General features: G+C 68.2%; 50 protein-coding genes and 4 CRISPR repeat arrays (2 of these 54 running past the window's edge). Of the genes, 34 read left to right on the forward strand and 16 right to left on the reverse strand.

What is annotated here, in order from left to right:
• The 4 genes from ACIBQ1_RS08990 to ACIBQ1_RS09005 form a co-directional block, all read left to right on the forward strand.
• A protein-coding gene (locus ACIBQ1_RS08990; RefSeq protein ID WP_397275792.1) for a LuxR C-terminal-related transcriptional regulator crosses the window boundary here: on the forward strand, positions 1-94 show its 3' portion. 554 nt of this gene lie to the left of the window's left edge; 94 of the gene's 648 nt are visible here — the last part of the coding sequence; the start codon falls outside the window, past its left edge; its stop codon occupies positions 92-94.
• A gap of 95 nt (positions 95-189) precedes the next feature.
• Entirely contained in the window at positions 190-1,281 is a 1,092-nt protein-coding gene (locus ACIBQ1_RS08995; protein WP_397275793.1) for a hypothetical protein, read from the forward strand.
• Positions 1,278-2,624, forward strand: coding sequence for a hypothetical protein (locus ACIBQ1_RS09000; protein ID WP_397275795.1), 1,347 nt, complete (start codon positions 1,278-1,280; stop codon positions 2,622-2,624). The genes ACIBQ1_RS08995 and ACIBQ1_RS09000 overlap by 4 nt, the downstream gene beginning before the upstream one ends.
• On the forward strand, positions 2,621-2,998 hold the full coding sequence (locus ACIBQ1_RS09005) for a hypothetical protein (RefSeq protein ID WP_397275796.1): 378 nt from the start codon (positions 2,621-2,623) through the stop codon (positions 2,996-2,998). Before ACIBQ1_RS09000 ends, ACIBQ1_RS09005 begins: the two co-directional genes overlap by 4 nt.
• Before the next feature lie 11 nt (positions 2,999-3,009).
• Here ACIBQ1_RS09005 and ACIBQ1_RS09010 read toward each other — a convergent pair whose 3' ends face one another.
• A complete protein-coding gene (locus ACIBQ1_RS09010; protein WP_397275797.1) occupies positions 3,010-3,615 on the reverse strand; it encodes a hypothetical protein in 606 nt (201 codons plus the stop codon).
• A gap of 176 nt (positions 3,616-3,791) precedes the next feature.
• Positions 3,792-4,748 (reverse strand): Gfo/Idh/MocA family protein, encoded by a 957-nt coding sequence (locus ACIBQ1_RS09015; protein ID WP_397275799.1) that lies wholly within the window; start codon positions 4,746-4,748, stop codon positions 3,792-3,794.
• An 82-nt stretch (positions 4,749-4,830) separates the two neighbouring features.
• Here ACIBQ1_RS09015 and ACIBQ1_RS09020 point away from each other — a divergent pair, with 82 nt between their 5' ends.
• Positions 4,831-5,730: a LysR family transcriptional regulator gene (locus ACIBQ1_RS09020; protein WP_397275800.1), complete on the forward strand. Its 900-nt coding sequence runs from the start codon at positions 4,831-4,833 to the stop codon at positions 5,728-5,730.
• 23 nt (positions 5,731-5,753) lie between these two features.
• On the opposite strand, the gene ACIBQ1_RS09025 is transcribed toward ACIBQ1_RS09020, so the two are convergent.
• Positions 5,754-6,659, reverse strand: coding sequence for a hypothetical protein (locus ACIBQ1_RS09025; RefSeq protein WP_397275802.1), 906 nt, complete (start codon positions 6,657-6,659; stop codon positions 5,754-5,756).
• Between ACIBQ1_RS09025 and ACIBQ1_RS09030 the strand changes: the two genes are divergently transcribed.
• The gene (locus tag ACIBQ1_RS09030; RefSeq protein WP_397275804.1) at positions 6,649-6,888 is read left to right on the forward strand and encodes a hypothetical protein; all 240 of its coding nucleotides are present in this window, start codon (positions 6,649-6,651) and stop codon (positions 6,886-6,888) included. The genes ACIBQ1_RS09025 and ACIBQ1_RS09030 overlap by 11 nt on opposite strands.
• Here the strand turns inward: ACIBQ1_RS09030 and ACIBQ1_RS09035 are convergent.
• On the reverse strand, positions 6,867-6,998 hold the full coding sequence (locus tag ACIBQ1_RS09035; RefSeq protein WP_397275805.1) for a hypothetical protein: 132 nt from the start codon (positions 6,996-6,998) through the stop codon (positions 6,867-6,869). The genes ACIBQ1_RS09030 and ACIBQ1_RS09035 overlap by 22 nt on opposite strands.
• A gap of 430 nt (positions 6,999-7,428) precedes the next feature.
• Here ACIBQ1_RS09035 and ACIBQ1_RS09040 point away from each other — a divergent pair, with 430 nt between their 5' ends.
• On the forward strand, positions 7,429-8,646 hold the full coding sequence (locus ACIBQ1_RS09040; protein WP_397275807.1) for a hypothetical protein: 1,218 nt from the start codon (positions 7,429-7,431) through the stop codon (positions 8,644-8,646).
• A 9-nt stretch (positions 8,647-8,655) separates the two neighbouring features.
• Here ACIBQ1_RS09040 and ACIBQ1_RS09045 read toward each other — a convergent pair whose 3' ends face one another.
• A complete protein-coding gene (locus ACIBQ1_RS09045) occupies positions 8,656-11,490 on the reverse strand; it encodes a BTAD domain-containing putative transcriptional regulator (RefSeq protein ID WP_397275809.1) in 2,835 nt (944 codons plus the stop codon).
• 401 nt (positions 11,491-11,891) lie between these two features.
• Positions 11,892-12,434 (reverse strand): helix-turn-helix domain-containing protein, encoded by a 543-nt coding sequence (locus ACIBQ1_RS09050; protein ID WP_397275811.1) that lies wholly within the window; start codon positions 12,432-12,434, stop codon positions 11,892-11,894.
• Between the two features lie 108 nt (positions 12,435-12,542).
• On the opposite strand from ACIBQ1_RS09050, the gene ACIBQ1_RS09055 reads away from it, so the two are divergent.
• Together ACIBQ1_RS09055 and ACIBQ1_RS09060 are read left to right on the forward strand one after the other, a co-directional pair.
• Entirely contained in the window at positions 12,543-13,796 is a 1,254-nt protein-coding gene (locus ACIBQ1_RS09055) for a benzoate/H(+) symporter BenE family transporter (RefSeq protein WP_397275813.1), read from the forward strand.
• A gap of 281 nt (positions 13,797-14,077) precedes the next feature.
• Positions 14,078-14,659 (forward strand): MOSC domain-containing protein, encoded by a 582-nt coding sequence (locus ACIBQ1_RS09060; protein WP_397275814.1) that lies wholly within the window; start codon positions 14,078-14,080, stop codon positions 14,657-14,659.
• Here ACIBQ1_RS09060 and ACIBQ1_RS09065 read toward each other — a convergent pair.
• Positions 14,619-15,866, reverse strand: coding sequence for a hypothetical protein (locus tag ACIBQ1_RS09065; RefSeq protein WP_397275816.1), 1,248 nt, complete (start codon positions 15,864-15,866; stop codon positions 14,619-14,621). The genes ACIBQ1_RS09060 and ACIBQ1_RS09065 overlap by 41 nt on opposite strands.
• The gene (locus ACIBQ1_RS09070; protein ID WP_397275818.1) at positions 15,863-16,963 is read right to left on the reverse strand and encodes a HesA/MoeB/ThiF family protein; all 1,101 of its coding nucleotides are present in this window, start codon (positions 16,961-16,963) and stop codon (positions 15,863-15,865) included. The genes ACIBQ1_RS09065 and ACIBQ1_RS09070 overlap by 4 nt, the downstream gene beginning before the upstream one ends.
• Positions 16,964-17,343: 380 nt before the next feature.
• Here ACIBQ1_RS09070 and ACIBQ1_RS09075 point away from each other — a divergent pair, with 380 nt between their 5' ends.
• Entirely contained in the window at positions 17,344-20,181 is a 2,838-nt protein-coding gene (locus ACIBQ1_RS09075) for an AfsR/SARP family transcriptional regulator (RefSeq protein WP_397275819.1), read from the forward strand.
• A 181-nt stretch (positions 20,182-20,362) separates the two neighbouring features.
• On the opposite strand, the gene ACIBQ1_RS09080 is transcribed toward ACIBQ1_RS09075, so the two are convergent.
• The 3 genes from ACIBQ1_RS09080 to ACIBQ1_RS09090 all read right to left on the reverse strand — a co-directional run bounded on the left by ACIBQ1_RS09080 (position 20,363) and on the right by ACIBQ1_RS09090 (position 23,779).
• On the reverse strand, positions 20,363-20,935 hold the full coding sequence (locus ACIBQ1_RS09080; RefSeq protein ID WP_397275821.1) for a hypothetical protein: 573 nt from the start codon (positions 20,933-20,935) through the stop codon (positions 20,363-20,365).
• A gap of 576 nt (positions 20,936-21,511) precedes the next feature.
• Positions 21,512-22,240 carry a CAP domain-containing protein gene (locus ACIBQ1_RS09085; protein ID WP_397275822.1) on the reverse strand — a complete coding sequence of 243 codons (729 nt, stop codon included), beginning with the start codon at positions 22,238-22,240 and terminating at the stop codon, positions 21,512-21,514.
• Positions 22,241-22,921: 681 nt separating this feature from the next.
• Positions 22,922-23,779 (reverse strand): phosphotransferase, encoded by an 858-nt coding sequence (locus ACIBQ1_RS09090; RefSeq protein ID WP_397275824.1) that lies wholly within the window; start codon positions 23,777-23,779, stop codon positions 22,922-22,924.
• Between the two features lie 204 nt (positions 23,780-23,983).
• A CRISPR array of direct repeats spans positions 23,984-26,087; the repeat unit is 29 nt; unit sequence GGGACCATCCCCGCGTGCGCGGGGAGCAC.
• A 232-nt stretch (positions 26,088-26,319) separates the two neighbouring features.
• Here ACIBQ1_RS09090 and cas3 point away from each other — a divergent pair.
• The 8 genes from cas3 to cas2e are packed head-to-tail and all read left to right on the forward strand — an operon-like array spanning position 26,320 to position 35,480.
• The gene (gene cas3, locus ACIBQ1_RS09095; RefSeq protein ID WP_397275826.1) at positions 26,320-29,238 is read left to right on the forward strand and encodes a CRISPR-associated helicase Cas3'; all 2,919 of its coding nucleotides are present in this window, start codon (positions 26,320-26,322) and stop codon (positions 29,236-29,238) included.
• Complete coding sequence (casA, locus tag ACIBQ1_RS09100) at positions 29,228-30,928, forward strand: type I-E CRISPR-associated protein Cse1/CasA (RefSeq protein ID WP_397275828.1); 1,701 nt, start codon at positions 29,228-29,230, stop codon at positions 30,926-30,928. Before cas3 ends, casA begins: the two co-directional genes overlap by 11 nt.
• Complete coding sequence (casB, locus tag ACIBQ1_RS09105; protein WP_397275830.1) at positions 30,925-31,578, forward strand: type I-E CRISPR-associated protein Cse2/CasB; 654 nt, start codon at positions 30,925-30,927, stop codon at positions 31,576-31,578. The genes casA and casB overlap by 4 nt, the downstream gene beginning before the upstream one ends.
• Positions 31,578-32,783 (forward strand): type I-E CRISPR-associated protein Cas7/Cse4/CasC, encoded by a 1,206-nt coding sequence (cas7e, locus tag ACIBQ1_RS09110; RefSeq protein WP_397275832.1) that lies wholly within the window; start codon positions 31,578-31,580, stop codon positions 32,781-32,783. Before casB ends, cas7e begins: the two co-directional genes overlap by 1 nt.
• Positions 32,780-33,484 carry a type I-E CRISPR-associated protein Cas5/CasD gene (gene cas5e, locus ACIBQ1_RS09115; protein ID WP_397275834.1) on the forward strand — a complete coding sequence of 235 codons (705 nt, stop codon included), beginning with the start codon at positions 32,780-32,782 and terminating at the stop codon, positions 33,482-33,484. The genes cas7e and cas5e overlap by 4 nt, the downstream gene beginning before the upstream one ends.
• Positions 33,484-34,173 carry a type I-E CRISPR-associated protein Cas6/Cse3/CasE gene (gene cas6e, locus ACIBQ1_RS09120; protein ID WP_397276738.1) on the forward strand — a complete coding sequence of 230 codons (690 nt, stop codon included), beginning with the start codon at positions 33,484-33,486 and terminating at the stop codon, positions 34,171-34,173. Before cas5e ends, cas6e begins: the two co-directional genes overlap by 1 nt.
• 3 nt (positions 34,174-34,176) lie before the next feature.
• Positions 34,177-35,133 carry a type I-E CRISPR-associated endonuclease Cas1e gene (cas1e, locus tag ACIBQ1_RS09125; protein ID WP_397275836.1) on the forward strand — a complete coding sequence of 319 codons (957 nt, stop codon included), beginning with the start codon at positions 34,177-34,179 and terminating at the stop codon, positions 35,131-35,133.
• Positions 35,130-35,480, forward strand: a complete 351-nt coding sequence (cas2e, locus tag ACIBQ1_RS09130) for a type I-E CRISPR-associated endoribonuclease Cas2e (RefSeq protein WP_397275838.1) — start codon at positions 35,130-35,132, stop codon at positions 35,478-35,480. Before cas1e ends, cas2e begins: the two co-directional genes overlap by 4 nt.
• A 126-nt stretch (positions 35,481-35,606) precedes the next feature.
• Positions 35,607-36,001: a CRISPR direct-repeat array (repeat unit 29 nt; unit sequence GTGCTCCCCGCGCACGCGGGGATGGTCCC).
• Between the two features lie 1,255 nt (positions 36,002-37,256).
• On the opposite strand, the gene ACIBQ1_RS09135 is transcribed toward cas2e, so the two are convergent.
• A complete protein-coding gene (locus ACIBQ1_RS09135) occupies positions 37,257-37,685 on the reverse strand; it encodes a GntR family transcriptional regulator (RefSeq protein WP_397275840.1) in 429 nt (142 codons plus the stop codon).
• A 635-nt stretch (positions 37,686-38,320) separates the two neighbouring features.
• On the opposite strand from ACIBQ1_RS09135, the gene ACIBQ1_RS09140 reads away from it, so the two are divergent.
• The 3 genes from ACIBQ1_RS09140 (at position 38,321) to ACIBQ1_RS09150 (ending at position 40,771) form a co-directional block, all read left to right on the forward strand.
• The gene (locus ACIBQ1_RS09140; protein ID WP_397275842.1) at positions 38,321-38,806 is read left to right on the forward strand and encodes a GntR family transcriptional regulator; all 486 of its coding nucleotides are present in this window, start codon (positions 38,321-38,323) and stop codon (positions 38,804-38,806) included.
• Positions 38,807-38,809: 3 nt separating this feature from the next.
• Positions 38,810-39,724, forward strand: coding sequence for a phosphotransferase enzyme family protein (locus ACIBQ1_RS09145; RefSeq protein ID WP_397275844.1), 915 nt, complete (start codon positions 38,810-38,812; stop codon positions 39,722-39,724).
• 162 nt (positions 39,725-39,886) lie between these two features.
• Positions 39,887-40,771 (forward strand): neutral zinc metallopeptidase, encoded by an 885-nt coding sequence (locus tag ACIBQ1_RS09150; protein WP_397276740.1) that lies wholly within the window; start codon positions 39,887-39,889, stop codon positions 40,769-40,771.
• Between the two features lie 220 nt (positions 40,772-40,991).
• Here ACIBQ1_RS09150 and ACIBQ1_RS09155 read toward each other — a convergent pair whose 3' ends face one another.
• Positions 40,992-42,209 carry a hypothetical protein gene (locus ACIBQ1_RS09155; protein WP_397275846.1) on the reverse strand — a complete coding sequence of 406 codons (1,218 nt, stop codon included), beginning with the start codon at positions 42,207-42,209 and terminating at the stop codon, positions 40,992-40,994.
• 490 nt (positions 42,210-42,699) lie between these two features.
• On the opposite strand from ACIBQ1_RS09155, the gene ACIBQ1_RS09160 reads away from it, so the two are divergent.
• From ACIBQ1_RS09160 to ACIBQ1_RS09215, 12 genes are all read left to right on the forward strand, one after another.
• Entirely contained in the window at positions 42,700-42,840 is a 141-nt protein-coding gene (locus ACIBQ1_RS09160; protein ID WP_397275848.1) for a hypothetical protein, read from the forward strand.
• Positions 42,841-42,926: 86 nt separating this feature from the next.
• Positions 42,927-43,136, forward strand: coding sequence for a hypothetical protein (locus tag ACIBQ1_RS09165; RefSeq protein WP_397275850.1), 210 nt, complete (start codon positions 42,927-42,929; stop codon positions 43,134-43,136).
• Positions 43,133-43,435 carry a WhiB family transcriptional regulator gene (locus ACIBQ1_RS09170; RefSeq protein ID WP_397275851.1) on the forward strand — a complete coding sequence of 101 codons (303 nt, stop codon included), beginning with the start codon at positions 43,133-43,135 and terminating at the stop codon, positions 43,433-43,435. Before ACIBQ1_RS09165 ends, ACIBQ1_RS09170 begins: the two co-directional genes overlap by 4 nt.
• Before the next feature lie 178 nt (positions 43,436-43,613).
• Positions 43,614-43,790: a hypothetical protein gene (locus tag ACIBQ1_RS09175; protein WP_397275852.1), complete on the forward strand. Its 177-nt coding sequence runs from the start codon at positions 43,614-43,616 to the stop codon at positions 43,788-43,790.
• Entirely contained in the window at positions 43,787-44,008 is a 222-nt protein-coding gene (locus tag ACIBQ1_RS09180) for a hypothetical protein (RefSeq protein WP_397275853.1), read from the forward strand. The genes ACIBQ1_RS09175 and ACIBQ1_RS09180 overlap by 4 nt, the downstream gene beginning before the upstream one ends.
• The gene (locus ACIBQ1_RS09185) at positions 44,005-45,120 is read left to right on the forward strand and encodes a DUF2637 domain-containing protein (protein WP_397275854.1); all 1,116 of its coding nucleotides are present in this window, start codon (positions 44,005-44,007) and stop codon (positions 45,118-45,120) included. Before ACIBQ1_RS09180 ends, ACIBQ1_RS09185 begins: the two co-directional genes overlap by 4 nt.
• Positions 45,117-47,336, forward strand: coding sequence for a cell division protein FtsK (locus ACIBQ1_RS09190; RefSeq protein WP_397275855.1), 2,220 nt, complete (start codon positions 45,117-45,119; stop codon positions 47,334-47,336). Before ACIBQ1_RS09185 ends, ACIBQ1_RS09190 begins: the two co-directional genes overlap by 4 nt.
• Before the next feature lie 141 nt (positions 47,337-47,477).
• A complete protein-coding gene (locus tag ACIBQ1_RS09195) occupies positions 47,478-47,711 on the forward strand; it encodes a hypothetical protein (RefSeq protein WP_397275857.1) in 234 nt (77 codons plus the stop codon).
• A 99-nt stretch (positions 47,712-47,810) separates the two neighbouring features.
• A complete protein-coding gene (locus tag ACIBQ1_RS09200; protein ID WP_397275858.1) occupies positions 47,811-48,734 on the forward strand; it encodes a bifunctional DNA primase/polymerase in 924 nt (307 codons plus the stop codon).
• Complete coding sequence (locus ACIBQ1_RS09205) at positions 48,731-50,056, forward strand: DUF3987 domain-containing protein (RefSeq protein ID WP_397275859.1); 1,326 nt, start codon at positions 48,731-48,733, stop codon at positions 50,054-50,056. Before ACIBQ1_RS09200 ends, ACIBQ1_RS09205 begins: the two co-directional genes overlap by 4 nt.
• A gap of 264 nt (positions 50,057-50,320) precedes the next feature.
• Positions 50,321-50,518: a helix-turn-helix transcriptional regulator gene (locus tag ACIBQ1_RS09210; protein ID WP_397275860.1), complete on the forward strand. Its 198-nt coding sequence runs from the start codon at positions 50,321-50,323 to the stop codon at positions 50,516-50,518.
• A complete protein-coding gene (locus ACIBQ1_RS09215) occupies positions 50,518-51,921 on the forward strand; it encodes a tyrosine-type recombinase/integrase (RefSeq protein ID WP_397275861.1) in 1,404 nt (467 codons plus the stop codon). The genes ACIBQ1_RS09210 and ACIBQ1_RS09215 overlap by 1 nt, the downstream gene beginning before the upstream one ends.
• Positions 51,922-51,997: 76 nt before the next feature.
• Positions 51,998-52,453: a CRISPR direct-repeat array (repeat unit 29 nt; unit sequence GGGACCATCCCCGCGTGCGCGGGGAGCAC).
• Positions 52,454-52,720: 267 nt separating this feature from the next.
• On the opposite strand, the gene ACIBQ1_RS09220 is transcribed toward ACIBQ1_RS09215, so the two are convergent.
• The 3 genes from ACIBQ1_RS09220 to ACIBQ1_RS09230 form a co-directional block, all read right to left on the reverse strand.
• Entirely contained in the window at positions 52,721-53,023 is a 303-nt protein-coding gene (locus ACIBQ1_RS09220; protein ID WP_397275863.1) for a hypothetical protein, read from the reverse strand.
• Between the two features lie 4 nt (positions 53,024-53,027).
• Complete coding sequence (locus ACIBQ1_RS09225) at positions 53,028-53,420, reverse strand: hypothetical protein (protein ID WP_397275864.1); 393 nt, start codon at positions 53,418-53,420, stop codon at positions 53,028-53,030.
• 155 nt (positions 53,421-53,575) lie between these two features.
• Positions 53,576-55,633 carry a hypothetical protein gene (locus ACIBQ1_RS09230; RefSeq protein ID WP_397275865.1) on the reverse strand — a complete coding sequence of 686 codons (2,058 nt, stop codon included), beginning with the start codon at positions 55,631-55,633 and terminating at the stop codon, positions 53,576-53,578.
• Between the two features lie 545 nt (positions 55,634-56,178).
• On the opposite strand from ACIBQ1_RS09230, the gene ACIBQ1_RS09235 reads away from it, so the two are divergent.
• Positions 56,179-56,370, forward strand: coding sequence for a hypothetical protein (locus ACIBQ1_RS09235; protein ID WP_397275867.1), 192 nt, complete (start codon positions 56,179-56,181; stop codon positions 56,368-56,370).
• Between the two features lie 111 nt (positions 56,371-56,481).
• Positions 56,482-56,564: direct repeats of the CRISPR family, unit length 25 nt (it continues 369 nt past the right edge of the window).

The following is a 56,564-nucleotide window of genomic DNA, read 5'->3' on the forward strand; positions in this document are numbered from 1 at the left end:
GCACTGTACGAGCATCTTCGCCAAGCTCGGCCTGGAGGCGAGCGCGCACGACCACCGCCGGGTCCTCGCGGTGCTGCGCTACCTCAACGCCTGAGGGGTGCGGCTAGCCGTACCTCTGGTTGAGTGCCAGCCGGGTTCCCTTTCCGGTGGCCATCGCGAAGGATCGGATCGACTGGAAGGAGCGTGCTGATGGCGACGGTGGATGCTGGAGTACGGCGACTGATCGCGGACTCGGGGGAGGCGCGCACATGGGTGAGCCCGAAGGCTGACCTGGTCATGGCGTTGCTCGGCGTCTGGTTCGGCGTCGGTCTGATGATCGACGCCTGGGCGCACAGCAACCTGGCAGAGCTGGAGACGTTCTTCACGCCGTGGCACGCGGCGTTCTACTCGGGGTTCGCGGCGGTGTCGGCGTGGATCATCTGGCAGGTCTACCGCAACGTACGCGTCGGCCGGAGCGGGCTGGCCGCGGTGCCGAACGGGTACCTCGCGGGCCTGCTGGCCATCCCGGCCTTCGCCGCGTTCGGGTTCGCCGACATGATGTGGCACACCCTGCTGGGCATCGAGCAGAACATCGACATCCTGTTCAGCCCGTCCCACCTGGGGCTGATCGTGACGATGATGCTCATCATCACCACCCCGCTCCGCTCGGCCTGGAACGCCGCGGACATGGGGGAGCGGCCCCGGCTGTCGCGGCTGCTGCCCGCGCTGATCGGGCTCGGCTTCGGCGTCACGCTGGTGTCGCTGTTCGTGTCGTACGGCAACGCCATGCAGTGGAGCGCGAACGGCATCATCCGGGCCTTCTCCACCGTGGGCGACGACGGCGGCCCCGGCCATCTGGCCGCATCGATGATCATCACGAACGTGGTCCTGCTCGCCCCCGTGCTGTTCCTCCTGCGGCGCTGGCGCCTGCCGTTCGGGAGCGTGACCGTGCTGTCCCTGGTGGGCATCCTGATGCCGGGCGCGCAGACGGCCTTCCGCAACCTGCCGATCCTGCTGACGTTCGTCGTGGCGGGGCTGGTGAGCGACCTGCTGATCCAGTGGTTGCGTCCCTCGCGGGAGCGCCGGGCCGCTTACTGGGCCTTCGCCGGGCTGTCGGCGTTCGCCACCTGGGCCCTCTACATCGCGGTCGCCTCCCTGATGGCCGGGCAGCTGCCCGCCGTGCCCGAACTCTGGACCGGCGCCCCGGTCGTGGCCGGTCTCGTGGGATTCGCCCTCGGCGCCCTGTTCCTCCCGAACGCGGCGCCCGCGGAAGCAGCCGAGTCCGGCGCCCGGCAGGCATGATCCGGCTTGTCTGCCTGGTCTGCCTGCTGGTGCTGACGCTGGCGTCGCCCGCGGCGGCGCACGACGTCAAGGCGGGGGCGGACCTGCGGATCGCTCAGACGATCGCGGGCGCGGAGCTGACCCTTGTGGTCAAGGCCACGACCCGGGTGCCGGGGCCGCTGCGCGTCGAGGTGATCGGGTTCCCGTCCGCCCCGGCGCTGGACCTGCGGCTCCGGTCGGTGTCCGACGGGCGGGTCGTGAACGGCACGGTGGCGCAGGGCCGCCCCGCCCAGCTGCGGGTCGAGGAGACCGGTCCGCACGAGCTGACCGTCAGCGCCGGGGGCGAGAGCGCGGTGATCCCGTTCCGGGTCCTGGTGGACCGCGGCTCCGGGTGGGAGTTCCTGATCTACGGCGGCCTGTTCGTGGCCGGCCTGCTCCTGGTGGGCGGCCTGCTCACCGGCGCGTTCAACCGGCGCGGCCGGTCGGCGTTCGTGGTGACCGCGGTCGCCGCCGCGGGGGTCGCGGTGGCCGCGCTGATCGTGATCCTCGATCCCTGGCTGCCCGCCGGGTCGCCGGACGGCGCCGAGCCGCGTCCCACGGGCTCGGCACTCGGCCGGCCGTACGTGCAGCGCGTGGTCACCACCGTCCCCGCCGGTCCGCTCGCGGGCGAGGAGTTCGTGGCGCGGGTGGACCTGTTCGACGGGTCCACCGGGCGCCCCGTCGACGACCTCACCATCCACCACGAGGCCATGGCCCACCTGGTGGTCACCAGCGAGGACGGCCGCTACTTCCGCCACGTCCACCCGCTGCGCACCGCGCCCGGCCGCCTGGAGGTGCGGCTGCGCGCCGACCGGCCGGGTCGCTATCTCACCTACGTCGAGCTCGAACGCACCGACTCCGGCGGTCAGCTCCTCACCGGCGCGTTCACGGTCACCGGTTCGGCGTCGGCGGATCCGGCGCAATCCACGACTTCGGCGAAGTCCGTGGCCCCGGCGGATCCGGCCAAGTCCGTGGCCCCGGCCGACCCGGCTGAGTCCACGGCCCCGGCCGACCCGGCGGTCCCGGACGGCGCCGCCGGGGCGGTCACGGTGACGCCCGCCGTACCGCAGGCGGGGCGGGCGGCCACCGTCGAGGTGGCCACGAGCGGCGGCACCCCGCGGCCCTGGCTCGGGATGGCGGGCCACCTCATCGTGCGCGGCGCGGACGGCCAGTTCCTCGGCCACGTCCACGAGATGGGGACGCCCGGCAACCGGTTGCGCTTCACGTTCAGTTTCCCCGCGCCGGGCCGCTACTTCGCGTGGGCGCAGTACGCCACGGACCGCGGCATCACCACCGTGCCCTTCACCGTGGAGGTCCCCCGATGAAGCAGATCAAGGGACGGCTGCTGGCGCTCGCCGGGCTCGTGGTGGTCGTGGTGGCCGCGTTCGTCGTCGCCCGCACCTCGGGCGTGGACCCGGTGAGCGTGTCAGGAACCCGCTACGCCGTCACCGTCACAGCCGACCGGAAGGCGGTCGACGTACAGGTGGACAGGGGCGAGGCCGACACGGTCACCGTCGCCGCCGTGATGACCACCATGGGACACGCGATGCCCGAGGTCACCGCCAGGAAGGCCGGCCCCGGCCACTTCGTCGCCGAGGGCGACCTGTTCACCATGACCGGCGCGTGGGAACTGTCCGTCCGCCTCGCCGGCCGCTCCGGCGAGGAGACCCTCACCCTCAACACGCTCATCACCGACTAGGGGGCATTCATTCACCCGCAGACGCCGGGCAGCTTGCACACCTTGACGGCCATCTTCCTGGCGGCCTTGGTCAGCCCGCCGGGCTGGTAAGCACCCTCGGTGGTCGTGTAGATCAGCAGTGCGCTGCCTCGCCGTGCGACGACACCGGTGGCCGTGTCGTTCACGTAGCCGTCCTGCCAGGTCTGGTAACCCATGCCCGCGGCCTCGTCGCCCACCTTGACCTTGCTCGTCCGCCACCGGAACTTGACCTCGGGCGACGACGGGTTGCCCTTGCCCGCGCACTGCCTCACCTCGGCGCGCAGGCGGGTGAGCGCGGCATGGGCGGCACGGGGGCTCTTGTAGATGACGAGCTGCTCGGAGGAACTGCTGGGCGCGCTGGTCGAGAGCACGATCGTGCGGGCCGCCACCCGGTCGCGGTCGACGGCGCGCCGGTGCGCACACGGGTTCAGCTCCAGGGGCGCGTCGAGCTCGTCGCTGATCTTGTAGCTCTGCTCCTCGGCGATATTGGGGGCCAGGGGCTTGCGTGCTTCGGGCTCGGTGAGCAGGAAGTTCTTCGGGATCTCGGCCAGGGTCACCGGGGAGAAGGCCAGCAGCACGGAGAGGGTCATACTGATCATGTAGCGTTGGATGCCGATGGGATCGGCTTTGTTCGCGCATTCGCCTGGGTGGGTGTCACCAGGGATCGACGTCGACACCGGTGGTGACGATCAGCAGGGTCGTGTAGGCGACCCACGGGCGGTCGTGTGAGCTGATGCCGCCGTAGGACGGCATCCGCAGCTCGGGGCCAGGGCCCTCATCCGAGCTCGCGGTGGAAGTGCTCGACGAGCTCTTGGACGCGGAGCCCGGCGGCGAAGTCGGCCAATGTGGTGTCTTCACCCCGTACGGCGCGGGCGAACTCGCTGAGCCGCGTGTGCTCGCTGCCGCGTGGCTCGTCCACGTCGACCGGGGTCCACCCCTGGTCGTCGCCGACCCACAGACGTGCCCAATCGGTGATCCGGTACGAGCGTTCGGTCCCGAGCAGGGTCCACTCATACGTCTCCGGACCCGCGGCGACCTGGCCGGAGAGGGTGACGGGCACGTCGCCCGCCAGGAACAGGCCGTACGCGGCATCCTCCGCCGTCGCGCCGTACGTGACGTGGGTGCGCGACGGCTGGAGCGGCCCCAGCAACCGGTCGGTCAGGAACAGATAGTGCGAGGCGACTTCGCGCAGGAACCCGCCCTGCGCCCGCCCGGCCACCCACCGGGCGCTCTCCTGGAAGGCCCTCGGCCACTGCGGAAAGGTGAACCGCATCTCGATCCCGCGTATCGTGCCGACCTCGCCCGTCCGGATCGCGTTGCCCACGGCCAGCGCGGCGCCGCGGTCGGACATGACGAAGTTCAGGGCGTTCGCCGTTCCCGTCGCGGCGGCGACTCGTACCATCTCCCGGCCCTCGGCCAGGTCCACGGAGAGCGGCTTTTCCGCGAAGACCGCCAGCCCTGCTTCCATGGCGCGTATCGCGTGGTGCGCGTGGGTGGCCGGTGGTGAGGCTATGTAGACGGCATCGAGCGCATGGTGGCCGAGCAGCTCGTCCGCGTCGTCGACGTAGGACGGCCCCGGGTGGACGGCCCGAGCCGACGCGACCGCCCGCGGGCTGGGGTCCGCGGCCGCCACCACCTCGAACCGCGGGTGCCGCTGAGCGACGTCGAGCATTTCGGCACCCATCACGCCCAGGCCGATGATGCCGAGGCGGATCCTGCTTGCGTCTTCCATGCACAGATCTTCGAGTACCCCCATATTTCAGCACAAGCGATGTTTTCTTAATGACCATGAAGTGGGACTGTATGATCTGCGGATGCTCGACGTTCACCGCCTGGCCGTGCTGCGCGCCGTCGTGGAGACCGGCTCGATCCAAGCCGCCGCCACCAACCTCGGCTACACCCCGTCCGCGATCAGCCAGCACATCGCCGCGCTGCAGCGGGAAACGGGCACGCTGCTCATGCAGCGACACGGCCGCGGCATCCGCCCCACCGAGGCCGGACGGCTCCTGGCCAACCACGCCGGGCAGATCCAGACCCAGATCGCCCGCGCGGAGACCGCCCTCGCCGATCTGCACGCAGGCAAGACCCGCCGACTGACCGTCCGCTACTTCGCCACCGCCGGAGCAGTTCTCATTCCGCCCGTCATCGCGACGTTCAGTCGCCTTTTCCCGGAGATCAGGCTGGAGCTACGGCTGGGCAAAGGGCTGACCGGCGAAGCCGCCGACGCCGAGATCATGGTCCTGAACGACACCGTTCACATCCCGGCCGGGCTGCAATCCATCCACCTGCTCGATGACCCCTTCCTGGCGATCCTGCCGCCAGGGCACCCCCTCGCCGGGCAGGAGGAGATCGAGCTGGGCAGGCTGCGCGGCGAACCATGGATCGACAACGAGTGGCCGAACAGCCTCTGCCGGCAGACCATGCTCGACGCCTGCGGGGCGGCCGGCTTCAACCCCAACTTCGTGGTGGAAGCCCACGACTACGCCACCGCGGTCGCTTTCGTCTCCGCCGGACTGGGCGTGACGATGGTGCCCCGGCTCGCCCTCAGCACCCTGCCCGCCACGTCGTTCGCCTGCCTGCCGGTCACCCGGCCCGCTCCCGCCCGCTCCATCTTCGTCGTCGTCAAGGAGACACCCGAAGATCATCCAGCCCTTTCGGCGTTCCTCGACCTGCTCCGCGAAACCGCCGCCGCACACGCCGGCGAGGCCGACTGACCGGCCCGTTCCGTCCTGGTCGCCTACTTCACCAACGAACGTTTCCGCGCCATGAGCCTGGACTGGGCCCAGTACAGCACCGGCAGTGCGACGATCGCGGACCAGGGCGGCTCCAGCACGACGTCCGGCGTGACGATCCCGCCCTGCCAGGCGCGTACGAGCCAGGGGACGGCGGTGTAGCAGAGCCCCAGCCCCAGCGCCGCGCCGCCGGCCTGATCCGCCCGCGACGTACGCCAGGTCGTGGCGCCGCAGACCGCGACCACGGCCACCGCGGCGGCGATCACCACGGAGAGCGCACGGACGCCCGGCCGCGGCACCTCGACGAGCAGGAACACGGTCGCGAGCACCGCCATCGAGACCCCCGCCAGGAGCGCCCCCGCGTCGAAGGCCGCCGGCGGCCGCAGCCCCGAGGCCGGCCACCACGGCACCGCGTCGGCCAGGGACAACAGCAGGCGGGCCGCGAAAGGCGCCACGACCGCGCAGCCCGCGACCACCGCCGCCGTGCCCGGCGACCACGACGTCCCCCTGGGCCGGGGTACGAGCAGCAGCGCCAGAGCCAGGACCGCCGCCAGGCCCAGGACCGTCCAGCGGGCCGCCGGCGAGGCGGCCTCCAGCCGCGCCAGCGTGCCGGGCAGGGCGCTGAGAGGCGTGCAGTCGGGGCACCCGTTCGCCTTGAACCGCTCCTGCAGGTCCGCCAGCCGGGCGACCGCCTCGTGCAGCCGCCCGACCGACCTGCCGCGCAGGTCCGGTATGACGGTCCAGGTGGCGTTGACCGTCGTGGCGAAGCGGCCGAGGAAGGTGGCCTGATCCACCATGAGCGGGCCGTAGGTCGTGTAGCCGTCCCGTTCGACGCCGCGCCCGAACATCGGGTCACCGGCCCAGCGCGTGCCGAGCGGGTCGTCCGGCACGAACACTCCGGTGATCTTCACCTGTACGGGTTCGCCGTCGACGCGGCCGATCGTGGTGAACGTCTGCCCGGCCGCCAGGCCACTGAACGAGGCGGCGGCCTGCGAGATCGCCGCCTCGACCGGCTCGGTACGCGACCGCGGCCAGGAGCCCGAGATCAGCCTGGCGTGCCGCTGGAACCCGTCGAGACTGTCGAACCTGAGCCGCTCCGGCGGCCGGAGCCGTACCTTCTACTGGCCCGGCATCGCGTAGCCGTCCGAGCGGAGCAAGGTGGTCACCTCGCTGGGCACGCCGCCGAACGCCTGAGCCGCCTGCTCCCGCACGACCCGGTCATACGTGGAGAAGTTCTCGGCGTTGATCACCCCCGGCGACCGTGACGCCGACGGCCTGCGGCTGAGCGGTCTCCACGGCCTGGCGCACTCCCGCATCGCCCAGGGAAAAGGCGCATATGCCGAGCCCGGCGAACACCGTGGTGACGAGCAGAAGTAATGGCCCCAGCGCGGACGGCCTGCCCCTGCCGCCTTCCTGAACTCCCATGACCAGCCTTATGATCGCCGCCGATGATCAAATCATGCTGAGGGCTCCGAGCCGGGGTCAAGCGATCGAGGTCGCCTCCTCGGCTCTCGTGCGAGGAGCCACAGCGGACACGCCCGAATGCGATCAACGCACGAGGGCCCTCCCGGCAAAAGCCGGACACAGGCGCGTGACCAGCGGATTCAAGGGTTGCCGAAGGATCGCGGAAGGCAGGCCCCGCAAGCTGACGACTACACATCCCCCAGTGGAGGTACGTCAGTGAAACAACGAATTCTCGGGCCGGTCGCCCTCCTGGTCTCGGTGGCGCTGCTGCTGACCGGACCGCCTGTCTCGGCTGCCGCCGAGGCCGGGTTACCGGACCCGCCGCCCGTCCAGACGCCGGCGCAAGCGCTGCAGCAAGATCTGACGCTGGTCGCCCAGGCCAAGGGCTGGACCCTGGCGCAGGCCAAGGCGGACCACCGAGCGGCGGAGATCATCGGTGAGCTCGCCGGCAAGGTCGCGCGCGAGCGGCCGGAGATCTTCATCGGCTCGGCCGTCAACCCCCAGCCCGGCGGGGCGCCGACGCTCTACGTCAAGGGTCCCGCCGATGCGTTCGTCGACCGGCTGGTGGCCGGTGCGGGCATCGACATCGTCGTCAAGGACGGGCAGCCGTACTCGTTCAGCGAACTGGAGGAGCGCCAGCTGGCCGTGCACGAGGCGCTGGTGGCCTACGGCTTCAAGTCCGTGGCCACCTCCGTCGACCTCGCCGGGGCAGGAAGGATCCCGGCCCAGGTCACCAGGGAGCCGGGCGTCGACTCGCGGCCGGGCGCCGTGCTGGCCGCGCTGCCGCAGAACCTGCGTTCGCACGTCGATCTCGCCGTGCGTGACCAGCCTGTCACGAGCCTGGAGTACGGCTTCGGCGGGGAACGCATGCGCGGCACCGCCGGAGAGTGCACCAGCGGCTGGCCGATCCTCGCCGACGGCGGCCTGCTGCCCGGCATCACCACCGCGGGCCACTGCGACTACATCAACGAGATCGACTGGACCGCCGCCGGGCAGTCGTATCCGACCACGCCCCAGGTCCAGCACCGCCGGGCCTGGGGTGACATCGAGTACCACTTCGGCCCCACCATCCTGGCGGGGGTCTTCTACGCCAGCAGCACCGACGTTCGGGCCGCCACGTCGGTCGAGGCGGTCTCCAACATCTCCGTCGGCGAGTCCGTCTGCCAGTACGGCCGCTCCTCCAACGTCCGGCACTGCACCCCCGACGTCGACAGCGTCTCGGTGACCTGCACGTTCGCCCCGTTCCCTTATGCGACCCAGCGGCTGGTGGGAACCGACAACGACGTCGGCATCCCTGGTGACAGCGGTGGCGGCTGGTCCTACAGCGACACGGCCTACGGCTCGCACGTGGGCAACTGCGACAACGGCGAGGTGTTCAGCGCCGCGGACTACTACGACGAGGCGCTCGGCATCTCCGTATGGCTGGCGCCATGACCTCTGTGATCACCTGATTCCGCCCGCCCTCGCGGTGCCCGCCGGCCGCGAGGGCTCCGGCATGGCGGCGGGCGGGCCGAGCTGCCGGAGCTTGGCGCGGACCACCTCGGCGTGCTGGTGTCCGAGCTGGTCGAGGATGCCGAACGCGTCCTGCCACGCGCGGCGGGCGGCATCGAGATCCCCGGCGTCATGATGGGCGTCACCGAGCGAGTGGAGCGCCCCGCCTTCGAAGGTCCTGGCCCCGAGCTCGCGGAACAGCCCCAGCGCCCGCTCGTAGCACGTGACGGCCCGGACGAGGTGGCCGAGGCGGCGGTGGATGTAGCCGAGGCTGTCCCAGGTCGTCGCCTGCCCCTGACGGTCGGCGATCTCCTCGTAGAGGGCCAGGGCCTGGCGGCAATGGACGAGAGCCTGCTGAGCCTCGCCCAGATGGGCGCGATGCCAGCCGATGGCGTTGAGCCCGGCGGCCTGCCCGCGCCGGTTCTTCGCGGCGAGGAACAGTTCGTAGGCCTGCTCGTCATGCGGCAGCGCCTGGCCGTGGTCGCCTTGTTGAGCGAACAACCGGGCCACGCAGCGGTGGGCCTGGGCCTGCCCGGTCTGGTCCCGGAGCTCGCGGAAGAGTTCCAGGGCCTGCTGGAGGTGGGCGCTCGCGTCGTCGTACCGGCGCAGGGAGATGTACGCGCGTGCGAGGCCGCAGTGGGCGTGAGCCTGTGCGGGACGGTCGGCCAGCCGCCGGGCGGCGTCCAGGGCGGCGCGTTGCGTGGCGGCGTGGTCGTGCCAGAGCCCCCGGCGGTCGCAGAAGGTCATGAGCGCCCACGCCAGCCGGCAGACGTACATGTCGAACTCGGCTCCGGCGTCGTCGATGGCGGCCCGCAGCGCCGGGTACTCCACGCTGAACCAGGCCAGCGCCGCCCGATGGTGGGTGACGTCCTCGGGGGCGACCCCGGGCTGCGGCGGGGGCAGCGTGAGCGGGTCGCGGTACGGGCTGAGCGCCTGGTCCGCCCGGTGCGCGGTGTGCAGGTAGTGGTCGAGCAGCCGCCGCAGCGCGGCCCTCCCGGGGTCCAGGCCGGCGGACAGTTCGGCGGCGTAGAGCAGGACCAGGTCATGCATCCGGTAGCGGTCCGGGACCGGCTCGTCCATCAGATGCGCGTCGGCGAGCTCGCGCAGGAGGGTACGGGTCCTGGCGACGGGCAGGGCGGTGAGGCTGGCCGCGGCGGCGAGGCTGATCTCCGGTCCCGTCGTACGGCCCAGGAGGGCGAAGGCGTGCGCCGCGTCGGGGGTCAGGGCCCGACGGGAACAGGACAGGACCGCGCGCAGGTTGACGGCCAGCTCGCCGCCGTCAAGGGCGTCCAGCCGGGTGGTGGCCTGCCGCAGTTCTCCGGCGAGCACGTCGAGGGGGAATTCGGGGTGTACGGCGGCGCGGGCGGCGATGATGCCGAGCGCCAGCGGCAGGCCCCCGCAGTGGCGGATCAGGGCGGTGACGGCCTGGGGTTCGGCCTCCGTCCGGCGGACGCCGAACTCGCTGGTGAGCAACTGGCGCGACTCGGCGTCGGTCAGGACGTCCAGGACCAGGGGCCGGGCACCGTGGGCGGTGATCAGGCCGGTCAGCGTTCGGCGGCTGGTGACGAGGACGGCGCCGGTGGGGGTGGCGGGCAGCAGCGGCGTCACGTGGTTGGTGTCGCGGGCGTTGTCCAGCACGATCAGCATGCGTCGGCCGGCGGTCAGGCTTCGGTACATCGCGGCCTGCGCCTCGGGATCCGGCGGGATGGCGGCGGGCGGCACGCCGAGCGCGTCGAGGAAGGAGCGCACCGCGACCGCCGGGTGGACCGGATCGGCGGCCGGGTCGAACCCCTGAAGGTTGACGTACAGCTGCCCGTCGGGGAACCGTTCCGTGTTCTCGTGGGCCCACCGCAGGGCCAGCCAGGTCTTGCCGAGACCGCCGACACCGCTGATCACCACGGTGCCGCCCGGGTCGCGCATGGCCTCGCTGAGCGCGGCGAGCTGACGGGCGCGGCCGGTGAACGATCGAGGTGGTGCGGGCAGCCGGTGCGGAGCAACCGGTTGCGCGGACTTCCCGACCGCCGCGGGAGCGGGCGCCGCCAGGGCCGGATCGGTGGTCAGGATCCGCAGGTGCAACTCCCGCAGCTCCTGGGCAGGGGACGCGCCCAGCTCCTCGGCGAGTTGCCGCCGCAGCCGGTCGTAGAAGTCGAGGGCGTCACCCTGCCTGCCGCAGCGGTAGAGGACGAGCATGAGCTGAGCGGCCACGCGTTCGTCCAGGGGGTGTGCCGCCGCGCGGGCGGTCAGCTCGGTCAGCAGCCCCGCGTGCCTGCCGCGGGCGAGGGCGAGATCGTTACGGTCCAGCTCGGCGACCAGGTGCTCCATGGCGAGGCCATGGCGGAGGCCGTTCAGCCACGGTGAGTCGAGTCCCGCCAGCGGTTCTCCGCGCCACAACCCCAGGGCCCGGTCGAACAGGGCCAGGGCGGTCCCGTGCTCCTCCGCCGCGCGGGCCTCGGCGATCAACCGGCGGAACCGGAGCAGGTCCACGGCCATCGGGTCGACCGTGAGGACGTATCCGCCGGGGCGCCGGACGAGGCCGACGGCGTCCACGGCGGTCAGGGCCCGGCGCAGCCTGCACAGGTAACCATGGACGGCCGAGCGGGCGCGTTGCGGCGGCAGGTCGCCCCATACCCGGTCCAGGATCTGGTCGGCCGACACGGTGCGATTGGCCTCGATCAGCAGCACCGCCAGCACGCATCGCTGCCTGGCGTGGCCGAGCTCCACGAGCCGCCCGCCGACCGCCGCCTCGACCGCGCCCAGCAGGCGGAACTCCACCACCGGCTCGACCATCGCCTGGATTCCACTTCATGGTTGCGGGAACGCCATCCCGGTTCCCCTTGAGCATCGCTCCCGGCCCGGCGTCGCTCTATGCCCAGTTACCTGCCGGTCCGTGCTCCTGGACACAGCACATCACCGCCGAGAGTGGTACCGTCCGACGCCTTCTGCGGGAATACGCCGTCCGGGAGGAGCTGACCAGCGCGATCGACTCCCGTAGCGCGGCTCGTTACCCGGCAGTGACCCGAGCGGCCTCCTGGACCGATGGCACGATCTTCAAGCCTCCCTCGTGGCTGGACCCGCGCAAAGCCGCCCGGCGAGCCCACTCGCTCACGCCCGATAGCCCCCCGACGACGCCCGCCTTGACGTCTTGATGCTCACCCTTGGTGGCCGCCGCGCGGCGTGGATTCGGTGACTCAGGCCTGCCGGGGGGAGCGGATCAGCAGGGTGGCCAGTGCTTCGTCCGGGCCGACAGTGCTGTAGATGTGCGGGACGTCGGCCTGCCAGGAGATGTGCTCGCCCGGCGCGGCCAGCAGGGGCGCGTCGGCCGGGCCGGCGCGCAGCACGCCCGCGTAGACCGTGATGTGTTCGGTCACGCCGGGGGCGTGGGGCGGCGAGTGTTGCACGATGCCGGGGCGGACGCGCATGCGCAGCAACTCGAACGTCGCGGTCGGCTCCTCGAAGACCTCCAGCAGCGTGGCCGTCACGGCGGCGCCGGGCACGTGGACGGCCTCTGCGGGCGGTGCGCCGGGCTCCAGAACCAGGGCCGTCAACGGCACGCCCAAGGCTCCCGCCACCGCGTAGAGCGTCTCCAACGTCGGGTTGCGGGTGCCCAGTTCCAGGCCGGACAGGGTGGCCTTGCCGATGCCGGCGTTGCGGGCCAGCGCCGACAGGGAGATGCCGCGGGCCTCCCGCAATCGCCGCAGCCGGCTCCCGATATCCGTCTCACGGCCGTCCACCCGGCAATCCTTGCATTCCGCCGCCGGACTTGTCCCGCGGTGGCCACCTGGTTATGGTTCGTTCCGTAAACGGAACGATGGGGAGTCTGGCGACACCGAGGGGTGGACATGCGGGTGCAGGCCGTCATGGCGGGGCTGGTCAGCGCGGTGGTCGGCTACGCCAGCTCGTTCACCGTCGTGCTCGCCGGGCTGCGTGCCGTCGGGGCGACGCCGGGGCAGGCCGCGTCCGGGCTGCTCGCCCTCTGCTGCGGCATCGGGGCGGCGGCGATCTTCCTCGGGCTGCGCCACCGCATGCCGATCAGCATCGCCTGGTCGACCCCCGGCGCGGCGCTGCTGGTGGCGACCGGTCCCGTGCCCGGCGGCTTCCCGGCCGCGGTCGGCGCGTTCATCGTCTGCGCCGGGCTCATCGTCCTCGCCGGCCTGTCGCCCTGGCCGGCCCGGGCGGTCGCCGCCATCCCGCGTCCGATCGCCGGTGCCATGCTGGCGGGCGTCATCCTCAGCCTGTGCACCGCACCGGTCCGTGCCGTCGTCGACGTCCCGCTGCTGGCCGTGCCCGTCATCCTGACCTGGGCGGTCTTACAGCGGTACCTGCGGCAGTGGGCCGTTCCCGGCGCGCTCGTCGTGGCGGTCATCGCCATCGCGGTGCACGGGCCCGGCACCGGCCTGTCCGGCGCGGCGCTGCGGCCCGCGATCGAACTGAACACCCCGACCCTGAACCCGTCCGTAGTGGTGAGCATCGCCATCCCGCTGTTTCTCGTCACCATGGCCGCGCAGAACGTCCCCGGTATGGCGGTCATGGCGACATACGGGTACATGCCGCCCCTGCGCCCGGTCCTCGTCGCGACCGGCCTGGCAAGCGCGGCGGCGGCGCCGTTCGGCGGTCACGCCGTCAACCTGGCCGCGATCACCGCAGCGCTGACCGCCGGCCCGGACACCCACCCCGACCCCGGCCGCCGATGGATCGCGACGGTCGCCCTCGGCGCCGGGCAGTTGACGCTCGGCCTCGGCGCCGGCCTGGCCATGGCACTGGTACTGCTGTCCCCACCCGTGCTGGTCACCGCGGTGGCCGGCCTCGCGCTGCTACCGGCGCTCGGCTCGTCGCTGGCCGGCGCGGTGACCGAACCGGAGGGCCGGGAGGCCGCGGTGGTCACATTCGTGGTCACGGCGTCGGGGATGACGATCCTGAGCATCGGCGCAGCGTTCTGGGGGCTGGTCGCGGGCACCCTGACCGCCCTCCTGCTGCACAGACGACCACCGCTGACACAGCAATCGCCATCCACCGCATCCACCGCATCGACCGCATCCACTGCGGAATGTCCTGAGGGCCGGGTGGCCGGCATCTCGGCCGATCAGCCGTCGTAGTGAAAGTAGTGCCCTCCAAGATGGCCGAGCATCGAAACGAGGTCTGGTAAGTCATCGTGGCCACCCACGCCCCAGGCGGTGGTGGTTGCCCTTGGGGGCCGAGCATCGAAACCTCCCCGCCCGGTAGCCGGCATGCGCTGGCGCGTCTTGAGTTTGCGATCGAGGCTCCTGGTTGTCATGGGAAGGTCTTGAGAAGACTGGCCGCAATGATCGATGACTGCCGTAGTTCACCGAACACATCAATAGGCCCTTGACTGGCGCTTCCGCTGGATATCATCCCCATGTGCCTGACCAGCGCTGTTAAGCTGTCGCGGCATTGGGACAGATCGCCGTACTGTCTCCTGCATGAAGCTGCTGTCCGTCAACATCGGCAAGCCCCAGCGCAACCATGGAAGGGTCTCAGCGCGACCGGCATCGACAAACGGCCCGTTGACGGTCCGGTCGCCGTCACAGCTCCCGGCCCCAAGGGCACTGGCGCGGTCGGTCTCGCGGGCGACCGCGTCTACGACGCGAAGCACCACGGCAGTTCCGACCAGGCCGTCAACGCCTATGCCCGCGAGGACCTCGACGGGTGGCAGACCGAGCTGGACAGGCCGCTCGCCAACGGCGTCTCCGGAGAGAACCTCACGACCCTTGGCGTCGACGTCAACGGCGCTCTGATCGGCGAGCGTTGGCGCATTGGGTCCAAGGTGGTCCTGGAGGTGTCGTGCGCGCGGATCCCGTGCGCGACCTTCCAGGGGTGGTTGGAGCGCGACGGGTGGATCAAGCGGTTCACGCAGGCTGCACTGCCGGGCGTACGACCAGGTAAAGGGGTCCGAGCGCTCAAGCGCGCCGGGCGGCCAGCCGCCCTGCGTACTCCTTGACGGCCAGCGCCAGGGCCAGAGTCTCGGGGCCGAGCAGCAGGGCCGCGCAGAGCAGCCGGTACCAGAATCCGGCAGTCAGGGGGCCCTCGGCCAGGCCGTCGGCCGTCCAGCGCAGGACCTCCACGAAGACCGGCAGCAGCAGGAGGCAGAACCAGGCGGCCACGCCGAGGAATCCCGCCAGCCACAGCCAGCGGAACCAGCGTCCGGTGCGCAGGTCGGCTTCGGTGGCGTCCGCCAGTTCCTCGGCTTCCTGCGCCGTCAGCCTCCCGAAGGCCCGCCGCAGCATCAGTGACTTCACGCGCCACAGGTTGCGGCAGCCCAGGGCGTTGACCAGCACCGCGTAGAGATCGGTGCGGAGAAAGACCAGGCTCTGCCAGAGCATCTGCATGACCTTGATGAACACCCATGCGGCCAGCAGCGACTCGACCAGGTCCGGGGCCGCCCAGTGGCCGGTGTCGATCAGCAGCCGACCGGTGAGCAGCACGGCGAGCAGTACGGAGTCCACCGCCAGGCCCGCCAGCAGCGGGCCGTACCGCTGGCGGCGCGGGAGCGTCCACAGCTGGGTGAGGTCTGTCTCGAAGACGAGCATCCACATGCGGCGGTCGACCCCGAAGCGGGTCTGGATGCCGAGAGCCCGCGCGCCGAGCCAGTGGCCGCACTCGTGGCTGGCCGCCGCGAACCACACGAAGGGAAGCCAGGCCAGCGCGCTCAGCCCGGTGTCGTCGAAGGCGAAGGCGTCCTCGGCCGGGTCGGGGATCAGACCGGGCCGGAGCACGAAGACGCCCAGTGCGTAAAGCAGGCAGGCGGTGTAGAAGGTCCAGGCCACGGGGCCGAAGAAGGGGCGTACCGTCTCCGGGCGGATGCTGGTCATCCAGCGGCGGGCCTGAATGGGGGCGGTGCGGACGGGCTCCGACGCGGCGCCGTCCGCCGGGTCTTCGTCGCCGGCGTCCTCGGCCAGGAAGCCGAGTTCCCCGAGGGTTTCGACGAACGACGGCACGTTGACCGGCTGGCCGGCGAACTCCTCGGCCTCGGCCGCCGCCTCGTCGAGGCTCGCTCCCCGCTGCAGGGCGGCGATCACCACTCCGCCGACCGCCGGGATCGTCACGAAGGTGCCGGCGGCGGGGTCACCCACCAGAACCTCGTCCTCGCCCTCGGGAACGACGCTGAGCGGCCTGAGCCTGACCGTGGCGGAGCCGGGGGTGGTCACCGGCGCTCACCCTCGCGCGGCGGGGCCAGCAGACAGACCCGGCATTCCGGGTTCTCGGGCAGGGGCTGCCACTCGGGCACCAGTCCCTTGCGCAGATCGAGGGTGACGCGGAACCCGGCCGCGCGGGGCGGTTCGTAGCCGGTGAGGTACCGCTGCGCCTCGAAGGCCAGCAGCGAGCCGACCTGCATCGCCATCGGCCCGGTGAGCGGGTTGCTCAGCTTCATGTTCTCCACGATCCGGTAGGCGACTCCCTCCGAGCTGTCCTCGGCGGGCCGGTCCGCGTAGTCGCAGGCAAGGCACGGCGTTCGGCCCGGATCCACGGAGAGGTACATCAGCTGGGTACGGTTGGCGCCGCCCAGCACGTACGGGACGCCGGCCCGGACCGCGGCCTCGTTCGCCCAGAGATTGGCGTGCGGATGGCCGTCGAGGCCGCCCGCGATCAGGTCGATGTCCTGGACCAGGTCCGCGAGGTCCTCAGGGGCCGAGACCCAGCGGTCAACGGCGTTCACCTTGATGCTCGGGTCGTATTCGCGCACCCACGCGGCCGCGCGCTCGGCCTTCGACAGGCCGATGTCCGCATGCCGGTAGAGGAACTGCCGGGCGAAGTTACGGGGTTCGACGCGGTCCTGGTCGACCAGCGTCATTTCGCCGACGCCGAGGCCGGCCAGGCACTGCACCAGGGAGGAGCCGCCCCCGCCGACGCCGAGCACCAGGACGTGGGCCTCGCGCATCGGCCGGAGGAACCCGGCGCGGTGGCGGTCCAGGGCGGCGTAGGTGCCGTAGAAGCTGAGGTTCGAGAAGTGCCGTTCGTCCTCGTCCGGGTCTCCGAGGGTTCTGCCGTCGGCGTCCTCGACCAGGCCCAGGCCGTCGAGCCCGCTCAGGCCCCGGCTGACGTCATCCTCGGAGAGATGGAACCCCTGCCTGCCGAGGGCGTCGCTCAGCTCGGCGGCGGTCTGCGGGGCGCGGCGCAGCTCGCTCAGGAGCGCGGCCACCTGCCCGTCGGGATCGCTCAGGGTGATCGCCTCGCGGGCGTCGAAGACCACCAGGAGATCCTCCCCGGTCGCCTCCCATTCACATTCCTTCAACGCCACACGCATCGTGCCTCCCGAGCCAGTACGCATGTTGGGTCCCGGCGGGGAGGGGTAAGGGCGCGTACGATGAGGGGCGTCCTCTCTCCCTCCCCGCGGGAGAAATCGTCAGGCGATGTCAGCGCCTCACGTGGCGGGGTTCTGGGTCGCCTTGACGGACTCGACCTTCTTGACCTTGATCTCCATGTGTGCCTCCTCGTGAGGTTCCGCGGCCTTATGTGCCGCCTGTGAAAAGACTGATGGTTGGTACTGAAATGTCGCTGATTTTCGGCTGAGTTGGCGGTTAGGCTGCCAAGCGATGATCACACCGGGCACTCATCGAGGCATGTAGTGGCTGGAGGCATGGACGAGTGACCGTGGACGGCGTTGGGTTCCGTCTGTTGGGGCCGGTGGGAGTGTGGGACGCCGGGCGATGGTTGGGCCCGTCCGTCGCGCAGCAGCGGACCGTGCTGGCGACGCTGCTGCTCGAAATGGGACGGCCGGTGCCCGTGGCGCGACTGGCGACCGCGTTGTGGGGCGCCGAACCGCCCGAGTTCTCCCGCAACGCCGTGCAGGGGCACATCTCCAGGCTTCGCCGGCTGCTGGCCCCGTTCCCCGAGGTGGCGCTGGTGACCTCGGCGCGCGGCTACCGCCTGACGGTGGAGCGCGAGCGCATCGACCTGTACCGCTTCCGGGAACTGGTCCGCGAGGCCGGTGGCGAGACGGAGCCGGAGCGCGCCGTCGGCCTGCTGCGGAGCGGGCTGGCGCTGTGGCAGGGCGCGCCCCTGGCGGACGTCTCAGGCCGGTGGCTGCCCGACGTCGTCGTGCCGGGCCTCGAGGAGGAGCGGCTGGCGGCACTGGAGCAGCGGGCCGCGCTCGACCTGCGGCAAGGGCGGCATCAGGAGGTGGCGGCGGAGCTGGCGGCCCTGGTCGGTGAGAACCCGCTGCGGGAACGGCTGGTGGTCCTGCTGATGACGGCATTGCTGCGATGCGACCGCCGGACCCAGGCCCTGGCCGTCTTCCGCCGCGTCAGGCGCCGCTTCGCCGAGGATCTGGGTATCGAGCCCGGCGAGGAACTGCAACGGCTGCACCAGGCGATCCTCGCCGGCCGGGAAGAGACGGCCGGGGCGACAACCGCCGCGACCGGTACGGCCGCCCTCGCGGTGCCGCGGCACCTCCCCCCGGACACCGAGCTATTCACCGCCCGCGAGGAGGAACTGGCCGCCCTGGACCGGCTGACGCTCCCGGTCGCCGGCTCCTCGCCTCCGGCGCAGGCGATGGGGATGGCGATGGCGAGGGGGATGGCGATGGCGCCCTGCGTCATCACCGGCACCGGCGGCGTCGGCAAGACCACCCTGGCCGTGCACTGGGCGCACCGGGTACGCGACCGTTTCCCCGACGGTCAGCTCTACGTGAACCTCCAGGGGTTCGGCCCCACCCACATCGCCCGGCCGGCGGCCGAGGCGGTGCGGCTGTTCCTGGACGCCCTGCAGGTGCCGTCGCAGCTGATACCCGCCACGCTGGAGGCGCAGGTCGGGCTCTACCGCAGCCTGCTGGCGGAGCGGCGCATGCTGATCCTGCTCGACAACGCCGCCGACGCCGACCAGGTCCGGCCGCTGCTGCCCAACGCGCCCGGCTGCCTGGCCCTGATCACCAGCCGCGCCGAGCTGACCGGCCTGGTCGCGGCGGAGGGCGCCCGTACGCTGTCGCTGGGGCTGTTCTCTCCCGCGCACTCCCGTGAACTCCTGACGCGCCGGCTCGGCGTGGACAAGGTGGGCGCCGAGCCGCAGGCGGTCGACGACATCGTCTCCCGGTGTGCCGGGCTGCCGCTGGCCCTGGCCATCGTGGCCGCCCGGGCCCATGCCCGCCCGGCCTTCCTGCTCGGCACGCTCATCTCGGGGCTCGACGGCGTCGACGGTCTCGACGTCTTCGACGGCGGGGACGCGGCGACGAACATGCGTACGGTGTTCTCCTGGTCCTACCGCGCGCTCAGCGCGGACGCCGCACGGCTGTTCCGGCTGCGCGGCCTGTTACCGGTGTCTGAGATCTCCACCGCCGCGGTGGCCAGCCTGGCCGGGATACCCGTACGGCAGGCCCACCGCCTGCTGACCGAGCTGACGCGGGCCCACCTGGCGGCGGAGCGCTCCCCGGGGCGTTACGGCTGGCACGACCTGCTCCGGGCGTACGCCGAGGAACTGACCCTTCTCCACGACTCGGAGGCCGAGCGCCGCGAGGCGCTGCACCGGCTGCTCGACCACTACCTGCACAGTGCACACCTCGGAGACCGGCTCCTGGACCTGTACCACCGCGTGCCGCTGGCCCTGGCGCCGCCGCGGCCCGGCGTGGCCCTGGCCCGCATCACCGACCGCGCGCAGAGCCTGGCGTGGTTCGATCGCGAGCACCGGACGCTGCTGACGGCGATCCGGCATGCCGCGCGCTCCGGGTTCGACGCCCATGCCTGGCAGCTGGCGGGCGCCTGTTGGGGCTTCCTGTCCCAGGAGGGTCGCTCCGACGACCAGGTGGCCATGCACCACATCGCGCTGGAGGCGGCGGCACGGCTGAACGACCCGGCCGCGGAGGCCCACGCCCGCGTCGGGCTCGCCCAGGCCCTCATCCGCCTGGGCCAGGACGGCGCGAGCGAGTCCCATCTGCGGGAGGCACTCACCCTGTTCGGCGGGCTCGACGACCATGTCGGGCAGGGGGTCTGCCTCATCTACCTCAGCGTGTTGAAGGACCGCCACGGCCAGTACGCGGAGGGGCTGGCCCTGAGCGAGCAGGCGCTGCGGCTGTACCGGACGGCCGGCGACCGGGCGGGCGAAGGCCGGACCCTGAACAACATCGGCTGGTTCCATGCGCAGCTCGGGGCGTACGGGGAGGCGTTGCGCCGCTGTGAGGAGGCGCTGGCCATCCACCGCGAACTGGACGACATGCCTGGCGAGTCGGCCACGCTCGACAGCATGGGCCACATCCATCACCTGCTCGGTCAGTACGAGGAGGCGATCGCCTACTACCAACGGTCACTGGCCTGGCGCCGGGGCGGGAAACGCGCGCTCGGCGCCCGGACCCTGCGGCGGCTGGGCGAGGCCCAACTTGCCGCGGGCCGGTTGCGCGAGGGCAGCGACACTCTGCGGCGCGCCCTCGACCTCATCGCCGAACTGGCCCCCGGCGACGCGGACGCGCTCCGCGCGAGAATCAACAGCCTCAGCGACCGACAAGCCGATGACACCGCTCGCCACGGAGGTGGCTGAGCCGCCGCCCGCCATACTCAGGACCTGCCAGAGCCCGCCCCGGGGGCGGGCCACCAGCGCCGGCCGGTCATGACGCGCCGGCGGCTGACCGCGGCAGACGACACCACCACTGGTTGGCCGTCCTCACCATCGGCCGACGCTTTTGCCCCAGATTCCTATATCGGCTTGGACCGAAACCCGGTCACAGCCGGGGGACGGCGAGCCTGAACAGCCGTTCGTTGTACTTGTAGTAGAGGTTGCCGAAGCCGTCGGCCGTCAGCCCTTCCATCTCCGGGACCGTCAGCAGCACGGTCAGCGCTTTGGTCGATTTTTCGATCTTGAAGATCTGGTCGCCGCTCGTGCCGTACACGTGGTCCGGATCCTGGGCCACGGTCAGCAGCACCCCGTCACGCCAGGCCAGGCTGGGCTTGGCGGCGTAGTCAGGGTCGGGGAACAGCCGTTTCGCCGTGATCGTCTCGGGCTGCGCCGGGTCGAGCGTGAACAGCGAACCTCCCGCCAGACCCCAGAGTTCGCCGTCCACCGCAGCGAGGGCCGTGACGGCCTTGGGCGCTGTCAGCGGAAGCTGGTACGTGCGCACGGCGCCGTCGTCCGGGTCGAACGAGAACAGCACGGCCGAGGCCCCCGGCGCGTAGACGGGGTCGACGCCCAGGGCGCCGCGGCTGGAAGGGGAACACCCCCGCACACGCTGGGATTGTCCCGCGTGCCGATCGTGCATGGTCGGCGCCTGCCGCGCCAGAGTCGTGATGATGCGCAAGCGTAGCTGCCTGGCTTCTCGACGAGACTCCGCGACTCCGACGAGGCATCCCGTGGGAAGGCATTGGGAAGGATCATCCGCAAACGATCGACGCCAGCCGTACACCGCCGTACAGACGATGAAGTTCCTGGCCGATGTTTCGCCTGGTCAGGGGCCTGTTTTGCCTAGTGGAGAAGAGTGCCCCTGGCAGGATTCGAACCTGCGGCACCGCTTTAGGAGTCAGGCGAGCATCCCTGATGTTTTCCCAGCTCGGAGGGGTGGGGCAGGAGTACGCGGGGCGAGGTTGCGCACGTATTTGGCACAGCCAATCTGTTCGGGCTGTTGCTGCGCTCGCAAGCAGTCAACTCTGGATTGCCCAAACGGACTCGTCGCGTGCCCAGGGAGCATGCGATCACTGCGCTGACCCAGAGCGGCTTAAAACAAGGCCATCCAGCGTTCGCAGAGAGCGCATCCCGGGGGCTGGCCGGGAGCAGCCGACAAGACCGTCCCCGCGTGCGCGGGGAGCACTCCCTCGTGCCGGTCCTCGGGCAGGTGCACAAGGGACCATCCCCGCGTGCGCGGAGAGCACGAGCTGCGTCACTGCTCGCAGCCTCCGAACATCTGTACGTACGTGAGGGCCGGCCGGGTCGACCCGGCATCAGGGTCGGCGCTCCCGGATGCCACGGCGACGCGCATCTCCTTGTGCTCTGGCTTGACCATGTTCAGCCAGTGGCCACGGCTTTCCTTCCAGGCTTTGAAGGCCGCCCGGGGCGTGACCTGGCTACGCCCCCACCCCACGTAGGCATTCTCGCCGATCCACCACTGCCTGCAGCCGGCCCCGTAGCCTTCGGCCTGCGCGCGGCTTTGCGGGGTCGAGCGGGTCTGCGGGTTGATGTGCGGGTCGCACTTCGACGAATCCCACGTCGCGGGGACGCAGTTCTTGCCGGGAGTGACCCGCCCCCACCACCGCAAGGCGACCGAGTCCGCGGCGTGGCCGCTCGCGGCCTGACCGAGTGCGCCCGGCGTGAGCCGCAGCGCTGGAAGACCCTGGCTGCTTCGTTCAGCGTTGACGAGACACAGGATCGCGTCCTGGATGCGGAACTTCTGCAGTCTGAAGCGCCTTTGCCCAGCGAGTGTGGTGGGATAGAAGTTCCTGGGCCGGTAGACCATGTCGAGGTCTTGGCACTCTTGAGCTCGCGTCTGCTTCGTGACTATGGGAGTCGTCGCGGACGCCGGCTGCGCCGATGAGTTGGTGGCCGTCAGGCTCATTGCGACGGTGGCGCCTGTGGCGGTTGCAGCCCGCAGAAGGTGCGAGGTGCCGTGCATGGGGGCCTCCCCTCAGAAAGGACCTCTCCTGCCACTGTACGAATGCCACAAATCGGGCGAAATGCTCATTTGGCACAGGCGACGAAAAGACTGCGTCAGCAGGTCGCCAGCTCGATGTATCACCGGGGCGGCGTCGCTGCCCGGCCGGGGGGTGCAACCAAGGTAAGCCCAAAACCCGCAATCGCGATCTTGGTTGAGCGAGCCGGGGAGGTCAGCTGGTGGTCCGGGGGGCGAGCAGGCTAGTGATCTCGGCGATGGCTGCCGATGAGGGCTTGAAGTAGCGCCGGAGCTTCTCCGGTTTCTTGTGCCGGGATTCAGCCATCAGCATCAGCAGGCAAGCGCCGGCTTCGCCCAGGGGGTCAACGCCGAGTGGCGGAACTCCGGTGCCGAGGCCTCCGAGCGCGGTGTGCTCGTCGAGCAGCGCGCGGGCCTGACCGTAGAGCAGGCGGGCCAGGCCGGTGGCGGGGCATGTGAACGGACACGAGATTTTCCTGGTGGGCGGCCAACCTGATCCAGGTTGGCGGCCGTCAAAACTCCCACTGGGTGGCCAAGTAGCTCCCTGGCAGCGAAAAGTGGGTCGGTTCCCGGGGCGAGCCCTTCGGGCGGGCGCGATATCGCCGCGCTTTCGGAGCCGCTTGTCCGATGCCGGTGGGATCGTCGTTGCTCCCGCCGCGAAGGAACCTAGGGGGCGGTCAACGCCGTTTCGATCGCCGCGCCGTTTCGCTCCAACCACGCCTCCTGTCGCTTGATCTCATCGCCGGCGCCCTCCTGCCACATCCGCGCCCAGCCCCCGCCTTGCTCCTCGGCGATCTGCTTCATCGAGAACCACGCCCGCCTTGACCGCATCACGGCCACCTCAACGAGCCGGGAACGATCCGTATCCGACATCCCGTAGGCGTCAGCGAGGATGCGGCAGCGGCGCGGCGCATCGACGTCCCGTAGCAGCGGATCTGCGTCGACGGGATCACCCAGCGGAGCCCAGGAGAGCATCGCGTTGCACACCTCGTCGACTCTGGAGACAGGCTTGGCCATGTCGAAGTCGATGAGCGCGACTGCCTCGCCGTCGCGGAACACGATGTTGTCCGGCGTGAAGTCCATGTGCCCGACCAGTTCGGCCGGATAGGGCGGTGCGGGCGGCATGCCCGGCGGCTCGGTGAGTTCGCCGAGTCCCGAGAAGGGCCGGACCCCTTCGGGGAGGACGAAACCGGCGGCCGCGTCGTCGTAGGCCCGGACGAGGCGGCCGACCGAAGCCAACCGCTCCTCGTCGGCGATCCACGCGGGCCTCGGCCGTCCGGCGACCTCACCGGCGACGAACGTCAGCACCTCACGCCCGGCCGCGTCTATACCGAGGAATCTCGGGGCACCCGCGAACCCGACCACCTCCAGGTGGCGGAGCAAGGCATGGACGAGAGGAGCGTTGAAGCCGACCGGACGCCGCACTGTATCGTCGACGCGCACGACGCCCTCGGTGACGTCACCGCCGACCAGCGCGATCTCGGGTTCGGATCCAGCAGGTTCGCTGTAGGTGGCGGAGCTCATAGCTGTTCCCCTCTTCAATCCGGCCAAGTATTAGACCGTACTGCGGCACACGGGCATGATCGAGTGGCTTGCTTGGCCAGCTACCGGGATTTCCGATGGCCGCGAGTCAGGAACCGCATGGCCATCGGCCGGGACTCATGTGGCCGCCGACCAGGAATTCTTCATGACCGCTTACAAACGGGGACGGTGGGGCGCTTCGGCAGGGGGACCATCCCCGCGTGCGCGGGGAGCACTCCCGAGTTCTTGGGGCGTTGGCCGAGATGGGCGGACCATCCCCGCCTTCGCGGGGAGCACGGCGTCGGCAGGTACAGCAGGCTGGATCGGACGGGATCATCCCCGCGTGCGCGGGGAGCACAACAGCCAGGCCAGGGCGGTGATGTCCTCGACGGGACCATCCCCGCGTGCGCGGGGAGCACTGTGGAAGGGTGTCGACAATCATGCGGTCCGGGGGACCATCCCCGCGTGCGCGGGGAGCACGTTGGGTGGTACTTCTTCGGGTCGTCTCGCTCGGGACCATCCCCGCGTGCGCGGGGAGCACCCAAGTCCACGTGCTTGGTGACTTCGGCGATCGGGACCATCCCCGCGTGCGCGGGGAGCACCCGCCGAGCCTCCCACGTGACGCCTTGGCCGAGGGACCATCCCCGCGTGCGCGGGGAGCACTCCCTGAGAGGACGAAGCGTGTCGGACAGCCAGGGACCATCCCCGCGTGCGCGGGGAGCACGACGAAGGGCACGGCCTTGGCATCTGGATCCTGGGACCATCCCCGCGTGCGCGGGGAGCACTAGGCGGTCGCCATGCAGGCCATCGCCCTCCAGGGACCATCCCCGCGTGCGCGGGGAGCACGGCTGGGTCAAGTTCGACCTGCACCCCACCTGGGGACCATCCCCGCGTGCGCGGGGAGCACTGAGCGTCACGCTTGTCGAGCGTCTTGCGGGTGGGACCATCCCCGCGTGCGCGGGGAGCACGATAGTCAGGGCCGCTGTCTACTGATCCAAGGGGGGACCATCCCCGCGTGCGCGGGGAGCACACCGGTTCGACATCCACCGGGGCGACGTGGCGAGGACCATCCCCGCGTGCGCGGGGAGCACGTCCAGGCGTACGGACGGGCGGCGTCCACCGGGGGACCATCCCCGCGTGCGCGGGGAGCACATCCCTCAACCCCTCAGGAGCTGCCTCATGGCGGGACCATCCCCGCGTGCGCGGGGAGCACAAGATCGATCCCGACAGCGTGCCGGACCAGGTGGGACCATCCCCGCGTGCGCGGGGAGCACCGTGCCCTAATCACGGGCCGGAGGCCGAACATAGGACCATCCCCGCGTGCGCGGGGAGCACATGGATGACACGCCATATCGCCCGGCCAGATCGGGACCATCCCCGCGTGCGCGGGGAGCACGCACGGGTCTCTCCCTCCGTCTTGAGGTAGTCGGGACCATCCCCGCGTGCGCGGGGAGCACCGGTGCAGGACCAGGGCGCGGCCACGCCGCAGGGGACCATCCCCGCGTGCGCGGGGAGCACCGGTGCAGGACCAGGGCGCGGCCACGCCGCAGGGGACCATCCCCGCGTGCGCGGGGAGCACGAGGCAGCCTCGCAGATCGTCGGCCGGATGGCGGGACCATCCCCGCGTGCGCGGGGAGCACTCGGCAGGGGTCGCACAGTGTGCCTGCGCCGAGGGACCATCCCCGCGTGCGCGGGGAGCACACGGCGGTCGAGGTGCCCGTCGTGCAGCTGCCGGGACCATCCCCGCGTGCGCGGGGAGCACACACATCTAGTGAGAGGGGCGCCATGTCGACGGGGACCATCCCCGCGTGCGCGGGGAGCACACCGAGGGCGAGAGCACCAGGGCGCCGCTGCTGGGACCATCCCCGCGTGCGCGGGGAGCACAAGGCCCAGGCCGCCGAGCAGGACAAGGACCGGGGACCATCCCCGCGTGCGCGGGGAGCACAAGCACGGCGGCGACCCCAAAAAGGACAAGCCGGGACCATCCCCGCGTGCGCGGGGAGCACACGGCCACCTCCGAACGCGTCATCAAGAAGGCGGGACCATCCCCGCGTGCGCGGGGAGCACCCGAACGGCCCGTCTGCGTCGGCTCGGAGCTTGGGACCATCCCCGCGTGCGCGGGGAGCACAAGTACTTCGTCCGGGTTTACGACGACCGCCCGGGACCATCCCCGCGTGCGCGGGGAGCACGACTCTGCCTCTCGTCAGCGACCGCTACGCGCGGGACCATCCCCGCGTGCGCGGGGAGCACCCAGCGGGAGCGACCGATGCGGGTGCAGGTCTGGGACCATCCCCGCGTGCGCGGGGAGCACTCTCGCTGACCTGCGACGTTGTCCGCGGTTGGGCTCGGAATTGAGCACTTCCATAGAAAAGGGCATAGCGGACATTCTGGTTATCAAGCTGCTGATTCAGTCCTCCCCAGGCTGCATCATCGGCAGCGTAGCGGGCAACTTGGCTCCGCTCCCCGCAAGATGTGGCCGTGTGCGCCAGCCTTATTGGCGAAATGCTGATATCTCGACAGGCTCATGCACTTTAATAGCTCCCATGCTCGATGAGGCGGCACCCCATTCCGCATTTGTTGAGGGTTTGTCCGAAAGAGCCCGAACTGTCTGGGCGAAGCATGATCGGGATACCGATGGGTGGTTACCGCTGTGGCGGCACTTCGCTGACAGCGGCGCAGTGGCTGGTCTTCTATGGGATCGATGGTTACCGCTGCAGGTGAAACGAGTAATCGCTGACGGGTTTCCCGCAGGCTTGGAGGATGGGCGCCAGCTGGCGGTATGGCTGGCGATCACTCACGACATCGGTAAGGCGAGCCCGGCATTTGCTTGCCAGGTGGAATCACTCGCAGACGCGATGCGGGCTGTCGGGTTGGACATGCCGCCGTACAAGGAATTCCTCGATCGGAAGCTGGGCCCGCATGGTCTGGTGGGTCAGCTCCTCATGCAGGACTGGTTGATCGAGCGGTACAGCTGGTTGCGGTCTGACACGTTGCAGTTGGGCGTCGTCACCGGTGGCCATCATGGGGTTCCGCCAGCGGCTTCGGACATCAAGGCGCTGACTGATCACCCGGACCTCATGCGGACTCCCGGCTGTGCGTCTGCGTGGCGGGACGTGCAATGGGAGCTTCTGGATCACTGTGCCGAGGTGTGCGGGGTGGGAGACGCCCTGGCCAGCTGGCGGACAGTCCGTCTCTCGCAGCCCGCGCAGGCGCTGCTGACCGGTCTGGTCATTGTCGCCGACTGGATCGCCAGTAATCCGGATCTCTTTCCGTACTTCCCTGATGCGGAACGTGTCAGTGACCGGGAACGGGCGGAGTCGGCGTGGCGCGGTCTGGACCTTCCGGAGCTGTGGCAGCCATCCGAGCCGACCGGCTCTCCGGAAGTGGTGTTCGCATCACGGTTCCAACTGCCGGAAGGAAGCCGGATTCGGCCGGTGCAGGAACTGGCGGTTCAGGTAGCTCGCAGCATGTCGACGCCTGGGCTGCTCGTGATCGAAGCGCCGATGGGCGAGGGGAAGACGGAGGCGGCACTGGCTGTGGCGGAGATCTTCGCCGCGAGATCTGGTGCTGGCGGATGCTTTGTCGCGCTGCCCACCATGGCAACTGGCAACGCCATGTTCCCGCGGATGCTGGAATGGCTGAGGCGGGTTCCCGACGCGCGGCCTGCTTCGGGGCGGCGGTCCGTGCTACTGGCGCACTCCAAGGCCGCGCTCAACGACGACTACGTTGCACTGATGCGGGCCGGCAGGCGTGACGTGCGGGGCGTCGAGATGGACGGCGGCGCCGGCGAATGGCGGCCCGGTGTCGACCGGTCGGTAGCCTCTGCCGAACTTGTGGCGCATCAATGGCTGCGCGGGCGCAAGAAGGGGATGCTGTCATCGTTCGTGGTCGGAACGATCGACCAACTGCTGTTCATGGGGTTGAAGAGTCGCCATCTTGCGCTGCGTCACCTGGCGCTCGCGGGCAAGGTCGTCGTCATTGACGAGGCGCACGCTTACGACACCCACATGAACTCCTACCTCGATCGCGTGCTGTCGTGGCTGGGTGCCTACCGGGTGCCGGTCGTGGTCTTGTCGGCGACGCTACCGGCGGCCCGCCGTCGCGAGCTGGTCGAAGCGTATGCGGGAAGGGTGGCCGCTGAGAGTGACCTCGCCGCGGTGGAGCAGGCTCGCGGATATCCGCTGCTCTCGGCCATTGAGTGGGACGGCAAGATCGCGAGCAAGACGGCTGAGGCGTCCGGACGGGTCATCCGCGTTCATGTGGAGCGATTGGATGATGATCTAACAGTTTTGGGGGAGCGGCTTGCCCGAGAGTTAGCGGGCGGAGGATGCGCGCTGGTTGTCCGGAATACCGTGGATCGCGTGCTGGAGACAGCTGTCTATTTGCGCGACATATTCGGCGAGGAGAATGTCAGTATTGCGCATGCCCGTTTCGTCGATATCGACAGGGCGGACAAAGATGACGATCTATTGAAGCGGTTCGGTCCGCCGGAGAAAAGCCGAGAACATCGGCCTCCAGGCCGTCACGTCGTAGTGGCGAGTTCCGTGGCGGAACAGTCTCTGGACATCGACTTCGATCTGCTGGTCTCCGACCTCTGTCCGGTGGACCTGCTCCTGCAGCGGATGGGACGGCTCCACAGGCACGTACGTGGCCAGGAGCAGAGCGATCGCCCCGAGAATCTCCGGACGGCACGATGCCTGCTGACCGGCGTCGAGTGGGACTCGGCGCCCCCCAAGCCAGTGCGCGGCTCCACACTGATCTACCGCGATCACGCGCTGTTGCGGTCTGCGGCGGTGCTCGAACCGTACCTGTCGGGGACGGCAGGTAGTGGGCACGTCGTGCGGCTTCCGGAGGACATCAGTCCGCTCGTCCAGGACGCTTACGGCAGCGGCTCGGTCGGACCTCCCGAGTGGCAGGACGCGATGGCGAAGGCGGCAGCCGCTCAGGAACTGCATCAAGTCAGGCAGGAGGAGGCCGCGCAGGACTTCCAGATCAAGGATGTCGGCCGAACTGGTCGCCCGCTGCTGGGCTGGGTCGACGCCGGCGTGGGTGACGCGGACGACACGCGCCGTGGCCGTGCGCAGGTGCGCGACAGCCGCGAGACCCTGGAAGTGTTGGTGGTGCAGCAGCGGGCCAACGGCGCCTGGGCGACCTTGCCTGACCTGTCGAAGAAGCGCAACGGGTTGGCGTTGCCGACGGACGCGATCCCTCAACCAAAGCTCGCTCGGGTCGTCGCTGGTTGCGGGCTGCGTCTGCCTTACCACTTCTCCTTTCCCGCCGTTCTGGACAAGGCCATCGGGGAACTGGAAGGCAACTACGTCCACGCTTGGCAGGCCAAGGACAGTTACTGGCTGGCCGGGGAGCTGATCCTGGTCCTCGACGAAAACTGTCGTACTCGACTGGCAGGCTACGACCTGCGCTACACGTCCACCGATGGTCTGGAGGTGACTCGTGCCGAGTGAGCCTGCGGCGGCATCGTTCGACCTGACACGGCAGCGGTGGCTGCCGGTTCAACGCTGTGACGGCAGTGAGGACGAGCTGTCACTTCGCGAAGTGTTCGCTCAGGCAGATGACCTGCGGCGCCTGGTGGGGGATGTGCCGACCCAGGAGTTCGCGCTGCTGCGGCTGCTCCTGGCGATCCTGCACGACGCCGTCGACGGGCCGACGGACATCGCCGACTGGCAAGAACTGTGGGACGACGGGCTTCCCCTCGAACGCATCACGGGCTACCTGGATCAGCACCGCGAACGGTTCGACCTGCTCCACTCCAGCCAGCCCTTCTGCCAGACAGCGGAGTTGCGCACGGCGAAAGGCGAAGTGAACGCGCTGGATCGCATCGTTGCCGACGTGCCCAACGGTTTGCCGTTCTTCACGATGCGCGGCCGAGGAGTAGACCGTCTCGCTTTTGCGGAGGCAGCACGCTGGCTGGTACACGCGCATGCCTTCGACACCTCCGGCATCAAGACCGGCGTGGTCGGCGACCCCCGTGCCAAGGGCGGACGTGCGTACCCCCAAGGCGTGGCCTGGGCCGGTAACCTGGGCGGCGTCTTCGCCGAGGGGGAGACCCTGAGACAGACGTTGCTGCTCAACCTGGTCGCGTTCGACACGGACAATCTCCGCAGCAAGCCGGACCAGGACCGGCCGGCCTGGCGGCGTCCGCCCAACAGACCAGGTGAGACTGACCCCCTGGAGCTGAGCCGCCGCCCCGCTGGGCTCAGAGATCTCTACACCTGGCAGTCCCGCCGGGTGCGGCTCTTCCACGACGGCCAGGCGGTCACAGGAGTGATCCTCACCTATGGCGATCCACTCGCTCCGCAGAACAAGCATCAGCACGAGCCGATGACCGCCTGGCGACGCAGCCCGGCTCAGGAGAAGAAGCTTGGTCTAGCCCAGGTCTACCTACCGCGGGAGCACGACGTCAGTCGCAGCGCCTGGCAGGGTCTGGGGGCTCTTGTCGCAGGTCGCGTAGCCGGTGCCGAGCAGCGGGGTGAAGCCGCGGACATCGTTCGTCCCCGGATCCTCGACTGGGTCGCCCGCCTGACCGTCGAGAGCGATCTGCCATCCGCCTACCTCATCCGGGCGCGCTTGATCGGCGCCCGCTATGGAACCCAGCAGTCCGTCATCGACGAAATCGTCGATGACGCGGTCACCATGCCCGTGGTGCTGCTCCACGCACAGGACCATCGCCTCGGACAGGCGGCGATCGACGCGGTCGCCGACGCAGAGGGCGCCGTCGCAATCCTTGCCGATTTCGCAGGCGATCTTGCCCGAGCCGGAGGGGACGATCCAGAGCCGCGGCGAGAAGCCGCACGTCACCAAGGGTTCGCCACGCTGGATGGAGCGTTCCGCACATGGCTGGCCGCCATAAAGCCGGATGACGACGCCCAGGAGCGCAGGATGGCGTGGCAGCGGCAGGCGTACGAGATCGTCAGTCGCCTCGGGAACGAGCTGCTGCGTGCGGCGGGGGACGCCGCTTGGGAGGGGCGGGTGGTCGCGACGAAGAAAGGCCAGAGCCTTTGGCTGACCGCCTCCTACTCTGATCTGCTCTTCCGCGCTCGGTTGCGCTCCGCCCTCCCCGCAGCGGCGCCGGAGGAACGTGAACCCCTTCCAGGCGCCGACGAACTCCCCGAAACCGTGGAGGCCTCATCATGATCCCATCCTCGCCCCCGGCGGCGACTGCACGGCATCCGGTCGCCGACCTCGTCGGCGACGTGGCCGCTGCCTACGTCAACGAGTTGCAGAAGGGATATCGGGCCGATCGCAGTAGCGCCGTCGCCGCGTTGGCGCAGTTGCGCCGAGGGGCAGGCAAGTTGCCCGAGGAAGTGCCGGAGCTGTGGGGGATGGCGGGGACGGAACGGCTCTACAGCGCACAGGCGCTCCCGGAGAGGGAAGCACTCAAGGCCGAGTTTGCGCTATTCGCCGCTATTACCCTGTACGCCCTTCACCAGCAGTCCAAGTCTGACCAGAATATGCACCAGACAAGGGCGGAGCTGGGAGCGGCGGTGCGCCGCCTCATGCCTGGTAGCACGCTCGACGAGCCGATCCGCCGTCGCTTCGTCCGCCTCGGCACCGCCACCACGCCAAAGGTCCTCACCGAGCGGCTCCGGGAAGTTGTCATTCTGCTGCGCAATGCCTCGGTTCCGCTCGACTACGGGATCCTTGCCCGGCAGCTGTACCAGGCACAAGACCCCGATGGCCTTCGGCAAGTGCGGCAGCGCTGGGGCCGCAGTTTCCACTCCTACCGTCCCGCCGGCCCGCGTACCGACGCAGACACGGCTGCTTCCTCCGACAAGGACATCTGATGATCCGGACCATCCTCGAAGTCCACGCGCTGCAGACCGTCCCACCCAGCTGCCTGAACCGCGACGACACCGGCACGCCCAAGACGGCGGTGTATGGCGGCGTGCGCCGCGCCCGAGTCTCCAGCCAGGCATGGAAGCGGGCCACGCGGCAAGGCTTCCACAATCTTCTGGATCCGAGCGAGCTCGGCGTGCGCACCAGGCGGGTGGCGGAACTGCTCGCTGAGCGCATCCGCAAGCTGGACGGTTCGATCGAGCAGGCCGATGCGTGGACGCTCGCGGCCGACACCATCCAGGCTGCCACCGGCTCGAAGATCGAGGTCCCGAAGAGGAGAGAGCAGTCCTCTCGCAGCGACGCAGGAGTGAGTGCCGCCGCTCCGGAGTCGAAGTACCTCATGTTCCTGAGCGCTCATCAGCTCGACGGTCTGGCAGAGATCGCGGTCAAGGCTCACGGGTCGGGCGGCAAGGACTACTTCAAGGACAAGGCTGTCAAGGATCAGGCCAAGCGGATCGCGAACACGCGGCACTCCGTCGACATCGCCCTTTTCGGCCGCATGATTGCCGATGGGGCGGACATCAACGTGGACGCCGCGGCCCAGGTGGCGCACGCCATCAGCGTGCATCGGGTGGACAACGAGTCCGACTATTACACAGCGGTTGACGACTACAAGGAACGCGAGGACGACGACCTGGGGGCCGGCATGATCGGCACGGTCGAGTTCAACTCTGCCACCCTCTATCGCTACGCCGCGGTGGACGTCGACCTCCTGCGCCGCAACCTCGGCGCGGGACTCCGCGACGACGAGCCGGTCACCGAACCCATTCGCAGAGCAGTGGAGGCGTTCATCCAGTGCTTCCTGACATCTCTGCCGACCGGAAAGATCAACACCTTCGGCAACCACACCTTGCCTGATGCCGTCGTGGTGAAACTGCGCGATTCTCGACCCGTCAACCTCGTCGCGGCGTTCGAGGAGCCCTGCCTAGCCAACCCAGAAACAGGTGGCCACATGCGGCAGGCGGCTGAGGCGCTCGTCTCCTACCTCACGGACATCGAGACGAGTTATGGCATCGGAGAGGGCGATCCTGCCTGGGTTCTGCGGGTCGGAAGGAATACCGAAGCCCTGACCAGTCTCGGTTCAAGCCTTCCGATGCCCGACCTGATCGCCGCCGTGGGCGCGGAAGTCGTGCGGAGGCAGGACCAGGCATGAGCGTCCTGCTGTTGCAGCTAGCAGGGCCGCTTCAATCGTGGGGATCGACCTCGCGCTTCTCCCGCCGGTCCACTGAAGCGGCGCCGACCAAGAGCGGAGTGGTCGGGCTGCTCGCGTCCGCCCTGGGGCGTGAGCGCACAGAGGACCTCAGTGACTTGGCGGCCATGCGCTTTGGGGTTCGCGTGGACCAACCCGGCACGTTGCTGCGCGATTTTCACACCGCCCACCACTTCACGACCGGCGAGGCCGCTCCGGTGTCGGAGCGGTTCTATTTGGCGGATGCGGTGTTCGTGGCCGGGGTCGAGGGTGACGGTGCGCTCATCGACGAACTGCGGCAAGCGCTACAGACGCCGGTCTTCCTGCCGTACCTGGGGCGGCGCTCTTGCCCGCCGTCTCGGCCGGTGTACCTCGGGGTTCGCGAGGAGCCCAGCTTGCTGGAGGCGCTGAACCAGGAGCGGTGGCACGCCGCTCGCTGGTACCAACGACGGCGTCGCAACGAGCACCAGGTTGAACTCGAAATCCTCATAGAGGCCGAGATCGGGGACGGACCCGTGGACAACCTGCGGGACCAACCGGTCAGCTTCAACCCGCTACACCGTCAATACCGTCTGCGTGGCGTCCACCGCCCGCCGAGGGCCCGCGTCGCCAACCCAGCCGCCCGCCCCGTCCACGATCCCATCGCCGCTCTCGGGAGCGCATGATGTTCCTGACCCGGTTCCGCTTCAACACCGCTCGGCTCGGTGCCCGGCGCCTGTTGTCGTCGCCGCAGCGGCTGCACGCCGCGATCATGTTCGCGTTCGCCGAACCCATGTCCCAGGACAGCGCAGGCCCCCGAGTCCTCTGGCGGATTGATCGCGACAGCCGCGCCGAGACATATCTCTTCATCGTCAGCCCGGCCAAACCGGATCTGACTCATCTCGTGGAAGAAGCCGGATGGCCGGAGACCGGGCGGTGGCAGACCCACGATTACGAGCCCCTGCTATCCCGGCTGGCCAAGGGAGACATCTGGTCATTTCGCCTGACTGCCAACCCCGTGCATAGCATCCGTCGCACTGCTGACGAGCCAACCAAGATCACTGCGCATGTTGGCCGGCGCCACCAGATGGACTGGCTCCTTCAGCGCCAGGAGAAGTCTGGATTCGTGGTTCTCGAAAAGCCGCCGGAGCAGCGCCTGCATGATGAGCTCGATCAATACGAACTCGCCGTACGCGACCGCCGGCAGCTCGACTTCACCAAGGCAGGACAGCGAAAGCCCGTCACCCTAGTCACTGTCACCTTCGACGGACGGTTGCAGGTGACCGACCCCGACGCCTTCCGCCAAACCCTCACCAGAGGACTGGGCAAAGCAAAGGCGTACGGCTGCGGCCTGATGACCCTCGCCGAGGCGTGAACGATGGCCACCGTTGGCCAGCGCGGCCAGTCGTCGCCACGAGAGCTCACCCGGATGGGAGATCGTATCTCCTTCATCTATCTGGAACGCTGCATCCTGCACCGGGAAGACAACGCCATCACGGCCGAGGACGCTCATGGCACCACTCACATCCCCGCCGCAACAATCGGGACACTGCTGCTCGGGCCTGGCACCCGAGTCACTCACCAGGCGATGAGCCTGCTCGGCGACAGCGGAGCCGGCGTGGTGTGGGTAGGCGAGCAGGGCGTTCGCTTCTACTCCGGTGGAAGATCGCTCAACCGCTCGTCGTCCCTGGTCGAGGCGCAAGCCGTTAAGTGGGCCAATCGGCGTACTCGCCTTGAAGTGGCTCGCGAGATGTACCGCATGCGGTTCCCCGGCGAGGACCCATCGGCCCTGACCCGGCACGAACTCCTCGGCAGAGAAGGCCGCAGGGTCAAAGAGCACTATCGCAAGGAAGCCGAACGCGTAGGGCTTCAGTGGAACGGCAGGGTCTACATCCCCGGAGACTTCAGCGCAGGCGATCCACTGAACCAGGCGGTCACCGCGGCAGCCCAATGCATGTACGGCGTTGCTCAAACCACGGTGGCCGCGCTCGGCTGCTCCCCTGGGCTGGGGTTCATCCACTCCGGGCACGAACTCGCGTTCGTCCTCGACATCGCAGACCTCTACAAGACGGAGATCGCCATTCCGGTGGCCTTCGAGGAGGCGGCGCACAGTCCGGAAGATGTTGGATCACGCACACGTCGCGCTATTCGCGACAGAATTAACAAGCTCGGGCTGCTCAAACGGTGTGTTGATGACATCAAGCGCCTGCTCCTGGCGGGCGCTGATGCCAGTACGGGCGCTTTGGACGAGGACGTCGACCGAGTGCTCTTGCAGAGCGATCACGGCATCGAGTTGGAGTCGGGTCGCAATTACGCCGATGAGGTGCCCTGGTGACCGTCATCGTGCTCACCCGATGCCCGGTTGGCCTGCGGGGTTTCCTGACTCGCTGGCTTATGGAGATCGCTCCCGGCGTGTTCATCGGAGGCCCGTCAGCGCGCGTTCGCGAGCAACTGTGGCTACAGGTTCAGCAGTACGCCGACACCGGCCGTGCGCTTCTCGCTTACACCACGGACAACGAACAGGGTTTCGCCTTCGAGACGCATGACCACAAGTGGCACCCCATCGACCACGAGGGGCTCATCCTGCTACGCCGGCCGAAGGAGCAACAGGAGCAGCCCACCTCCGAACCGCCCCGTAACTGGAGCCGGGCAGCCAAACGCCGTCGCTACGGGCAGCGTTGATCCGCTGTGTTCTGATGGCTCAGCTGGCGCTGCTCTGCCAGGCTCCAAAACCAAGGCAAAATGTCCGGATTCTTCAAAGCGCTCAAAAACGCCCTTGGCGCGGAGCAATTATGCAGGTCAGCAAGAGTGCTCCCCGCGCACGCGGGGATGGTCCCCGCGGTTGACATTTCCGCAGGTCAGAGCGGGTGTGCTCCCCGCGCACGCGGGGATGGTCCCGTGAAGTAGCCCTCGAACCGGGTCACCGGGCTGGTGCTCCCCGCGCACGCGGGGATGGTCCCGGACCCGCGCCCTTGTGCTTGGTCTGCAGAGCGTGCTCCCCGCGCACGCGGGGATGGTCCCTCCCGCGATGGCTACGAACGTCGGCCCCGCCCGTGCTCCCCGCGCAAGCGGGGATGGTCCCAACCCGAGCAACAGCAGCTACGCCGCTGGGTCGTGCACCCCGCGCACGCGGGGATGGTCCCTCCATCCCGAGTACCAGAACCGCGTGACGAAGGTGCTCCCCGCCACACGGGAATGGTCCCAGCACAGCGCCGATCAGCCAGTCGATCGCGAGGGGCTCCATGTGCATGCAGGGAGAGTCTCCTTCTGGACTCCCGCAGTTCGCAAAAATGGGGCGGGATACAGCGTGAACGTGCTCCTATGCATTTCCTCTAATGCGTTGATATCAGGACGTTCATCCCGTGGAGCGGCCTGCATCCGGTAGGCGCCTCAAGCTGGAGGTAAATATTGGCCGTGCAGATTTCCCGTTAATGGCTGCCCTGAATTGTGAGGTGCATGCTCATGTCCCGCCCTGTTAAGCCGGGTGACCAGCAGTGGGCGGGCGGCCTTTTTGGGTCGTGAGCACAAGTGCGTGAAAGTGGAAGTAGATCGGCAGCGTCCATGCTACGGTCGGCTCCATGACAGACTTCGGAACACGGGAAGCGGAGATCTATGAGTAGGGAACCTCGGCCCATCCTCGAGCTAGAAGCCTTTGTGCTTCTACTGTGTGCGATGCTGATAGGTGCTGCAGCGGGTGCGCTCACCTATATGTCCGGTACTGGGGTGCCTCGGGCTCTGATTACTAGCGGGGCTGCAGCAGGGGCGGGACTCCTCTGGGCAAGGGCGGTGATTGGTCCCCGAGGGAGGAAGTAGGGGAACGCCTCGACCATGCTCCCTTGTTCGTAGGGTCGCTTCCGCTCGGATGCCATGGGGAAGGGTGAGGCCATCTCTGAGCTCGTGGGATAGTTTGAACGGGTGGATGGGCGTTCAGGGTGTGACAACCGTTCCTGCTCGCCCAGGACGGCATCGGAGGTGAGTGCTAGACCTCCTGCAGTTGGCTTCTGTGAGCTGGAGGAGTGTAGGCGATCGATGGCGAAGCGTGGCCGATAGCGAATTCCGTACAAGCAGTAGTACTGTCTCTTCGCCTTAAACGATCGCACGGAGCCGGGGCAACAATGCTCCCCGTGTACACGGGGATGAACCCACGGGAAGCGGGTTGGAAAGGTGCTCCCCGCGCATGCGGGGAATGGTGAGTATATGTATCTAGGCAAGGCGGAGGGCATCGGCCGGCCCTCCGCCTTCTTGGGTAGTGCTTAGCTTAACCACTTGAGTTCGTTCGAGGTATGCTATTCATCTCCTCGAAAATGCAGAGCGATAGACCTAGTGGCATTGTAGGTCAAAAGGCGTGCTCCCCTATACGCGAGAGAATCCCGTGCAGGGTAGGCCGAGCTGGGTGGGCGTACGTTCACTGTGCACACGGGGCGAGTAAGAGGGCCGGGATGTGCTGACCTAGATGATTTAGGTTATATCCCTCTGGGATGGGATATCCCAAACGAGAATTGTCCGGTCAGCGGGCAGGACCCGGTTGCGCTTGCGTGGCTGCTTGATGACGAACACCGGAACGCCCTCGGGGATGTCCAGTTCCTTCCGCTCGTCGGGCGACGGCATGCGGGCCGTAACCTCTGCTGTGTGCTCCACCGCGACCCGTTCAACGGGCACTTGCGGGCGGACGTAGGAGCCATCACGCTTCACGGTGACGATCAGCCCCTCGCCGCGCAGCACCCCGAGTGCCTGCCGTACGGCGACGCGGCCGAGCTCGTACTGCTGCATCAGTCGAGTCTCTGAGGGGAGTGCCTGGCCAGCCTTGAGCCGCCCCGCTGCGATGTCCTCGCGGATGATGTCGGCGAGCTGGCGGTGCACCGGTCGATCGGAACCGAAGTCGATCACAGTAGATCATCATCACAACACCACTACCTCATATGGTCTAGTAGGCATATGCTCATAAGCGTTTACGTGCAGGAACGTTGCCACACCGCAAGGTGAGAGGTCGGCTCAATGGCTAAAGCGTCAGGTCGTCAGATAGATGACTGGCCATGTCCAGGGTTCTCCGTCCACCCCTCTGATCGAGTCACCGCTCCGAGAATCTCCATCGACTGGGTGATAGGGGACCGGCTCAAGGACCATCGTTCGGCCCACCAGCGGGTTCTCGACTACACCTGTGCATGCTCGGAGATCGCGTACGAGTTGCTGGGCAGCGGCGGTACGTATCTGTTCCGCCGCACCGACCGAACCGCTCCCTCCGTCGTCGCATACGCTGGCCCCTGGCGATGGGCCCAAGCGGCCCCTCTGTGGCGACTGCTTCTCTCGGGTGAGGCTCGCTGATGGCACCGCCTCCAGTGGTGCCACGCGACGTACGCCCAGGGCGGCTCAGCGAGGTACGCGAGCGGCGAGAGCGCTTGCGTCAGCCGAGAGCTGACCGCCGGGCAAATATAGAGGGGCGCCGTCCACTGAGACGGCGTTCATTACCGAGCAGGCGTGCTCGCCCTAGCCTTGAGTCCGTTGTTGCTCGGCAAGGGAGCCTCATGACTCACGGCAAAGCTCAGCCCGCCTACGCCACGTTGGCCAGTGACCTCCGCCAGCGGATCGCCAGCGGAGAGTATCCGCCCGGCGGGATGATCCCGTCCGAGACGGCGCTCATGCAGACGTACGGCGTCGCTCGCGGCACCGTACGGCAAGCACTCGCGGAGCTGGAACGCGAGGGCCTCGTCGTGAGCCAGATGGGTCGCGGTCGCAGAGTGCAAGGCCAGGCCGCAGAAGGCGCGAAGCCTGCCACGCGCTACGAGGACGTGGCGAACCAACTCCGCGTCGCCATCAAAGCCGGAGAGTTCCCTTCTGATGTCCGACTGCCTGGTGAACCTGTCCTCGCCGAAAGGTTCGGCACGGCGCGCATCACGGTACGCAAGGCCCTGGAACTGCTTCAGCAGGAGGGCCTGATCGTCGTCATCCCCAGCAAAGGCCGTTTCGTGGCCACCGGTTCGCCGCCGAGCAACACGAGCAGAGAGGGCTGATCCATGACCGAGACCCCCACCACGCGAGGCTTCTGCCAGCAGGACGCGTACAGAGCGCTCGTCGCTGCCTGCGAGCACGCCGGGCTGGACAGCCACGGGGCGGTGCCCATACGGCTCGGTGAGAACGCGCTGTATCGCCTCGTATCGGCACCGGTGGTGGTGAGGATCGCTCGGAGCGTGGATCTCCTCTCCGATGTTCGGAAGGAAGTGGCGGTCGCGAACTGGCTGGAAGAAGCCGACTTCCCGGGTGTGCGCCTGTTCCCGGACTGTCCTCAGGCGGCTGTTCACGAGGGTCGGGTGGTGACGTTCTGGCTGTACATGGACAGTGGTGGGCCGGCGCCAGGATTCGCTGATCTGGTGGTGATGCTCAGGCAATTGCACGACGTTCCGAAGCCGGTGGATCTGGTGCTGCCGCTGTTCGACCCGCTGGCTCGCGTGGAGGATCGCTTGGACAACGCCTCCAGCGTCGCGGACGAGGACCTTGAGTTCCTGCGCCAGCGGGTCAAAGACCTCTACGTCGAGTACAACACCCTCGACTTCGCTCTGCCCGCCGGCCACATTCACGGCGACGGGCACAAGAACAACCTTCTCCGCCGTACGGACGGACGCGTGATCCTGCTCGACTTCGAGGCGTTCGCCTGGGGGCCGCGCGAGTGGGATCTCTGCACGGGCATCGGCATCCCGTTCAGGGGGTTCCAGTGGGTCTCGACGGATGAGTACACACAGGCTGTGGACGCGTACGGCTTCGACATCACCGAATGGCCAGGCTTCCACACCCTGCGCCGGATCCGGGAGACCACGATGACCACATGGCTCATGCAGAACGTAGACCAGGGCCCGGAGATCCGCGAAGAGTTCGATCGGCGCATGGCGTCCCTGCGTCATGACGTCCTGCCGCGCGTCTGGAGACCGTTCTGAAGACAGCCATGGCGCTGCCGCGCTCGTAAGGTCGGTGCCGACGCTATGGGCTGCTGCTTGTGGTGGGCGGCGGATTCCCGCTTCGCACCCGTGATCCGAATGTGATGACGAGCTTCTCCTCTAGGAGGTTGTGGTGCCAGATCATATCTTCCTGTGAAATCCATGGATCGAACGGGCAGTCGACCCCATTCGGCATCTCCGAAGCCTGTAACGTCGCCGCTGCAGTCGTCGCTCAGCGGCTTCGCTCTACTTGTCACGCTGGGCAGTCTGGCCGGTTGTGCTTCGACGGGCGACAGCCTGCCGAGCGGCCAGGGCGGCGCTGTGGTCCACGCTGCGATGCAGGTGAAACCGGCCGCTTTCCGCGCCGCGCCATCGTCTTCTCCCCGAGATGCGGCATTGAGAAGTCCGCTTTACCGGACGTCCCGAATCGCCAAGATGAAGTGTGAGATGCCCCGGCTGGAGGATGGCAATTGGGGCTCGATGCGACGCTATATGCAGACCGTGAGTGGCTGCCTCGACCGTGTATGGGCGAAGCAGTTCGCCAAGATGCATAAGTCTTATAAAGCGCCCAAGCGCTACTTTCTGAAGGCGCGGATCAACGTTGCCGCTTGCGGCGGGACAATGCCGCAAGCGGGCGCATACGGCACCTACTGCCCAGATAACAAGACATATTACGTGCTGGCGGAATCCAGGACATGGGCTTCCAGGAACGGGATGTGGGCTGCGCATCTCGTTGCCCATGAGCATGGTCATTACATCCAGGACCTGGCCGGCATTCTTGACTATGCGGATGAGCTCCAGGCCAATGCTGCGACTGAGGACGAGAGCGTGCTGGCCGAGAACAGGAGCGAAGATCAGGCTGGCTGCTTCGCCGCAGCTGCGCTGCAAGCGACCCGCGATACCTTGCCGTCGTGGTCCAAGTTCATGGCGATGTACAAGAGGGAAAAGGACCTCAAGGCCTACGGGGCATGGCTGGATCGGGGGTTCAGCAGCGGCCGACCCGGCTCCTGCAACACTTGGACCGCGCCGAGTAAGAACATCGGGTAGGGCCGAAATCGCATATGGCGCCCGCCTTGCGGGCGCCATATCCCGAGAGGGCGCGACAGTCGGTCTCTGGCTTGTTGGTCGACGAGGTCTACCTCGGAGTTGCGAGGATGTCTATCGCCTCAAGAATGGCGATCAAGGGCATCTCGGCGAAGGTGTTGTACGGGTCGTCCTGAACGCTCGGCTTGGAGCAACAACCGGGCTGGGGGCTTCCGCCAAATGGTTATTTCGCCGCGCCGGCCTCTGATCGGGCTCGTGCGAGCCGTGTCTCAGCGAACGTCTGAAACTCGCGCACCCTTGGATCGTTCCCGTAGCGCGCGAGCTGCTTGACGAAGTCCCGTACGTAGCGCCGTGTCCTGGCTGACCGCAGGTCGGCCACGGTGGTCACCACCTCGCGCGCTACCGCGAGGCCGTGTTCCAGTTCGCCGCCGGCCACGTGGCTCGTCGCCAGGATGGTTCGCACGAAGGAGAGGCTGCGCACGTAGAGGCTCTCGGAGAGCTCCACGCTCTCCAGCACCCGATCGCGGGCCCGGTGGTGGTGGCCGAGGTCGCGGAAGCAGTGGGCGAACTCCGCCGCCAGCTCGGCCTCGTCGAAGTACCGCAGCCACACCGGATCATCCTCAGGCGTCCGCCGCTCGAACCAGCGCTCGGCCTCTCCAAGCGCCCTGCTGCACGCGGCCTCATCGCCCTGAGATGCCAGCGCTCGCGCCTCCATGGCGCTGAACAACGCCATGGCCGTGGGCGTGGCCGCGTCCTTCGCTCCCATCTGTGCGGCTCGTGCGAGGTTCACGGCCATGCCGTAGTGGCCGAGGTAGTTGGCCTGGTGGCTCATGCCGGCCAGGATGCGGCCGCCGAGCATCCGATTATCGGCCTCGCGTGCCAGGTGGAGAGCTTTGGTCATGTACTGCTGGGCAAGGCCGTGGCGTCCGGTGTCGTACGCCATCCAGGCTGCTAGGCGCAGCATGGCCGCGGTCTCGGAGAGGAACTGCTTGCCGAGTGCCGTGTCCGGCCTGACGTGCTTGAGAAGCGGCTCCACCTCCATGGCGATGTACTGCACCACTGTGGACCGCGCGTGGCCGCCGCCGAACCGGTAGTCCAGCTTCGCGAACATCGCAGTCGTCTCGCGTACGGCCTCGACGCTGGACGCGGTGACCAGCCGTCCTTCCGCCAGGAGCTTTGGGATCGGTACAGGGTTCACCAGCCACGTGACCATGGAGTCGTTCCAGGAGTCCGTGCAGACGTCGCTCTCGACCACCTGGGGGTTGGCCGAGAGGTCGCCTGATACGAGGACTGTCACACCATCGCTCAGACCGTCGGCCTGTTGCTTGCGCGGGCTGGCCTTGAGCGGCGTCGCCTCCGCGTACATCATGCCGATGTCGCGGACGCTCACACGCTCGCCGAGCTTCCGGCTGAGGGCCTCGGCGATGAAGTGGGGCGTCATTCCGCGGGGGTGCATTCCGTCGAGCCAGCGTTTCACCGACACGTGATCGCAGCGGATGTCCGCACCATGGTTCACGGCCACGTCCTGTACCCGCCGGGCGAGGGCCTTGTTAGAGCATGCGGCTCTCGTCATGACCACTGCGAGCTGGTGATTCGGCTCTCGGAGCTTCATGGCACTCCCGGCGCGCAGCGGGTTCGCAACCCTGGGTGATCAAGATGTCGCCGACAGTTTGCACCCCCTCCGGGCCGTCGTGCACCCCCATTCGCTCAATTGCACCGTCTTTTGAACGCTGCCGTACCCCCTGACCTGCGCGGTTTTCTGGTGCCACGAACACGGCGAGCCCCGAAAGAAGCTTGACGGACTCGCCAAGCCTGTTCTATACCTGTACAGGACAGAATCTCAGATTGAGGGCCTGTCAGCAGGAGAGACAGGCCCGACCGCGACCAGAAGGGATCACCACCAAATGCCTGCTCTCCGACCCCGACGCTTCATGCCCACGGTGCTGATGATCCTCGCGGCCTTCTTCGTGATCACTCAGCCGCACAAGGCCGCAGTTGCCGTCAACGCCGCCGTGGACGCCGTACTGACGATCGCCCAAGCCCTGACCGCCTTCAGCAACGGTCTCGGCTGAACCGCCAAACAAAGAAGCCGGGGTGCGGCCCAAAGTCGCCAAACCTGATCCGCACCCCGGCACCCCTTAGAAGAGGTGTCTTCATCATGACCCACGGGTCCAGCAACATTCAGCCCACATCCGACCTGCCCATGCGCAGCGCGACCTGGAGGTCCATTCAGTGGATCTGCCTCGTCTGCGGCGGCGCCGAGGAGATCGCGCCCGACGAGGAGGCTCCGACGCCTCCCGTCTGCCCGACCTGCCACCGGCTCGCCGTCGCCGAGGCCCTCGCCGGCCTGCTGGGGGCGCGGCGATGAACGAGGTGACCGCCGCCGTCCTGGGCGACGAGGCACTGTCCGATCTCCGTGACGATCTGCTGAACGCCAACCCGGCCTGCGAGAGCAGCGATGCCGAGCTCTTCACCGGCCCTGACCTGTTCGAGCCCGAGCCGGAGGACACGCGGGAGGCCCGGGAAGCGAAGGCCAAGACCATCTGTGCCCGATGCCCGGCCCGCGGCGCCTGCCTGGCCTACGCGCTGGCTGTACTCCCCGAGGCCGGCATCTGGGCGGGCCTCACCACCGACGAACTCCGCGACCTGCGAAAGGTAGCCGCCTGATGGCCCGCTTCCAGTGCGCCGACTGCGGCAAGCGCTCGCGTAGCGCGTACCGGTGCCGTGGTTGCGGCGTCCGTCGCCAGGTCGAACTCTGTGCCGCGCACGGCACCCGCTGCCTGCCCGGCTGCCGCATGTGCCGCATCCTCGCCCGCTCTCAGTCCGGCATCTGAAGGGAGGTCCCATGCACGAACCGACCCGTACCGCCCGCCTGTCGCCGTGGCCGCTCAACTGGTGCCCGCGCTGCAAGGCGCAGCTCGACGGCGGCCCCGTCCAGTTCTACTGCGCGTCGTGCCGCCGCGGCGTATTCGCCGCAGACCTCGACCACGAGATCCAAGCCCCGATGAGGAAGGCCGCATGATCACCGTCCTGCTCTACCTGATCACGTTCACTGCAGGGTTCCTCTCCTGCGACTTGGTCCGCATCGCGCAGGAGCGCCTGCGCCTGCGCCAAGCCGTACGCTTCACCGTCGACGCGGCCGGATCGCCGGACAAGGTGCTCCGCATCTGGTCCAGCCACCGCGCGAACTGGTGCGACCGCCCTGGCTGCCCGCGTTGCCGGGGACGGTGGGGCCGATGACCGCCACCACCTACGGACCTCGCCCACTGAGCGAAGGCGAGCAGACCGCCATCTCGGTCACCGCGGCTGCCGTGGCCGGACTGGGTCTGCTCGGGTTCGTGATCAGCTTCGCCACGGTGGCCAAGGCGGCTGTGCCGTCCTTCGGATGGTTTGCCTGGATCGTTCCACTCGGTATCGACCTCGGCATCGCCGTCTTCTCCGCGCTGGACATCGTCCTAGCTCGGCTCGGCATGCGCCTCCGCCTGCTCCGGCTGGTGCCCTGGTCGCTGACCAGCGCCACTGTCTACCTGAACGTGGCCAGCGAGGAAACCCTGTTCGGGATCGTCGCCCACGCCATGCTCCCCGGCCTGTGGGTCGTGGCCGTGGAGGTCGGTGCGTACGCCATCCGCAAACGTGCCGACCTGGCCAAGCCCGACCACATGGAATCCATCCGGCTCTCCCGGTGGCTGCTCGCCCTCCCGTCCACCTTCGCCCTGTGGCGTCGGATGGTGCTGTGGGAGATCCGTTCCTATCCGAACGCTCTCGGCCGCGAGCGTGACCGTATCCTCGCCCGCACCGACCTCCAGGACCGGTACGGCTGGCTCTGGCGCTTCAAGGCCACGCGCCGCGAACGAGCGCTCTACCGGCTCGGCGAGCTGACGCCTGACCGCGTCCAACTCGGACCGGTGGCCGAGCGTCCCGCGCTGCCGCCGAAACCCAAGCACAGGGCCGCGAAGAAGACCGTAAAACGATCTCGCGCCGACGTGGACGATCTGATTCCGCTCGGCTGGCAGGTCGCCGCCGACCACGAGACGCGCGGAATCCCGCTCACCCGCGACCGGCTCCGCGACGCCATCCGGCAGACCGGCCAGTCCGTCTCCACCGACCGCGCCGGGGCACTCCTGGCCCGCCTGCGGACCGAAGCACCGCCAGACCGGACCACGACCGCCGGACCGACCGCCGACACCGAGGCGGACGGACCGGAAGACCCGACCGCGGACGAACAACCGGACGAAGCGCGGTCCGACCGCGCGCCGTCGCAGAAGCAGGGCGCGGCCTCCACTCCGCCAAGAACAGTGGCCGCGCCCCGCCACCCCGCTACCGCCAAGGCACACGAGGTGTACTCATCATGACCCACGACCCGCACGAGCCCGACCGCCGTCCGGCCCCCGGCCACGAACTCGACGGCTTCGAATGGACCGACCGCGCCCAGGCCGAAGACGGCGACGCGGAGGTCGTACCGCTCGACTCCCGACGTCGTACGCACCAGACCGACGAACCGACATCGGACGACGACTTCTTCGACCGCGAGACGATCGCCATCACCGACCGGGTCACCGGCCCGCCGGTTGACCCGCCCGACGAGGACGCCGCACCGGTAACCACTCCGGTCAAGCATCGCCGTGCGCCGATCATCCCGGCATGGCTGCGCACCTGGCAGTCCATCCGCGCCATGATCGCCTGGCAGCTCCGCGACGCCGCATACGTCCTCGGGTACCACGGCGCTCGCTCGCCGAAGTACCTGGTCAAGATGCTCTGGTACGCAATCCCGGGCGTCTTCAAGTCCATAGGCCAGCTGCTGCACTGGGCGACGGCAGAGGAGGGCAACTGGGCGCTCCGCCAGTACGCCGCCGACCGTAACGACGCCGAGCTGTGGCTCAAGCTGGACAGGCAGCGCCAACGCCAGTCCCGCTGGCGCTGGTCGGTCGTGCTTGCGCTGACCATCGTCGCCCTGGTGAGCCTGCTGGCCTTCCTGGTAGTCGATGTGCCCGGCTGGCTGCGCCTCGGCGCGCTGGTCCTGGCCGTACCGCTGCTGGCCCGAGCGGGACGACCCGCCGACAGCCCGATCACCGACCGCGTGAGCGATGGCCCGCGCTACCGCAAGCTCACCGCCGAGCTGGTACGGCGCGCGCTGTTGCACTGCGGTATCTCCGGCATCACCCAGGCTGTCAGCAAGGATCCGAACGCGATCAGCTTTCCGCAGGAGATCCACCGGGACGGCCCTGGCCACCTGGCCATCATCGACCTGCCGTTCGGTGTGGAAGCCGCGGAGGTGGTGGCCCGCCGAGGCCGCCTCGCCTCAGCCATGCGGCTCCCCATGGACCAGGTCTGGCCCGAACCGGCCGCCGGCCACCCCGGCCGCCTCGCCCTGTGGGTCGGCTACGAACCCGCCTCACAGATGAAGCAGCCGCCCTGGCCGCTGCTGCGAGACGGCCAGGTGGACGTCTTCAAGCCGTTCCCGTTCGCCACGACACCGCGCATGGAGACCGTCAACGCCGAGCTGGTGTTCCGCAACTGGCTCGTCGGTGGACAGCCCGGCTCCGGCAAGACGTTCGGACTGAGGCTCGCGGTCCTGGCCGCCGCCCTCGACCCTCGCGCCGAGCTGCGGATCTACGAGCTGAAGGGAGTAGGCGACTTCAAGGTCCTGGAGCCGGTCTGCATCGAGTACGGCAACGGCTTCGACGACGAGACGATCGCCCGATGCGCCGCGATGTTCGCCTGGCTGTACAAGGAGTGCGAACGCCGCTCCAAGCGCATCGCCCACTACCACGCCCTCGGCAAGGCACCCGAGAACAAGGTCACTCCCGAACTCGCCTCGCTCAAGGGCTCCGGCCTGCACCCGCTGATCGTGGCCGTGGACGAGATCCAAGAACTGTTCCTGCACCCGCAGTACGGCAAGGAAGCCGGGGAGATCTGCGAGAAGGTCATCAAGCTCGGCCGCGCCCTCGGCGTGATCCTGCTCCTGGGCACCCAGATCCCGGACAAGGACAGCCTGCCGACCGGCATCACCCGCAACGTCAACACCCGCTACTGCATGAGCGTCGCCGACCAGACCGCCAACGACATGATCCTCGGCACCTCCATGTACAAGCAGGGCTACCGCGCCACGGTGTTCCAGCCGGTGGTGGAGGCCGGATGGGGCATCCTGGCGGGCCTCGGCAAGCCCGCCGCCCGCCGCTCCTACTACCTCGACACCAACGACGCCGACAAGGTCATCGAACGCGCCAAGCGGCTCCGCGGCTTGGCCGGCACCCTGCCCGAGCCCGGCACCCAGGCTCGCGAGGACGCACCCGTCTTCGACGTCCTGGCCGACCTCGCCGAGGTCTGGCCCGCCGGAGAGAACGCGGCCTGGAACGAAGCCCTGTGCACCCGCCTGACCGAACTTCGACCCGACGTCTACACCGGCTGGAAGTCGGAACAACTCACCAGCGCCCTCAAGCCGCACGGGCTGCGCGTGGGCGATATCGGCCGCCGTATCGACGGCAAGCCCGTCACCCGACGCGGCATCCGTCTGGATGATCTCACCGAGGCCATCGCCGAGCGTAACCGTCAGAAGCGTTCTGGCTGACCCGCCATGGGGGTGCTAGCGCTAGCAGCCGACCCTGCTAGCGCTAGCACCCCCGCTAGCACCAGAAACAGGCCCCGGCCAGGCCGTTAGCACGCTAGCGGCCCTCCTCGACCACACCTGAAAACGGCCCAGGAGGCCATCGTGCACCCTGCCCTGCTCTTCGCTATCACCACGATCATCAGCACCCTCTGCTACGCCTCACGGTGCTACCTGAGCCCGTTCCGCCGCTGCCGCAAGTGCGAAGGCAAGGGCCGCATCCCACACCGCCGCGGTGGCACTCGGTACTGCCGCCGCTGCGACGCCACCGGCCTACGCCTGCGCCTCGGCCGCCACCTCTGGAACTACGTCCGCCACCTGCATCACGACGGCCGATAACCACGAGCGGCCCCGGCGCACAGCCACCAAGCACGACGCCGGGGCCATGCCCCAACCGATCACCGGCCCCGCAGGCCGACTCAAGGAGCACCCACCAGCATGACACCTCACCCACCCCGCCAGACGCGGTCTTACGCGCTGGCCGCCGCCGCCCGAGGCTGGCACGTCTTCCCGCTCACACCGGGGGACAAGGTGCCGCTCAAGGGCTGGAAGTGGAAGGAGCACCACACGACCGACCCCGACATCATCAGCCGCTTCTGGAGCGGCACCGCGTTCAACATCGGCATCGCCACCGGCCCATCCCGCCTGGTCGTCATCGACCTCGACACCCCGAAGGCAGGTGAGCAGCCACCACCGCCCTGGAACCAGCCCGGCGTGAACGACGGGGCCGACGTCCTGGCACTGCTGTGCGAGGAGGTCGGCCAGCCGCTACCCCTAGAGACCTTCCAGGTCCGCACCCGTCGAGGCGGCACGCACCTTTACTTCACCGCTCCCGAAAGGCTGACGCTCGGCAACACGTCCGGTGCCAAGGGACAAGGTCTCGGCTGGCTGATCGACACCCGTGCCACCGGCGGGTACGTCGTCGGCCCCGGCAGCTTCGTCACGTTGCCTGACGGCACTGGAACCTACGACGTCATTCACACCATCAACCCCGCACCACTGCCGCACTGGCTCGCCGAACGCCTCACACCATCGACACCCGAACGGCCATCGATCCGCTTCACGGCTGCCGACGTGTTGGCGACACTCGGCACTCAATCGACCGGCTACGCACTGGCCGCACTCCGCAATGAACTTCAGCACGTACTCGACGCCACGCCGGGCACCCGCAACCACACCTTGAACGCCGCAGCCTTCGCCCTCGGCCAGCTCGTTGCCACGGGCCTGCTGCCGCACCACCTGACCGAGGACGCCCTGCACACCGCCGCTCAAGCTATCGGCCTGTCCCCCCGAGAGGCCACGGCCACCATCCGCTCCGGTCTCACCTCCGGAGCACGCCAGCCACGCCGGGGGATCGCATGACCAACCCACTCGACGCCAACACCATCCTGGAGAACCTCGACGCCAATGCCACCATCGCCCGCCTGCACCGCGACCTGACCACCGGCCTACCTGCACCGGCTCCGGCCGCCGCCCCCGCCATGTTCTATGGCCTGCCAGGGGAGCTGGTGAAGGCCGCCGACCCGTCCACCGAGGCCGATCCTGTGGGCGTCCTGGTCTCCGCCCTGTCGGCCTGTGGCGCCGTCATCGGCCCTGGCCCGTTCGTCCAGATCGGCAACACCCGCCACCCACTCCTGATCTGGCCGCTGCTGTTCGGCCGCACCGGCTCTGGCCGCAAAGGCCAGGCCACCGACACCGCCGAGATCTTCCTGCACCACGCCGGCACCGGCTACGCCGACCTCTGCGTCACTGGCCTGTCCTCCGGCGAAGGGTTGATCGAACGCATCCGCGACCCCGACAGCCCGGACGACCCCGGCGGCACGATGGACAAGCGCCTGTCGGTCACCGAGCCGGAGTTCTCCACCGTCATGGCCCGCGCCAAGCGCGAGGGCTCCACGCTCGGCACGATGCTCCGCCAAGCATGGGACGGCCGCACCCTGGCCGTGCTCACCCGTAACGCCTACCGGGCATCCAACCCGCACATCGCGATCATCGGCCACATCACGCCCAAAGAGTTCCGCATGCGCTTGGCGGAGGCGGACATGGCCGGCGGCTCCTACAACCGCTTCCTACCGATCTACGTCGAGCGCTCCAAGCGCCTGCCCATCCCCGAAGGCGTAGCACCCGATCTCCTGGCCAGCCTTAGCGGCAAGCTCCACGACGCCATAAAGCAGGCTCGCCAGATCAAGCGCATCGCCCTCGACGAGACGGCCCGTGTCCTGTGGTCGACCGAGCTGTACGAGGAGTTCACCGCCGCCGACGACGAAGACCACGCCTGGACCGAGTTTACCCGCCGCTCCGCCCCGTACTGCCTGCGTATCGCGGCTCTGTACGCCGCCCTCGAAGCCCGCGCTCAGATCACTGCCGCTGACCTTCAGGCTGCCGCTGCCCTGGTCCGCTACTCCATCACCTCGGCCATCTTCGTCCTCGACAAGCAGATGCGAGACCCGAAGATCGACCGCATCCGTCGCGCCCTCGATCAAGCCGCCGACACCGGGCTGACCCGATCAGAGATCAGTGCACTGTTCTCCCGCAACGTGCCCAAACAGACCCTCGACGAGCTGTTGGCCAGCCTCACCGCCACGGGCCAGTACGAGGCGTTCACCACACCCACCGGAGGCCGCCCGTCCGTCCGCTACCGCCGTAGCAGCCCCGACGAAGAAAGAAGAAACAAGCCCTCATGACCCACATGACCCAGCTTTCAGCAGCGAAAACGCGCTCGGCGTGGATCGCATCTTCCTTCGTTGTCCACGAAAGAACTCGGCAACCTCGCCCGACACCAGGTGAGCAGAGCCGATCACCACCACCCCGGGATCTGACTCGCGAGAACAACAGCCCAACCGCGCCCAACTGGCTCTTTCTTCTTTCTTCGTCCCGACGACACCCGGCCCACAGCCACCAAGCACGGGGCCGCTCACCCAACCACCTGATCCGCAAGGAGACGCCCTTTGGCCACCGGCCCGAACTCACGAGGGATGCTCACCCTCCCCGAGCTCTGCACCGAACTCCAGATCTCCCGCTCGACCTTCTACGACTGGCGAGCCAAGGGCCGCGCGCCACGCTGCCTCAAGCTCCCCAACGGCGATCTCCGCATCCGCCGGACCGACCTGGACCGCTGGCTCGACACGATGGAGGAGGCCGCCTGATGAAGGACATCACCTACGACGTACGCATCTACAAGACCGAGATCTACAAGGGCAAGACGGCCACCACCTACTACGTCCGCTGGAAGGTCGGCGGCAAAGCCTGGCGCAAGCCGTTCCGCAACGCGGCCCAAGCCGACACCTACCGCGGCGAGCTCCAAGCCGCTGCCCGTAGGGGAGAGGCGTTCAGCCGCGCCATCGGCGAGCCCGTCTCCTGGGGCCGCACGCACCAGGCAGAGATGAGCTGGTACGACTTCGTCTGCAAGTTCGTGGACATGAAGTGGAAGGCAGCCGCGCCGAAGTACCGCCAGGACATCGCCCGCGCGCTCACCGCCGCCACGCCGGCCATGTACAGCACGGTGCGCGGCAAGCCGGAAGACCGCGAGCTCCGCACCGCCATGCACCGCTGGACCTGCAACACCAAGCAGCGTAAGGAAGCCCCCGAGGAAGCCGAAACCGCCCTGCGCTGGCTGGTGCACAACACCAAGCCCGTCTCCGCCCTCACCGACGACCCCGGTCTCGTTCGTGACCTCTTGGACGCCGCCACGTCCCTTCTGAACGGCCAGCGCGCCGCACCCAACACCGTGCGCAAACACCGGATGCTGCTGTCCAACGCCCTCGACTACGCCGTAGAACTCAAGCTACTGCCCGCCAACCCACTCAAGACGCTGAAGTGGAAGCCACCGGCCAGCACCTACGAAGTGGACCGGCGCAGCGTCGTCAACCACGCCCAGGCCAAGGCATTGCTCGCCGCCGTGAAGGCGCAGAAGCCAAGCGGCGAGCGCCTCGTCGCGTTCTTCGCCCTGATGTACTACGCCGCCCTCCGCCCCGAGGAGGCCATCAACCTGCGCCGCGACAACATCACCCTCCCACCTCTCGCCAAGACCCCGGAATCCGGCGAGATGGAGGAGCCAGCAAACGCCTGGGGAGAACTCCACCTGCTCAAGGCCGCGCCCTACTCCGGACGGGAATGGACCGACACCGGCACCGCCAGACAGGAACGCGCGCTCAAGCACCGCGCCGAAGGCCACACCCGTACGGTGCCCATCCCTCCACCACTGGTCCGCATCCTTCGGGCACACCTCGCAGAGTTCGGCAAAGGGCCGGATGGACGCGTCTTCTATGGAGTGCAGGGCGGAGAGCTTCCATTCATCACCTACCGACGCGCCTGGAAGGCCGCACGGAAAGTGGCTCTCATGGCCAAGGAGTTCGCCTCACCTTCGGCGGCCCGTCCGTACGACCTCCGCCACGCCTGCGTTTCGACCTGGCTCAACGCCGGCGTCCCCGCTCCCCAGGTCGCCGAGTGGGCAGGCCACAGCGTGGACGTGCTCTTGCGCGTCTACGCCAAGTGCATCGTCGGCCAAGACGAGATCGCCAAGCGCCGAATCTCTGACGCCTTGGAGTGAAGTCCCGGCCTGCGGAGGTGCCTCACATGCCTGATGGGCACCTCCGCAGGCCCTGTGTTGGGCCGAGTGTCTGGACAAGGTCATCCCCGCGTGCGCGGGGAGCACGATGGCGCGCTGGGGGCGCCGGGGAGAGCGCCGGGACCATCCCCGCGTGCGCGGGGAGCACTCCGCTCGTGGTTGGTTGTCATCGGCCTTCCCGGGACCATCCCCGCGTGCGCGGGGAGCACAGGTGGCCTGCGTTGCGACGTCAGTCACGGTCGGGACCATCCCCGCGTGCGCGGGGAGCACAGGTGGCCTGCGTTGCGACGTCAGTCACGGTCGGGACCATCCCCGCGTGCGCGGGGAGCACGTCTCAGCGCTGAACGCTGCCCATGAGGACTGGGGACCATCCCCGCGTGCGCGGGGAGCACATGCCGATCTTCTCCACGGTCGCGATGTAGGCGGGACCACCCCCGCGTGCGCGGGGAGCACCATCTCCGCCTAATCCGTACATTCACGGAACTGGGACCATCCCCGCGTGCGCGGGGAGCACTCTCGTTGACCTGGGCATTTAGCGGCTGCCAAGGGCGTTTTTGAGTACTTTCATTGAATCGGACATTGTGGACTCCCGGTAGGGCTGGCCTATGACAACGAGACATCGCGTCCGGCTGTCCGAGGCGTGGAGTGTTGTATACCACCGGCCGCGCGCACATTTTGCGTGATCACGCGTCAACGATCGGCCCCAGCCGCTCAAACTCGAGCCTCGCGCATAGCCACCCGGGTCTACTGGTCATAGGCAGGGGACGTGATCGTGTTGGTGTCATGCGATTCCGTACTTCCGCCTGATGGAGTCAGCTTCTTCCTCGGTCACCTCACTCGGCGTACGGCCCAGCAACTGCCGTAACTCGTCCATGATTGCCTGTCCAGAGGTTCGGGCTCGCGTACTGAACAGGTTGAGTTGGGCGTCGAAGTGCTTGGCGGTGGGGCCGGTCCAGACCTTGCCGGAACGGAACATCCGGCAGGGCCTCTCGACGTCAGAATTGATCTGCTCGATCATCGGGCCGACCGTGCGGATAGCGTGCTGGAGCGCCTCGTGCAGCGGGTTGCTCACCATCGCGGGCATCGGCTCAGTCCTTCGTCTTGGCCTCGACGATCAGCTTCGGCCCGACAAGCTTCATCAAGGCCACCACGTCGGCGGTGTTGTCCCGCCCTTTGACGCCTCGCCACAGCTCCACGATCACTTGATCGAGGCCGTGCACCAGAGTCGCGGACGCTTGGGTGTTGTCGGCACTGCCGTCCTGCCCATAATGGCCGATCGCGCCGGGAACGATCTCCGGTAGTGGTTTGGCGCCTTTGCTGATCACCCAATCGACCTCTTCTTTTGATCCATCGGGAGACAGGGTTACGTCCAGTACTTTCGGCCCGTTCGATTGGTAGATGAAACATCCGCCGGAGCTCCCGCCTTCGTTTGTGGACATGGTGAAGCGTCCCTTCACCACGGGGTCCTGCACGCCAGTCATCAGTCGCACCGCGTCGAGTGGAATGTAGTCGCAGAGGTATGGCGGAGCCGCAACCGATGGGAGTGGTGTCGTGTTCACTGGAGGCTTATCTTGCGAACACGCAGTCAGCAGAGACAGTGCGCTCAGCGTTGCGACAGGAAGAGCGAGATATGGCCTCATGATGCCTTGAACTCCGAGAACCCTCTTTCGAAGCCCGTTTCCAGGTCTCCGGAGATCTTTTCCCAGGGAGGCCCGGCAAGACCGTCGTAGAGCCATCTTTCATAGGCGTCGAGCCGCGGGTGGATGTCGTCATCGTACGGCGTCATTTCACGGAATGTCATGAGCGAGTTCCCGTCGTCTTTCAAGAAGTTGTTGGGTGACTTCCGAGGGGCTTCTCCCTTTTCTGCACCTTCCAGGGAACTCCACGGATGCGTACTGGCGGGCGGATCGGGCTTTCCGAACAACCCGTTCTTGAGCATGGCATCGGCGGCGATCTGATCGAGCAAGAACTTCGCCTGGCTCTTGGCTGTGTTGGCGTTGTACGTTGCCTTGTCGGTGTTCTCCGTCGTCTTGGCGGCGTCTTCGATCATGCTGTTCCATGCGCCCACAGTGCCGGCCGTTATCGCTCCGGCAGCCGTCTGCGGGATCGCGAGCCCGGTGTTGACCACCGCCATGAATAGCTTCATGCTCCGCTCCTGCGCCTCATCCAACTCCTTGCCTTGCTGGATCTTGGCGAGCCCGCTGGAATCGGTGATCAACCCGAAGCCCGCCCCGGCTTCCTGCGCGCTGGCCTTGAGAACAGACTCACCTTTGCCATCGGCCACCTGTGCAGCGGCATAATTGAGCAGGCCTTTCGTCCATGCCGTCTGCGCTGCCGTGACGGTGCCCAATGCGTTCGGGTCGTGCTTGAACGCATCCTCCATAGCCTTGCGCAGATCCTCTTTCTTGAACTGTGCTCCCCATACCTGATCTTCTGCTGGAAGATTCGCACGGTGGGCGCCGAACACGCTGGAATCCTCATCACGAGTTGCTTTGGCGACGCGGTTGACGTCGTTGATGTAGGCGGCCAGGATGCGCGCGGTGGTGCCGGTTGTCGCGAAGGAAGGGCCTTCGGTGCCTGCCAGGACACGCTGGCCCTCCCAGTGAATGAATTCCGAAGCTATCTTGGCCGAGATGAATCCGGGCGACGGTTCTTGCGGTGTGCCGGAGTGGTCCCGGTAGGTCATGGTCGCGGCTTCGAGCGCTTTTCCGAAAGCTGCTCCGTTGTCGTACATCGGCCGCTCGGTGACGTACCGCTTCATGATGCTGGGATCTCCGGCGAAGAAGTCCTGAGCCGCCTTCGGGTGGTTGGCCAGCGCCGTCATCACGCCAATCATAGGATCCTGTGGAATGCCCGCCGAAGCGGCATCATTCCAGGTCTTGCGGTCCAGACCTTCCAGCGTCCTGGCCACGGCCACCAGGAAATCTCGTTCGTAAGTCCCGTGGGGGAGGAGCGCGGAGAGTGCGTGCTGATCCACCGGTACTCGCAGATTCGACAGCAACTCCTTGCGCCATGACGCGTTCAACCGCGAACTGGCCGCACCGAGCGCCTTGCCCAGTGCCGCCTGTAAGCGCCGCTTGTTGGAATCCTTCTGGTACACCAGCGCCGCCATGAGATTCCGGAACCGCTCGGTCCCCAGCGCATACATCAGAGATGTGGCGAACCCCTCATCCCCCACCCGCTTCTCCAACTCGGCGATGGTCTTCTCGTCTACCGCGCCGTTCCGGCTGACCTCACCCAGCTTGAGCGCGGCAGCGTACACGTCCGGATCGCCGGAAGCCCCGCTGTACATCGTCTCGTCGAACGGGCGCAGCCCGCCGGTCGTATCTGTGCCCCATTCCGTGGTCACGGCCTGGATCGTCTCGTTGCGCCGCCGTAACTCCGGCCGCTTGGCGCCGATCCAGTTGCCGAGCTCCCGCATCGCGTTCAGCCGCGAGGTGTCCAGGTCGAGGTTCTCCAGCATCCGGCGGATCTGTGGCTCGTTGCGGCCGAGTATGTTCTCCGCTTGGCCGAGGTCGCGCTCGAAGTCGTGCATCAGCTTCGGATCGATCCCCGAGTACTCCCAGTCGGGCGGCTGCGCCATCGCCGGTGGGGTGAGGGAAGGAGGTGCCGGGGCCGTGTCGGTGCGGGCCGGGCGGTCGGCCGGCGGTTGATCGGGTGACGCCTGGGGGGTCGGCGACGGCGGGGTCGTCATGACGGGTCTCCAGTACGTACGAGGACGTCCGGATTGTCCCTCAGCCACGCCTTTCCCGCGAGGGGCGCATAACGCACCAGCATTGTCATTTCCCGGCTTTGAGATGCTGAGACGCCAGGACGTACGCAGCGCACGCTCCGCGGGTTAGCTCCCATAAGCAGACGGTCAGATCAGATTGGGCAACCGTAGATCACTTGATTCTGTCCGCGATTCTCGCAACCAACCGCTCAGCGTGACCGTCTACCTACTGTCGGTTAATGATCTCGGGGGTGATGGTGAACGCTCTTCCACCGTGTGCGTACATCCGCAGGACACCAGCCAGGCCACGCCGAAAGTGGCGAGCAGCATGGATGGCGCTCGCTCTCGCTGGGACCATGGGATTCAGTGGCGGCTTCGGCTACTCGCTGGGCCAGGCCGCTCAACAACCTCGGCAACCGACCCACCCGAAGCTGGCAGCCATGTCAGTCACACCAGATCGACCCCCTTCGACGCCCCCTGTGCCCCCATCGGCCAGTCCATCTCCTGCCGCCACGCACGATCGTTCAGTGCCGAAGCGGATCTCCCGCCCTGTACCCGAGCAGGAGCTTCGGCCCAAGCACGCCAAGGTCAACAAGCGCCATCACAAACGCCACAAGCACCACGCGAGCAGAAAGCACCGCAGGGTGCACCGCGCACCGTGCGCCCGGTTCGAGGGCTTCAAGGCCCGGTTGTGCCGAACCCTGTTCCAGCGGCACTGAAACATCCGCCAACACTGATCACGATGCCCGCGCGACTCTACGTCGCCCGTGGGGCCATCCCCGCGCGGGGAGCACAGATCTGGTCGGCCAGCCACACCTGGGCCACGGGGATCACCCCCGCGTGTGCGGGGAGCACCGCAGCGCGACCGTGTCGGGCGTCTTGCCCTTGGGATCACCCCCGCGTGCGCGGCGAG

It is taken from the genome of Nonomuraea sp. NPDC050153 (assembly GCF_044460125.1).
Taxonomy (GTDB): Bacteria; Actinomycetota; Actinomycetes; order Streptosporangiales; family Streptosporangiaceae; genus Nonomuraea.

Bases quoted from the DNA above. Each gene is read 5' to 3' on its own strand.
- ACIBQ1_RS09140 (WP_397275842.1), top strand. From the start codon at position 38,321: ATGACTCACGGCAAAGCTCAGCCCGCCTACGCCACGTTGGCCAGTGAC.
- ACIBQ1_RS09180 (WP_397275853.1), top strand. From the start codon at position 43,787: ATGATCACCGTCCTGCTCTACCTGATCACGTTCACTGCAGGGTTCCTC.
- ACIBQ1_RS09185 (WP_397275854.1), top strand. From the start codon at position 44,005: ATGACCGCCACCACCTACGGACCTCGCCCACTGAGCGAAGGCGAGCAG.
- ACIBQ1_RS09205 (WP_397275859.1), top strand. From the start codon at position 48,731: ATGACCAACCCACTCGACGCCAACACCATCCTGGAGAACCTCGACGCC.
- ACIBQ1_RS09090 (WP_397275824.1), bottom strand. From the start codon at position 23,779: ATGAGCTCCGCCACCTACAGCGAACCTGCTGGATCCGAACCCGAGATC.
- ACIBQ1_RS09045 (WP_397275809.1), bottom strand. From the start codon at position 11,490: ATGGTCGAGCCGGTGGTGGAGTTCCGCCTGCTGGGCGCGGTCGAGGCG.
- ACIBQ1_RS09085 (WP_397275822.1), bottom strand. From the start codon at position 22,240: ATGCACGGCACCTCGCACCTTCTGCGGGCTGCAACCGCCACAGGCGCC.
- cas7e (WP_397275832.1), top strand. From the start codon at position 31,578: ATGATCCGGACCATCCTCGAAGTCCACGCGCTGCAGACCGTCCCACCC.
- ACIBQ1_RS09145 (WP_397275844.1), top strand. From the start codon at position 38,810: ATGACCGAGACCCCCACCACGCGAGGCTTCTGCCAGCAGGACGCGTAC.
- ACIBQ1_RS09160 (WP_397275848.1), top strand. From the start codon at position 42,700: ATGCCCACGGTGCTGATGATCCTCGCGGCCTTCTTCGTGATCACTCAG.
- ACIBQ1_RS09055 (WP_397275813.1), top strand. From the start codon at position 12,543: ATGCGGGTGCAGGCCGTCATGGCGGGGCTGGTCAGCGCGGTGGTCGGC.
- ACIBQ1_RS09000 (WP_397275795.1), top strand. From the start codon at position 1,278: ATGATCCGGCTTGTCTGCCTGGTCTGCCTGCTGGTGCTGACGCTGGCG.
- ACIBQ1_RS09170 (WP_397275851.1), top strand. From the start codon at position 43,133: ATGAACGAGGTGACCGCCGCCGTCCTGGGCGACGAGGCACTGTCCGAT.
- ACIBQ1_RS09230 (WP_397275865.1), bottom strand. From the start codon at position 55,633: ATGACGACCCCGCCGTCGCCGACCCCCCAGGCGTCACCCGATCAACCG.
- ACIBQ1_RS09155 (WP_397275846.1), bottom strand. From the start codon at position 42,209: ATGACGCCCCACTTCATCGCCGAGGCCCTCAGCCGGAAGCTCGGCGAG.
- ACIBQ1_RS09005 (WP_397275796.1), top strand. From the start codon at position 2,621: ATGAAGCAGATCAAGGGACGGCTGCTGGCGCTCGCCGGGCTCGTGGTG.
- ACIBQ1_RS09200 (WP_397275858.1), top strand. From the start codon at position 47,811: ATGACACCTCACCCACCCCGCCAGACGCGGTCTTACGCGCTGGCCGCC.
- cas6e (WP_397276738.1), top strand. From the start codon at position 33,484: ATGTTCCTGACCCGGTTCCGCTTCAACACCGCTCGGCTCGGTGCCCGG.
- ACIBQ1_RS09190 (WP_397275855.1), top strand. From the start codon at position 45,117: ATGACCCACGACCCGCACGAGCCCGACCGCCGTCCGGCCCCCGGCCAC.
- ACIBQ1_RS09015 (WP_397275799.1), bottom strand. From the start codon at position 4,748: ATGGAAGACGCAAGCAGGATCCGCCTCGGCATCATCGGCCTGGGCGTG.
- ACIBQ1_RS09175 (WP_397275852.1), top strand. From the start codon at position 43,614: ATGCACGAACCGACCCGTACCGCCCGCCTGTCGCCGTGGCCGCTCAAC.
- casB (WP_397275830.1), top strand. From the start codon at position 30,925: ATGATCCCATCCTCGCCCCCGGCGGCGACTGCACGGCATCCGGTCGCC.
- ACIBQ1_RS09070 (WP_397275818.1), bottom strand. From the start codon at position 16,963: ATGCGTGTGGCGTTGAAGGAATGTGAATGGGAGGCGACCGGGGAGGAT.
- ACIBQ1_RS09020 (WP_397275800.1), top strand. From the start codon at position 4,831: ATGCTCGACGTTCACCGCCTGGCCGTGCTGCGCGCCGTCGTGGAGACC.
- cas5e (WP_397275834.1), top strand. From the start codon at position 32,780: ATGAGCGTCCTGCTGTTGCAGCTAGCAGGGCCGCTTCAATCGTGGGGA.
- ACIBQ1_RS08995 (WP_397275793.1), top strand. From the start codon at position 190: ATGGCGACGGTGGATGCTGGAGTACGGCGACTGATCGCGGACTCGGGG.
- ACIBQ1_RS09215 (WP_397275861.1), top strand. From the start codon at position 50,518: ATGAAGGACATCACCTACGACGTACGCATCTACAAGACCGAGATCTAC.
- ACIBQ1_RS09225 (WP_397275864.1), bottom strand. From the start codon at position 53,420: ATGACTGGCGTGCAGGACCCCGTGGTGAAGGGACGCTTCACCATGTCC.
- ACIBQ1_RS09010 (WP_397275797.1), bottom strand. From the start codon at position 3,615: ATGATCAGTATGACCCTCTCCGTGCTGCTGGCCTTCTCCCCGGTGACC.
- cas3 (WP_397275826.1), top strand. From the start codon at position 26,320: ATGCTCGATGAGGCGGCACCCCATTCCGCATTTGTTGAGGGTTTGTCC.
- cas1e (WP_397275836.1), top strand. From the start codon at position 34,177: ATGGCCACCGTTGGCCAGCGCGGCCAGTCGTCGCCACGAGAGCTCACC.
- ACIBQ1_RS09150 (WP_397276740.1), top strand. From the start codon at position 39,887: ATGGATCGAACGGGCAGTCGACCCCATTCGGCATCTCCGAAGCCTGTA.
- ACIBQ1_RS09060 (WP_397275814.1), top strand. From the start codon at position 14,078: ATGTGCCTGACCAGCGCTGTTAAGCTGTCGCGGCATTGGGACAGATCG.
- ACIBQ1_RS09165 (WP_397275850.1), top strand. From the start codon at position 42,927: ATGACCCACGGGTCCAGCAACATTCAGCCCACATCCGACCTGCCCATG.
- ACIBQ1_RS09220 (WP_397275863.1), bottom strand. From the start codon at position 53,023: ATGCCCGCGATGGTGAGCAACCCGCTGCACGAGGCGCTCCAGCACGCT.